Genomic DNA, 55175 nt, shown 5'->3' with positions numbered 1-55175 from the left:
CCGTGGCCGACACCGGCCCCGGAGCGCTCGAGGAGTTCGACCGCGGCGGCGCCGACATCGTGCTGCTCGACCTGATGCTGCCCGGCCTGCCGGGCACCGAGGTCTGCCGTCAGATCCGCCAGACGTCCAACGTGCCGGTGATCATGGTCAGCGCCAAGGACACCGAGGTCGACAAGGTGGTCGGGCTCGAGCTGGGCGCCGACGACTACGTCACCAAGCCCTACAGCCCCCGCGAGCTGGTCGCGCGCATCCGCGCCGTCCTGCGTCGCGGCTCCGACGTGGACGAGTCGCCCACCGCGCTGGAGTCCGGACGCGTCCGGATGGACGTGGAGCGGCACGTCGTCACCGTCGACGGCACGGACGTGCGGCTGCCGCTCAAGGAGTTCGAGCTGCTCGAGATGTTCCTGCGCAACAGCGGCCGGGTGCTGACCCGCGGCCAGCTGATCGACCGCGTCTGGGGCGCGGACTACGTGGGCGACACCAAGACGCTCGACGTCCACGTCAAGCGCCTGCGCGCCAAGATCGAGCCCGACCCCGGCAACCCGCACCTGCTGGTGACCGTCCGCGGCCTGGGCTACAAGTACGAGAGCTGATCGGCGGGGCGGGCCCGCCGGTCTCAGCTGGTGGGCTCGTCCGAGGGGGTCGGCTCGGTGGACGGGGAGTCCGACGGCGCCGCGCTCGATCCCGGCTCGGTGGGCTCGGACTCCGTGGGCTCGGACTCCGTGGGCACGATGGACGGAGCCGCGACCTCGCGGTACTCCGCGGTGCGCTCGACCACGATGGCCCGGAAGCTGATCTCGCCGGCGTCGGCGAACGTCAGGGTGGTGCGCAGGAACTGACCGGGGATGAAGCTGCCCTCGATGACGACGTTGGGCTCCTCGCCCACCGAGAAGCTGACGCCGCGCTCGAGCTGGATCGGCTCCTCGATCGTCGCGTCCACCTGGCCGTCATCGCTGGTGACCTCGACGCCGGTGAGCGTGTCGTCGCCGGCGCTGTCGAGCAGCACCGTCGACAAGGTGGCGGTCTGGTCGGGGTTGGTCACGAACAGCGCGTTCAGGACGCTGATGTCGTCCTCGCGGGCGTTGGTGCCCACCGCCGGCGCGTACTCCCGGTTGGTCTCGGCGTTGAAGCCGGTGGCGCAGCCCGACACCGTCAGCGCGAGCACGGCGGCGGCCGCCACGGCGGCACCCCGGTACGACGTCAGGGTCTTGATGGGGCGAGGGGGCACGGGTCCCGGCCTTTCTCGGTCCGACAGCGGCTCCGGGCGACGACCGCGCCGGGCAGACCTCACCCTAGCGAGCGCGCCCGGGGTGCAGCATCCCGACCCGGCACGCGTGTCCAGCAGGTGGTCGTCATGAGGTCGCTCCGAGCCCGCCGGGACGCGGCGCCGACCCCGTGCCGACCTGCCCGGACGGGCCGTCACGACACCTCTCCCACGGGGCGCGCGCACGCGAGGTGGCACCTCGAGGCTCCGTTGTCAAGCCCCGATGTGGCCTCTGACCTGCACAAACGTCAGAAAGGCTGTCCGAAAGGCGTGGTATCCTGGGCGTCTAAGAAAGGGCGAAGAACATATGACATTTTCCGTCGGTGAAACGGTCGTCTACCCCAACCACGGTGCAGCGGTCATCGAGGACATCGAGCAGCGAACCATCAAGGGTGAGGCTCGCGAGTACCTCGTCCTTCGCATCGTCGCACAGAACGACCTCGTCGTCCGGGTGCCCGCCTGCAACACCGACCTGGTCGGTGTCCGCGACGTGGTCGACAAGGACGGGCTCGAGCGCGTCTTCGGCGTCCTGCGTGCCGAGCACGCCGAGGAGCCCACGAACTGGTCCCGACGGTACAAGGCCAACCTGGAGAAGCTGCACTCCGGCGACGTCATGAAGGTGGCCGAGGTCGTCCGCGACCTGTGGCGCCGCGAGCGTGACCGCGGGCTGTCGGCCGGCGAGAAGCGCATGCTCGCCAAGGCCCGCCAGATCCTCGTCTCCGAGCTGGCGCTCGCCGAGAGCACCAACGAGGACAAGGCCGAGACGCTGCTCGACGAGGTCCTGGCCTCCTGAGCACCGGCTCACGCTGATCGCCGCACCGCCCCCGTCCACGTCGGACGGGGGCGGTGCTGCGTCCCGGGCGCCCGGACAACTGTTTGCGCGCCCGTTACGTGGCGTAGCGCCGTTGAAACGCCCGGTGCCTAGCGTCCATGCATGGTCAGAGGGACGGCGCCCACCACCACCGCCGCCCGGTGGGTCAGGGTCTGCGCCACGGCCGACCTCGAGGTCGACGTCGGCGTGTCCGCCCTGGTGCGCGGCAAGCAGATCGCGCTGTTCCGCACGGGCGAGCGGACGGTGCACGCCGTCGGCAACCGCGATCCGTACGCCGGGACGCCGACGATGGCCCGCGGGATCGTCGGGCGTCGCTCGGGCCGCCCGTACGTCGCCGCGCCGGCCGGCCACCAGCTGTTCGACCTCGCGACGGGTGAGGGGCTCGAGCAGCCCGAGCCGTCGCTCCCGGCCTACGACACCCGTCTGGTCGACGGGCACGTCGAGGTGTCGGTGACGGTGCGCGTCCGTCCGACCTGAGCTCCTCAGGCCCGCGAGGCGCCCGTCGGGACGACGAGCGCCGTCGCGATCGCGGCCAGGCCCTCGCCGCGGCCGGTCAGGCCGAGACCGTCGGTGGTGGTGGCCGACAGCGACACGGGGGCGCCGACGGTGCGTGTCAGCAGCGCCTCCGCCTCGGCGCGGCGTGCACCGAGACGGGGGACGCCACCCACCAGCTGCACCGACGCGTTGCCGACCGCGAACCCCGCGGCCCGGACCCGACGGACGATCTCGGCGAGCAGGTCGGCGCCGCTCGCGCCGGCCCAGGCGGGGTCGGAGGTCCCCACGTTGGTGCCGAGGTCGCCCAGGCCGGCGGCGGCCAGCAGCGCGTCGCACAGCGCGTGGCACACCACGTCGGCGTCGGAGTGGCCGTCGAGGCCGCGCGGCTCGTCGGGCCAGTGCAGCCCGGCCACCCAGAGCGGACGGTCGGCGGTGAGGCGGTGCACGTCGACGCCGGTGCCGACGCGGGGCAGGGGGACCTCGGGAGCCATGCGGCCCATCCTCCCGCACGTGCGGGTTCACCCCGCGAGGCAGGATGGTGGGGTGGCAACGAGCACGCAGACCAGTTCAGGGACGACACCGCCGACGGAGACGCCGGGCCGGGGTGCGGCCGTCGTCGCCGGGACCGTCGCGGCACTCGTCGGCCTCGCGGTCACCGAGGTCGTCGCGCGGGTGCTCGGGGCGTCCGCCTCCCCGGTCGTGGCGACCGGCGAGGCCGTCATCGCCGCCGCCCCGGGAGCGCTGGCCCGTCCGGCCATCGACCTGCTCGGCACGGCCGACAAGCCGGCGCTGGTGTCGGCCGTCGTGGTCGTCGTCGTCCTGCTGGGCGCCGTGCTCGGCACCCAGGTGGTGCGCCGACCGGGCTGGGCCGCCGCGGGCTTCATCGCCGTCGCGGTCGCCGGCGCGGTCGCCGTCGTGTCCCGTCCGGACTCCGGGCAGCTGGACGCGGTGTCGCCGCTGGTCGGCGGCATCATCACCGTCACCGTCGCGCGCTGGTTGCTGCGGCCCCGCACCGAGCAGGCCGACGGTGAGAACCGTCGACGCTTCCTGGTGGAGGTGGCCGTGGTGGTGGCCGGTGCGGTCGTGCTCGGCGGCGCGAGCCGCGTCGTCGGCGCCGGACGGCGGGCCGCGGAGGGCGCGCGATCGACGCTGCGCCTGCCCGTCCGTCCCGCCGTGGTGCCGGCCGGCGCCGACCTGGGCGTGGACGGGGTGTCACCGTTCCTCACGCCCTCGAGCGAGTTCTACCGGATCGACACCGCGCTCAGCACGCCGTCCATCGATCCCGCGGAGTGGTCGCTGCGCATCCACGGCATGGTCGACCGCGAGATCACCCTGACCTACCAGGACCTGCTCGACCGCGGCCTGAGCGACGCCTGGGTGACGCTGTGCTGCGTCTCCAACGAGGTGGGCGGCGACCTGATCGGCAACACCGTCTGGTCGGGCGTGCCGATCGCGGGCATCCTCGCCGAGGCCGGCGTCCAGCGGGGCGCGGACGCGCTGCTGTCGACGTCGGAGGACGGCTGGACGTGCGGCACCCCGATCGAGGCGCTCACCGACGGCCGCGACGCCCTGCTCGCGGTGGCGATGGACGGCGAGCCGCTGCCGATCGAGCACGGGTTCCCGGTGCGCCAGGTGGTGCCCGGCCTCTACGGGTACGTCTCGGCGACCAAGTGGGTCGTGGACTGGGAGGTCACCCGCTTCGACGACATCGACGCCTACTGGACCCAGCGCGGCTGGGGCGAGAAGGGGCCGGTCAAGACGCAGTCGCGCATCGACACGCCCCGCTCGGACGTCGACGCCGGCACCGTGGCCGTCGCGGGCGTGGCCTGGGCGCAGCACACCGGCATCGAGAAGGTGGAGATCAAGGTCGGCGACGGCCGCTGGCAGCAGGCGCGCCTGGGACGCGTGCCGAACGTCGACACCTGGGTGCAGTGGGTCGTGGAGTGGGACGCCGAGCCCGGCGACCACGTCATCCAGGTGCGCGCCACCGACCGCAGCGGCTACACCCAGACCTCCGAGCGCGCCGACGTCCTCCCCGACGGCGCCACCGGCTGGGACTCGGTCAGCATCACCGTCCGCTGACCGAGTCCCCGCCCGTCAGGCGGCCTGCGCCTGGTCGCCCTCGTCCGCCTGGGCGGGGGTGAGGGCCTGGGCGAGCAGGTCGGCGACGTCGGCGACCAGCGTCACCTGGACCGCGTCGAGCACCTCGGCCGGCACGTCGTCCAGGTCGGGCTCGTTGCGTGCCGGGGCGAACACCTGCGTCAGGCCGGCCCGCTGGGCGGCGAGCAGCTTCTGCTTGAGCCCGCCGATCGGCAGCACCCGGCCGTTGAGGGTGACCTCGCCGGTCATGCCCACCTCGCCGCGCACGGGACGACCGGTGGCCATCGACACCAGCGCCGTCACCATCGTGACGCCCGCGGACGGGCCGTCCTTGGGGATCGCGCCGGCTGGCACGTGCACGTGGATGCGCCCGTCGAGCACCGCCGGGTCGACGCCCAGCTCCCTGGCGTGGGCCCGGACGTAGGACAGCGCGATCTGCGCGGACTCCTTCATCACGTCGCCGAGCTGACCGGTGAGCGTCAGGCCCGGGTCGCCGTCGGTGCGGCCTGCCTCGACGAACAGCACGTCGCCGCCGAGCCCGGTGACCGCGAGGCCCGTCGAGACGCCGGGGACGGACGTGCGCTCGTGCGCCTCGGGGGTGAACCGGGGGCGTCCGACCAGGTCGGTGAGCGTCTGCTCGTCGATCGTGACGGTCGCGGGCGCGTCGGGTCCGGCCAGGCGCGTCGCGGCCTTGCGCAGCGCCTTGGCGATCAGCCGCTCCAGCTGGCGCACGCCCGGCTCGCGAGTGTGGTCGGCGGCCATCTGACGCAGGGCGCCGTCGGTGACGGCGACCTCGTCCGTGGTGAGCGCGGCCCGGTCGAGCTGGCGGGGGAGCAGGTAGTCGCGCGCGATGGCGACCTTGTCCTCCTCGGTGTACCCGTCGAGGGTCACCAGCTCCATCCGGTCGAGCAGCGGCGCCGGGATCTGCTCGACGACGTTGGCCGTGGCCAGGAACAGGACGTCGGACAGGTCGAGGTCCAGGTCGAGGTAGTGGTCGCGGAACGTGTGGTTCTGCGCCGGGTCGAGCACCTCGAGCAGGGCCGCGCTGGGGTCGCCGCGGTAGTCCGCGCCGACCTTGTCGATCTCGTCGAGCAGCACGACGGGGTTCATCGAGCCCGCCTCGGCGATCGCGCGGACGATGCGTCCGGGCAGGGCCCCGACGTAGGTGCGGCGGTGGCCGCGGATCTCGGCCTCGTCACGCACGCCGCCGAGGGCGACGCGGACGAACTTCCGGCCCAGGGCGCGAGCGACGCTCTCTCCCAGCGACGTCTTGCCGACCCCGGGAGGGCCGGCGAGCGCCAGGACGGCACCCGAGCCGCGTCCGCCGACGACGCCGAGGCCGCGCTCGGTGCGACGGGCGCGGACGGCGAGGTGCTCGACGATCCGGTCCTTGACGTCGTCGAGGCCGTGGTGGTCGGCGTCCAGGACGGCGCGCGCCGCGGTGACGTCGGTGGAGTCCTGGGTGCGCTCGTTCCAGGGCAGCTCGAGGACGGTGTCGAGCCAGGTGCGGATCCACCCGGTCTCGGGGTTCTGCTCGCTGCCGCGCTCGAGCTTGTCGACCTCGCGCAGCGCGGCGGTGCGGACGGCCTCGGGGAGGTCGGCCTCCTCGACGCGGGCGCGGTAGTCGTCCGAGCCCTCGGGCTCGCCCTCGCCGAGCTCCTTGCGGATCGCGGCGAGCTGCTGGCGCAGCAGGAACTCGCGCTGCGTCCTGTCCATGCCCTCGCGGACGTTCTCGGCGATGGTGTCGGTGACCTCGGCCTCGGCGAGGTGGTCGCGCACCCAGCCGGTCAGCGTGCGCAGGCGCTCGTCGACGTCGGGCGTCTCGAGCAGCAGGCGCTTCTGGGAGTCGTCGAGCCACGACGCGTAGCCGGCGGTGTCGGCCAGCGCGGACGGCTCGGCGATGCGGTTCACCTGGTCGATGACCTGCCAGGCGTCGCGGCGCTGCAGCGTCGCGACGAGCAGGCCGCGGTACTCGGTGGCGAGCTCGCGGGTGGCGTCGGTGGGCTCGGGGTCGGCGACGACGTCGGCCTCGACCCAGAGCGCGGCACCGGGGCCGGCCACGCCGCTGCCGATGTGGACGCGGCTGCCCGCGCGCAGGACGGCGGCGGGCTCGCCGCTGGCGAGCCGTCCGACCTGGACGATCTCGGCGACGACGCCGTAGGTGGCGTAGCGGTCGTCGAGCCGCGGCGCGAGGAGCAGGCGCTCGTCGCTGCCCGCACGGGCGGCGTCGACGGCGGCGCGCGCGGCCTCGTCCAGCTCGACCGGCACGACCATCCCGGGCAGGACGACCTGGTCGGACAGGAAGAGGACGGGGAGACGCACGGTCTCGGTGGTGGTGTCGGTCATGGTGGAGCCTCTTTCGGAGTTGAGCCTGATGCACTCAACCTCGCAGGTGCCCCGGTGCTTCCGGCGTTCACCGACGGCGGACAGCGGCTACCAGGCTGCGCCCGCGGGAGCCGCCGGCAGCGGGACGTCGGCCGGGTGCAGGACGTACGCGACGCCGCTGGCCCGCCCGAGCCAGGCCCGCGCGACCTGGTCGCGACGGTAGGTCCGCGGCACGGCGTCGTTGCTGCGCTCGAGGTGCGAGGCGGGGTCGTGGACGAGGACGTCGCCCGCCGCGTCGAAGCCGTGCAGCACCATCAGGTGGCCCTGGGTGTCGAACCCGGCGCCGTCGAGCTCGTCGGCGCCGAACACCATCGAGATGACCAGCGGGATGCCCGCGCGGGTGAACAGCTCGGCCTCCTCGAGCGAGCGCAGGCGGGTGACGAACGCGTCGACGCCGAGCCCCGCGGCGTAGGCGGTGTTGAACGCCCAGTTGCCGGTGCCGGCGTACCCGGAGTCGAAGACGGCGGCGGCGGCGAGCGGGACGACGTCGTCGCGGGTGCTGCCACCGGACGGCGTCGGCGGTCCGGCACCCCAGTGGTCGAGCACCATGCTGACGGCGGTGGGGGAGCACCAGGCCCGCCCGCCGCCACCGGGGTGGTCGGTGAGGTCGCGGTGCAGCTGCTGGGAGTAGGCGGGCAGGTCGACGGCGTGCGCCACCCCCGACGGCGTGCCGGCGTCGGCCTCCGCCACGGCCTCGCCCGAGAGCAGCAGCGACGCCGACCGCATGCGCGGCCACGCCCCGTCCCCGGTGCGGAACGGGGCCAGCGACAGCTGCGCGGTGCGCCAGCCCGCGGCGACGTCCACGACCAGCTCGTCGTCGTGTCGCCGCACCAGCCCGTCGGTGTCGCGTCCGAAGGTCGTCCGGCCCTGGTGGGTGGACGACCAGCGGGCGAGCATGTACCAGGGGTCGTCCGGCCCCCGCCGCACCGCGACGTCGACCCAGGCACCCTCCGGCGTCTCGGCCGACCACGACGGCAGCGCCGACGCCACGTCGAAGCCCACCTCGACGACCGGTGACACCCACGGCTCGGACGGGTCGTGCGCGGGGTCCGGGGTCCAGCGGGCGAGGTGGAGGTCGCGGTCGGGTGCTGTCACCCGGCCCAGGCTAGTTCGGGCCGACGCAGACGATCCGGGCCAGGCAGCCGCGCCGGCAGCGTCGGCCGCCACCCAGGCGCTCAGCGCTTGATCACGTACGCCGTCCCGTTGCTGCCACCGATCCAGGCACGCTCGAACTGGGCCCGGTCGTAGGTGCGCTGGACGGCGCCGTTGGTGGCGCCGGCCGGGTCGTTGACCAGCACCTTGCCGTCGGCGGTGAAGCCGGTGATGACGACCACGTGGCCCGCGGTCGAGGAGATGGGGGCGCCGGAGAGCTGGCCGCGGGAGAACTCGATCGAGACGATCACGGGGGTGCCGGCCTTGATCAGCGCCTCGGCGTCGCGCAGGTCGCGCAGGCGGGCGACGTGGGCGTCGTGGCCGAACGAGCCGGCGTAGGCGGTGTTGAACGACCAGTTGCCGGTGCCGCCGTAGCGGTAGTCGTAGGTCTGACGGGCGCCGTGGTCGACGAAGCGGTCGCGGTACTTCTTGTTCACCCACGCGTACTGCTTGGCGGTGGGGCCCGAGGAGTAGTAGCGCAGCACCATCGTGGTGGAGGTGGGCGAGCACCAGGCCTCGCCGCCGCCGTTCCACTTCGGGTACTCGCCGAGGTGGATCATCTGCGAGTACTGCGGCACGGCCAGGCGGGTGGTGCGCGTCATCGTGGTGCGGCTGGTGGCGGGCACGCCGCGGGCGGCCGAGAAGGTGGCGCCGACGGACTGCACCGTGGCGGCCTTGGCGCCGGCGCGTCGCATCAGCTTGAGGCGGACCTGCCAGGCGCCGATGGTGTTGGAGCCGGTGGCGCGGACGGTGTCGGCCACGACGCGCGCGACGTCGTCGGTCTGCGCGGTGCCCGAGCGGCGCTTGACGACGGTGTCGGCCGAGGCCCAGTCGGCGACGGTGTCCCACGAGCCGGTGCGGCCGCCGGTGGTGCGCACGCGCACCTGCACCTGGACGAGCGAGCCCTTGGGCGTCTTGGCGTTCCACGACGGGATCACCTCGGTGGCGGCGAAGCCGGTCGACGCCCACGGCGACGTCCAGCGCGACCACGTGTACGTCTTGCCCGCGACGGTGGCCTTGCCGACCTTCTTCGCGTGCTTGATCGATCCTCCGGACACCCGCGTGCCCGCGACGCTGCCCTGGGCGAGCTGCGCGTTGGTCACCCAGCGGGTGGTGCCGACGGGCCCGGCGGCGGCCTGGGCGCCTGCCGGGACGAGCGCGAGGAGCGCGCCGGACAGGGCGGTGGCGACCGCGACGGCGGTGACGCGTGTGACAGGAGTGATTCTCACCCAAACAGACTAGGCCCAGATCGCCACGGCGTCACCGGTTCCGCGCGGACGCTTTCGCCGCAGCACCGCCGACACCTCTAGGCTGGGCAGGTGAGACTCCGCCTCCACGACAGCGCCAGCAAGCAGGTCGTCGACTTCGTGCCCGTCCAGCCCGGACGTGCGTCGATCTACCACTGCGGCCTGACCGTGCAGGGCCCTCCGCACCTGGGCCACATCCGCAAGGAGGTCGTCTTCGACGTCCTGCGGCGCTGGCTCGAGCACGAGGGCCTCGAGGTGACCATCGTCGCCAACATCACCGACATCGACGACAAGATCATCGCCAAGTCCGCCGAGCTCGGACGCCCGTGGTGGGCGCACGCGTACGCCAACGAGCGCGCGCTGCACGCCGCTTACGCGACGCTGGGCTGCGCGCCGCCCACCTACGAGCCGCGCGCGACGGGCCACGTCCCCGAGATGCTCGAGATGATCGCCACCCTGATCGAGGCCGGCCACGCCTACGCCGCCGAGGACGGGTCGGGCGACGTCTACTTCGACGTGCGCTCCTGGCCGTCCTACGGCGAGCTGTCGCACCAGAGGATCGCCGACATGGAGCCCGCCGGCGACGCCGACCCGCGCGGCAAGCGCGACCCGCGCGACTTCGCGCTCTGGAAGGGCCACAAGGAGGGCGAGCCCGACACCGCGTCGTGGCCCACCCCGTGGGGACGCGGCCGCCCCGGCTGGCACCTGGAGTGCTCGGCCATGGCCGGCAAGTACCTCGGCGACGAGTTCGACGTCCACGGCGGCGGGCTCGACCTCCGCTTCCCGCACCACGAGAACGAGCTCGCGCAGTCCCGCGCCGCGGGGCAGCGGTTCGCGCGCCTGTGGATGCACAACGCGATGGTCACCACGGCGGGCGAGAAGATGTCCAAGTCGATGGGCAACTCCGCGCTGGTCTCGGAGGTCACGCGCCGCTTCCGTCCGATCGACGTCCGCTACTACCTCGTCGCCGCGCACTACCGCTCGGTGGTCGAGTACTCCGACGCGTCGCTGGCCGAGGCGGCCACCGCGTTCGGCCGCATCGAGCACTTCGTCCGCCGCGCGAGCGAGGTGACGCAGAGCCCCGACGACCTCGCCGAGCTCGGCGGTGCCGTGACGCCCGCGTTCGCCGCCGCGATGGACGACGACCTGTCCGTGCCGTCCGCGCTCGCCGCGTTGCAGGAGACGGTTCGCACGGGCAACAAGCTGCTGGCCGACGTCGGCCCCGGCGAGGGACCCACCGCGTACGCGCTGGTGTCCGAGCTGGCCGCCGCGCGACGGATGCTCGACGTCCTCGGGCTCGACCCGCTGTCGCCGGTGTGGCGCACCGCGTCCGACGACGGCTCGGACGAGCACGCGGCGCTCGACGCGCTGGTGCAGACCCTGGTGGCCGCCCGGGCGGCCGCCCGCGAGGCCAAGGACTGGGCCACCGCCGACGCCGTGCGCGACCAGCTCGCCGCGGCCGGCGTCCTGGTCACCGACACGCCGGACGGGGCCCGCTGGGAGCTCGCCGGCACCACGAACACGACATCCGAGAAGGTGCACTGATGCCAGGCAACAGCCAGCGACGCGGGGCGGTCAACCGCTCCAAGGGCGAGCGCACGGCGGGGTCCGGCGGACGGATCCGCCGCGGGCTCGAGGGCCGCGGCCCCACGCCCAAGGCCGAGGACCGTCCCAACCACAAGGCGTACGCCGCCAAGAAGCAGGGCGGCCCGCCGCAGCAGCGTCCCCGCAAGTCCAAGGGCGACGGCACCGAGTGGGTGGCCGGGCGCAACCCGGTCGTCGAGCTGGTGCGCGAGGGCGTGCCCGTCACGACCCTCTACGTCGCCGAGGGCGCCGAGCGCGACGACCGTCTGCGCGAGATCTTCAAGATCGCCGCCGACCGCGGCATCGCGCTGCTCGAGGTGGGCCGCGGCGAGCTCGACCGGATGACCGACCGCGCCGTCCACCAGGGCGTCGCCGCGAAGATCCCCCCGTACGACTACGCGCACCCCGACGACTTCCTCGACCGCGCCGACGAGGCCGGCGAGCCCGCCCTCGTGGTGATGCTCGACGGCGTCACCGACCCGCGCAACCTCGGTGCCGTGGTGCGCTCGGCGTCCGGCTTCGGCGCGCACGGCGTCGTCGTCGCCGAGCGTCGCGCGGCCGGCATGACGGCCTCGGCCTGGAAGACGTCGGCCGGCGCCGCGGCCCGGCTGCCCGTCGCTCGCGCGGTCAACCTCACCCGTCAGATCAAGGCGTACCAGGAGGCCGGCCTGATGGTGGCCGGCCTGGCCGCCGACGGCGAGGTGTCCCTGCCCGACCTCGACCTCGCCGACGGGCCGCTGGTGCTCGTCGTCGGCAGCGAGGGCAAGGGCCTGTCGCGCCTGGTCTCGGAGTCGTGCGACGTGCTCGTCTCGATCCCGATGGCCTCGGGCCTGGAGTCGCTCAACGCCGGCGTCGCCGCGGGCGTCGCGCTGTACGCGGTCGACCAGCGTCGGCGGGGCTGACGTGCGCCGTGACTTCGACCCCGCCGAGATGGACGGCGGGGCGTTCTACCAGCTCCTGAACTCCGTGGTGGTGCCGCGGCCGATCGCGTGGGTGTCGTCGGTGTCGCCCGACGGCGTCGACAACCTCGCGCCGCACTCGTTCTTCACGGTCGCGTCGGTGTCACCGCCGATCGTGCAGTTCACCTCGGTGGGCCGCAAGGACTCGCTCACCAACATCGAGGCGTCCGGCGAGTTCGTCGTCGCGCTGACGCCCGAGCCGTTGTTCGAGCAGGTCAACGCCACCGGCACCGACTTCCCGGCGGGAACCAGCGAGTTCGACGCCGTCGGCCTCGACCGCGAGCCCAGCCTGCGGGTCGCGGCGCCGCGCGTGGCGGCGTCGCCCGTCGCGCTCGAGTGCGTGCTGCACAGCACCGTGTCGTTCGGCGGCTCGACCGTGGTGTTCGGACGCGTGGTGCACGCCGCCGTCGACGACGCGGTCCTCGACGGCGACCACCCCGAGATCACCCGCCTGCTCCCGCTCTCGCGGCTCGGCGCGAACGAGTGGGGCACCGCAGGAGAGATCCGCGACATCGCCCGCATCCGCTACGCCGACTGGCCAGAGGGCTACCGCCCCGCCTAGGCGAGGAGTCCCTGCCGGCGCAGGACGGGCTTGACGCCCTCGGCGAACCAGTAGGCCTCCTCGACGTGGGGGTAGCCCGACAGCACGAGCTCGTCGATGTCGAGCGCGTGGTACTGGGCGATCAGCTCGGCGACCTCGGCGTGGCTGCCCACGAGGGCGGTGCCGGCGCCGCCGCGCACCAGCCCGATGCCGGCCCACAGGCCCGGGTGGACCTCGAGGTCGTGCGCGTCGGCGTGGCCGCGTCCGCCCCCGTCGTGCAGCGCGCGCATCCGCTGCTGCCCGACCGACTGGCTCGACGCGAGCGCCTCCTGGGCGCGGGCGACGTCGGACGGGTCGAGCTCGTCGAGCATCTGCTGCGCGACGGCCCAGGCCGCCTCGGAGGTGTCGCGGGTGATGACGTGCAGCCGGATGCCGAAGCGCAGCGTGCGTCCCTGCTCCTTGGCCAGCCCGCGCATCCAGTCCAGCTTCTCGGCGACGGCCGACGGCGGCTCGCCCCACGTCAGGTAGACGTCCACGTGCTTGGCTGCGACGGGACCCGCGGGCGCCGATGACCCGCCGAAGTAGATCTCGGGCAGGGGGTCGGGCACCTCGCGGACGCGTGCGTCGCGGACGTCGTAGAACTCGCCGCTGAAGTCGACGCCCTCGGGGCGCCAGGCTCCGCGCAGCACGCTGAGGAACTCGTCGGTCCGGGCGTAGCGGTCGGCCGACCCGAACGACTCGGGGTCGCCGAAGCGTCGCTGCTCGGACGCGTCGCCGCCGGTGACGATGTTGAGCAGCAGCCGGCCTCCGGAGATCCGTTGGTAGGTCGCGGCCATCTGGGCGGCGAGGGTCGGGCTCAGTGCGCCGGGCCGGAACGCGACGAGGAACTTCAGGTTGGTCGTCTCGCGCAGCAGCGCGGCCGTCGTCAGCCAGGAGTCCTCGCACCAGGTGCCCGTCGGCGTGAGCACGCCGGTGAAGCCGAGCGTGTCGGCCGTCCTGGCCACCTGGGCGAGGTACTCGATGGTCGGTGGACGGAACCGCGCCGCGCTGCCGGCGGCGCCGGGGCCGCGCCCGATGTCCTGGGGCACCGAGTGGCCGCCGCCGACGAGCGTCCGGCCGTCGCCGGTGGTGGGCAGGAACCAGTGGAGCGCAAGGTTCACGAGGCCGCCTTCTGCTCGGCGGCGGCCTTCGCCACCGCGTCGTTGAAGTCGGTGACGAAGTACTTCCCCAGGTCGGGGTCGCCGCTCACCTGGCCCTGCGCGGCGAACGCGTCCCACATCTCCTGCTCGGACGCGACCACCTGGGCGTCGATCGGGATGGGGGCGTACGCGCGGCGCGTCGTGGCCCGGTCGGTGACCTCGCGCGGGAGCCCCGTCTCCTTCGCCCACGCGGCTGACCATTCCGCCTTGTGGTCCGCGGCCCACGTCTGGGCGGACGCGAGCCGTCCGAGGTAGTCCTCGATCGCGGCCCGCGTGGCCTCGTCGTCGAGGGCGTCGTCGGAGGCGACCTGGAAGCCCAGGCCGTTGACGAGACCGGCGCCGTCGGACAGCACGCGTGCGTCCGAGCCGAGCTCGGCCTGGGAGGTGAAGGGGTCCCAGATCGCCCACGCGTCGACCGAGCCGCCGCGGAAGGCCGCCAGTCCCTCGGTGGGCTGGAGCCACACGGGCTCGACGTCGTCGAGGGTGAGGCCGGCGTCCTCGAGCTGCGCGACCAGGTTGTAGTTGGCCGAGCTGCCCTTGGCCACCGCGATCTTCTTGCCCTTCAGCTGCGCCACGGACGTCGCCCGCGAGCCCCGGGGCACGATGATCGCGTCGCCGGTGGCGCCCTGGTCGTTGGCGGAGACGATCTTCAGGTCCTTGTCCTGGTCGATCGCGAACAGCGGCGGCGTGTTGCCGACGCCGCCGACGTCGACGGCTCCGCTGCTGACGGCCTCGAGCAGCGGCGGGCCGGACGTGAACGGCTTGAACTCGATGTCGTACTCGGCCTCGTCGAGGTCGCCCGATGCGGTGAGCAGGGCCTCGGAGCCGCCCTTCTGGTCGCCGACGACGAGCGTCACCTTGGACAGGTCGACGCTGCCGTCGTCCGCGACCGCGTCGGCGTTGCTGCTGCCGCCGCACGCCGTCAGGGCCAGGAGACCGGCGGCGAGGGTGGTGACGAGGGGGACGGGGCGGTTCACGATGCGTGCTCCTTGCGGTCGGTGGTGCGGTCGTTGGGGGTGACGCCGAGGACGCCGAGCAGCTCGGCTCGTCGCTCGGCGAGGGACTCGGGCTCGCGCGGGCGGGCGTCGTCGACGCGGACCTCGTGGCGGATGCGTCCCCGGTCGACGACCAGGACGCGGTCGGCGAGAGCCAGCGCCTCGTCGACGTCGTGGGTGACGAGGAGGACGGCGGGCCGGTGCTCGCGCCACAGGCGCAGGACGAGGTCGTGCATCTCGATCCGGGTGAGCGCGTCGAGTGCGCTGAACGGCTCGTCGAGCAGCAGCAGGTCGGGGGCGCGGACCAGGGCTCGGGCCAGGGACGCGCGCTGCGCCTGGCCGCCGGACAGCGTGACCGGCCAGACGTCGGCCTTCTCGCCGAGCCCCACCTCGTCGAGAGCCGATCGCGACCTCTCGCGCCGCTCGGCGCGGCTGCCGTCACGCAGGGCGAGCGCGACGTTGTCGGCGACGCGTCGCCACGGCAACAGCCGCGGCTCCTGGAACGCGACGGAGACGGTGCCCGCCACGTCGGCGCTTCCGTGCGTCACCGGGTCGAGGCCCGCGAGGGTGCGCAGCAGGGTCGACTTGCCCGAGCCGCTGCGTCCCAGCAGCGCGACCAGCTCGCCCGGCGCGACGTCGAGGTCGAGGTCGTCGAGCACCACGTGCTCGCCGAACGCGCGGCGCAGGCCGCGGACACGGACGGCGGGGTCGGTGGACGTGCGGGGGACGGGGCTCAGCCGAGTCGCCATGCGAGGGCCTTCCTCTCGATCAGTCGGACGAGGGCGTCGGTCGCCAGTCCGAGCAGGCTGTAGATGATCAGGCCGCCGACGACGACGTCGGTGCGGCCGAAGGAGGCGGCGTCGGACACCAGGTATCCGATGCCGCTGGTGGCGTTGATCTGCTCGGCCACGATCAGCGAGAGCCAGGCGACGCCGAGGCTCAGGCGCAGGCCGACGAGCAGCGACGGCAGCGCGCCGGGGGCGACGACGTGGCGCAGGCGTCCCCACCACGACAGCCGCAGCGCGCGGGCGGCGTCCAGGAACTTGGGGTCGACGCCGCGGATGCCGGCCACGGTGTTGACGTAGAGCGGGAACGCGACGCCGAGCGCGATCAAGGCGATCTTCGGCGACTCGTCGATCCCGAGCCACAGCACCAGCAGCGGCAGCAGGCCGAAGTGCGGCACCGTGCGCAGCATCTGCATGGGCGGGTCGACGACGTCGTCGCCGACGCGTGACAGCCCGGCGACGGTCGCCAGCACCAGGGCGACGGCGGCGCCGACGCCGAAGCCGATCACCACCCGCTGCACCGAGATGACGGTGGCGTCCTGCAGCGTGCCCTTCTGCCACTCCTCGCCCATCGCGGCGAGGATCTGGAGCGGGGGAGCGAGCCTGTCCTCGGGGAGGACGCCGGAGACCGACGCGAGCTGCCACAGCGCGAGGACGGCCAGCGGGCTCAACGACCGGCGCAGCGCGGCCGACCCGCGGCGAGGTCGTCGCGGACGGGCGCCGGTCGGGGCGGGGGCGGAGGTGACGGACATGGCTCCACCGTGTCATCCAGAGGTACTAAATCTACTGGCTAACTACAGTATGAGACGACACCGAGAGGGGCGGTTCGTCGTGGTATCGGACGGGTTCAGGCCCGTCGCAGGACCGCGTCGGCCAGGCGGTCGGCGGCGCCGTCGGCGAAGCCGAGGAACAGGGACGGCTCGGCCATCTCGAGCTCGAGCACCACGGGTCCGTCGGGGGTCGGCAGCAGGTCGACGCGTGCGTAGAGGGGTGTCACACCGCCGGGGACCGCGGCCAGCGCGCGCTCGGCGACCGCGACCTCGTCGTCGCTCGGCTCCCGCGCGGTGATGTCCTCGGGGGCGAACAGGCCCTCGACGAGGTCGCCGCCGCGCTGCAGGATCGCGCCCTTGCGGATGGCGTGCGACGCGTCGCCGTCGACCGTCACGACCGCCGTCTCGCCCGCCTCGTCGACCTCGGCCACGTACGGCTGGACGAGCACGCTGCGCCCCTCGTCGAGCAGGCGTGCGGCATGGGCGCGCGACCGGTCCGCCTCGTGGGCGCCGAGCAGCAGGGTGTCCTTGGAGCCGGCCGACACCGCCGGCTTGACGACGTGCTCGACGTCGAGCAGGCCGTGGGTGGGGTCGTCACCGGGCTCGAGGAACTCCGACGGGACGATCGGCACGCCGGCGTCGGCGAGGTCGAGCAGGTAGTGCTTGTCGGTGGTCCAGCGCAGCAGTGGCAGCGGGTTCGCCAGGCCGGTGACGGCCTCGACGTCCTCGGCCCAGGCGAGGAACTCGGCCACGCGGGTGGCGTAGTCCCACGTCGAGCGGACGACGACGAGGTCGAACCCGGACCAGTCGACGCCCGCGTCGTCCCAGACCGCCGCCGTGACGTCGGCCCCGCGTTCCCGCAGGGCCGACGCCAGCAGCTTCCCCTCGTCGTCGAGGTCGGCCACCTCGCGTGCGGTGGCCAGGGCGATGCGCACACTCATGGCGCGACCCTAGGACGAGTCAGTCCTCGGACGCGACCAGCACCGGACGGGCCGGCTCCTCGCCCATGGCGACGGCCATCTTGTGGAAGACGGCGCCCTCGCGGTGCCGGCTCTGGCGGTCGAGGGTGAGCCCGAGCGCGGTGTGCGCCCAGCCGCTGGTGGGCTCGAGCTCGACGAGCCGGCGGAACGCCTCCTCGGCCGGGGTGAGCCAGGCCGCGGCGAAGCGCGCGCGACCGAGCAGCTCCCACGCGGCGGCGTTGTCGGGGTCGTGCTCGACGACGTGCTCGGCGACGCGGGCGGCCTCGCGCGGCTGACGCTGCTGGAGCAGGTCCTCGGCGGCGCGGAAGGCCAGGTACGGGTTGGACTCGTACAGCGCACCGAGGTCGAAGGCGGTGTCGTTGCTCATGGTCGCTCCTCTGGTCGTCGGTGGATGCCTCTCCAACGTACGACCCCGGTCGGGCATTCCGGGCGCGTCGGCACCGGTCCTCCGATTGCGGCGCCGGTGGTTGAATGTTAAATTAGTGGTCTTCGACCCAGGAGGCACCATGACCACCGTCGCCCCGCAGGGACTGCACCACGTCACCGCCATCGCGTCCGACCCGCAGGCCAACGTCGACTTCTACACCCGCGCGCTCGGGCTCCGCCTGATCAAGCAGACGGTCAACTTCGACTCTCCCGACACGTACCACCTGTACTACGGCGACGAGCACGGCAGCCCGTCGAGCATCCTCACCTTCTTCCCGTGGCCCGACGTGCCGCAGGGACGCCAGGGCGCGGGCATGACCACCTCCACGGCGTTCAGCGTGCCCGGCTCCTCGATGGGCTGGTGGCACGAGCGCCTCAAGGACCGCGGCGTCGACGTCGACTCGCCGGTCAGCCGTGACGGCGAGGACGTGATCTCCTTCCGCGACCCCGACGGCATGGTCATCGACCTCGTCGCCTCCGACGGCGACCACCGCTCGGGCTGGGACGGCGTGGCCGACATCCCCGCCGAGCACGCCGTGCGCGGGCTGCACGCCGTCACGATGTCGCAGAAGCAGCTCGACCCGTCCGCGTCGATGCTCACCGACCTGCTCGGCATGGACCTCACCGGCGAGGACGGCGACCGGACCCGGTTCGGCATGGGCGAGGGCGGCACGGGAGCGCTCGTCGACGTCGCCGCCGGTGTCCAGGACCGCGGCTGGCAGGCCGGTGGCACCGTCCACCACATCGCCTTCCGTGCGCCCGACCTCGACACGATGACGCAGTGGCAGCACGAGCTGCAGTCGCGTGGCGTCCAGGTCACCGACATCCGCGACCGCCAGTACTTCAAGTCGATCTACTTCCGCGAGCCCGGCGGCGTGCTGTTCGAGATCGCCACCGACACCCCCGGCTTCGACATCGACGAGCCGCTGCTCGAGCTGGGCCGCGCGCTGAAGCTGCCGCCGTGGCTCGAGCCGAGCCGCGAGCAGATCGCGGCCGCGCTGCCCCCGCTGGACGTCCCGTGACCGGCGCGACGCTCGAGCGTCCGCACGTCTTCCTGCCGGCCGAGGAGGACGCGTCCGGCCCGCCGCTGCTGCTCCTGCACGGCACCGGCGGCGACGAGCACGACCTGCTGCCGCTGCGCGAGCACCTGTCGCCGGGTGCGGCGGTGCTGTCGCCGCGCGGCACCGTGATGGAGGGGCCGATGCCGCGCTTCTTCCGCCGCCTGCGCGAGGGCGTCTTCGACGAGGACGACCTGCGCGAGCGCACCGACGAGCTGGCCGACTTCGTCACGGCGGCGTCGGCCGAGCACGGCGTCGCGCCGGGGGCGTGGGTCGCGGTGGGCTTCTCCAACGGCGCCAACATCGCCTCCGCGCTGCTGATGCGGCGCCCCGAGGTGCTGGCCGGCGCCGTCCTGCTCGCGGCCATGGTTCCCTTCGCCGAGGTGCCGGGCGGCCCGGACCTCGCCGGTCGTCCCGTCGTGGTGTCGAACGGCGACCGCGACCCGATGGCCACCGCCTGGCACACCGAGACGCTGGTCGCGCAGCTGCGCGGGCGCGGCGCCGACGTCACCGAGCTGCCGCACCCGGGCGGGCACCAGCTCGACCCCGCGGTGCTGCCGCGGATCGCCGCGCGCCTGTCGGCCTAGTCCACCGACGTCTCCGCCGCCCGGATCCTGCTCGCGACGTCGGGCAGGACCGTGGCGACGTAGTCGCGCGCGGCGTCGTCCAGGCTCACCTCGTGGCTGGCCCGCTCGGACAGGAACCAGCGGTGTTCGAGCACCTGGTGGAACGCCTCGGGCGTCTCGACGGTGGCGCGGAGGTCGGCCGGCAGCAGCGCCTCGATCGGGCGGTAGACCTCGTTCAGCCAGCGGTGCGCGACGATCATCGGGTCCTGCTCCTGCAGCTCGTGGGCCGCGGTGAACGCGTCGAGGTCGTTGAGCAGGCGGCGGGCCTGGGGCTCGTCGAGGTCCAGGCCGGTGAGGCCCTGCAGGCGTCGCGCGTGGTGCTCGGCCTCGACCACCTTGGGCTGGATGCGCACCGTGGCGCCGCCCACGTCGGTGACGACGTCGAGCTCGTCGACGTCGAACCCCACGGTGTTGAGCCGCGCGATCCGCTGCTCGATGCGCCACATCTCGTCCAGGTCGAACTCCTCCACGCCGGTGAGCTCGTGCCACAGCTCGTCGTACCGCTCGCGGATGCGGTCGACGACCTCGATCCCGTCGAAGTCCTCGGCGATGAGCCCGCCGGCCTGCAGGTCGAGCAGCTCGCCGAAGACGTTGGTGCGCAGCAGGTCGAGGTCGTGGTCGCGCTGGCCGTCGGTGAGGCTGTCGTGCAGCTCGCCGGTCTCGGCGTCCACGAGGTACGCCGCGAACTCGCCCGCGCTGCGTCGGAACAGCGTGTTGGACAGCGAGCAGTCGCCCCAGAAGAACCCGTCGAGGTGCAGCCGGACGAGCAGCACCACGAGCGCGTCGATCACCCGCTCGAGCGTGTCGTCCTGCAGGTGCGAGGAGAACAGCGCGCGGTAGGGCAGGGAGCGTGACAGGTGCCGGGTGACGAGCGCCGGCTCGATCGGATGACCGCCGGCGTCCTCGCGTCCGGTGACCACCCCCCACGGCTCGACGACCGGCAGGTTGAGGCGTCCGAGGTTGCGCAGCATCTGGTACTCGCCGAGCGCGTACCGCTCCCGCGTCTCCTTGATCACCACCACCTCGGGCCCCAGCTGCACGAACCGCACCACGTGGCGGTGGATGCCGCGGGCGAGCGGCACCTCGTAGCGGTCGCCCCACTGCGCCAGTGGCCGGTCCCACGGCAGCGCCAGGATCTCCTTCGACGGGCGGGTGGCCAGCACGCGGATCGGCATGCGGTCCAGTCTCCCAGCCGTCGGGGCCGGCGGGTCCACCGAGGAATCGGCATATGGCCGCCCATGCCGCGTCGACGCAGATTCTCCCGGTGGGCCGGGGTGCGGGCCGGACGGGCGCAGCGGGCTGCCGGTGACGTCGGCCCTACGATGGTGCCGCGCCCACGGGCGCGTCGCCGGTGTAGCTCAGACGGTAGAGCGCTTCTCTTGTAAAGAAGATGTCGCGGGTTCGATTCCTGTCACCGGCTCCGGGCCTCCCGACCACCGAGCGCTTCCGCTCGCAGGGGTGCTCCGACGACGACGGGCGCACCTACGGACGGGGTCTGCGGTGGATCGGGCCGGCGGCCGGCTGCGGGTCTCGTGGGGTGAGACGGTCGGGCGCGGACCACGGCAAGCAGTCGCTTCCCATGGTGAATTCACCGCGGGTCGCGACCGTTTGCCGCGGTCGGTGTGGCTACTGGTGCCGGTGAGGTGTGGCGGTCCACCCATCGAGACGAGTGGCCGGCCGCGGCGCGCAGGCCACGCCCACCCGTCCCTCGGTGACTGCCGGCGAGCCGCCCCGCGGCGCCGCACCCGGAAGGGCGCACCTACGGACGGGGGTCTGCGGCGGATCGGGTTGGCGGCTGGCTGCACGTCTCGTGGGGTGAGACGGTCGAGTGCGGACCACGGCAAGCAGTCGCTTCCCGTGGTGAATTCACCGTGGGTCGCGACCGTCTGCCACGGTCGGTGTGACGGTTGGTGCCGGTGAGGCGTGGCGGTCCACCCACCGAGACGAGTGGCCGGCCGCGGCGAGCAGGCCACGCCCACCCGTCCCTCGGTGCCTGTCGGCGAGCCCCCCCGCGGCGCCGCACCCGACCCCACCGCCGGCGTCAGGACCGCTTGGTCCCCGACCGCGGCTCGTCGGTGGTCTTGGCCACCTCGACGTCGTCACCGGAGGCGGCCTCCTCGTCGCGGATGCGGCGGGCCTCGGCGGCGGTCTCGGCCTCGGAGGGGAGCTCGTCGCCGCGCGGGGGAGGGATGGAGCCGACGGCGTCGACGGCGGGGGCGGCCTCGTCGACGGCCTCGTCGGTCTGCTCGATCAGGTAGCGGAGCAGCTCGGCGGCCGTGGCGGCGGCGGGCACGGCGAGGAACGCGCCGGTGATGCCGAACAGGGTGCCGCCGGCGGTGACGGACAGCAGGACGACCGCCGCGTGCAGGTTCATCGTCTTGCCCTGCAGCCACGGCGAGAGCACGTTGCCCTCGAGCTGCTGCACGGCGACGATGATCGCCACCACGATCAGGGCCGTCTGGACGTCGTTGGTGACGAGCGAGACGAGCACCGCGAGCGCGCCGCTGACGAACGCGCCGACGATGGGGATGAACCCGCCGAAGAACGTGATGACGGCGAGCGGGATGGCCAGCGGCACGTCGAGGATGAGCAGCCCGGCGCCGATGAGCACGGCGTCGATGAGGCTGACCAGGCCCTGGGTGCGGATGAAGCCGCCGAGCGTCTTCCAGCAGCGACGGAGGATCTCGCACAGGTGGCCGCCGACGCGGGCGCCGCCGATGCGGGTGACCCACGGCAGGAACTTGTGGCCGTCCTTGGAGAAGAAGAACGTCAGCATGAGGATGACGACGAGGTTGATGATCGCCGACGTCGCCGCGCTGAGCGTCGAGAAGACGCCCGAGCCGATGGCCGCCGCGCTGTCCTGCACCCGCTCCTGGAGCGCGTTGATCGCCCGGTCCACCTGGTCGCTGGAGACGTTGAGCGGGCCGTCGCTCACCCAGGTCTGCACGCGCTGCAGGCCGCTGACCGCCGAGCTGGCGATGTCGCCGACCTGGCCCGCAACCGACGGCGCCAGCAGCGCGAAGCTGCCGAAGACGATGACGAGAAACGACACCACCGAGATCAGGGCGGCCAGGGCGCTGGGCACCTTGCGCCTGCGCAGGAAGGCCGCCGGCGGGCCGAGCACCGTGGTGAGGATCAGCGCCATCACGACCGGGAAGATGACGACCCAGGCGTACTTGACCACCAGGCCGAGAACGACGAGGGCGAGGGTGACGCCGACCAGGCGCCAGCTCGCGCGCGCGGTCCGACGGAACGCCGCCTCGTAGACCGTGGCGCGGTCGCGGACCTCTGCGCTGCTCACGTCGTGCTCCCCCTCCGTGACCGGGGCCGTGGTGGCCCCGTGACCCGTCAGGCTATCGGTCGTCCATCGGCCACACCCGACGACGGACGCCCGGTGCGCGCCACGTCACGGCAGCCGCCAGTCCACCGGTTCGGCGCCCAGGGCCACCAGATGCTCGTTGACGCGGCTGAACGGACGCGACCCGAAGAACCCGCGCGACGCCGACAACGGGCTCGGGTGCACGCTCTCGACGACCGGCGTGTCGCCGAGCATCGGCTTCAGCGACTGCGCGTCGCGGCCCCAGAGCAGCGCGACGAGCGGCTCGGGCCGGGCGACCAGCGCGGCGATCGCCTGCTCGGTCACCGACTCCCAGCCCTTGCGGCGGTGGCTGCCGGACTCCCCGGGCTGCACGGTCAGCACGCGGTTCAGCAGCAGGACGCCCTGTCGGGTCCAGGGCGAGAGGTCGCCGCTGGTGGGCCGCGGCACGCCGAGGTCGGACTCCATCTCGGTGAAGATGTTGGCCAGGCTCTTGGGCACCGGACGCACGTCGGCGCCGACGGAGAACGAGAGCCCGACGGCGTGCCCGGGCGTCGGGTAGGGGTCCTGGCCGACGACCAGCACGCGCACCGACGACAGCGGCTCGACGAACGCCCGCAGCACGTTCTCGCCGGACGGCAGGTAGCCGCGACCGGCGGCCACCTCGCCGCGCAGGAACTCGCCCAGCTCGGCGACGGTGCCCGCGACGGGCTCGAGGGCCTCGGCCCAGTCGGGGGCGACGATCTCGCTCAGGGGACGCGGCATGCCCGCCAGCCTAGGGCGGCGTCAGCCGATGAACGCGAGGACCGCCGACAGCAGCCCGAGCGCGATCAGGGTGACCGCCAGGACGGCGGGGATCCAGGTCGGCGCCAGCGGCTCGCCGGAGGCGATGCGGCGCTCGTTGGACCGCCAGCGGAAGTAGCCGGCGCCCGTCACGAGGATGCCGACGGCCATCAGCACCACACCGACCGGACGGGTCTGCGACGACGGCCCGAGGAACGTCTCGGCGTGCAGCAGGGCGACGCCGGCGACGATCAGCGCGAGCGCCGTGCGCACGTAGGCGAGGTACGTCCGCTCGTTCGCGAGCGTGAATCGGTAGTCCACCGGTTCGGTCTCCTGGGCCACGAGCCGCAATGTACGCCGGGCCATTCTCGAGCCGTTGAGTAGAGTTCGGGCGGTGAGCGTGACGACCGTCCCCCTGCCCCGCTTCGACGGTGCGACGGTGGTCGTGCCGGCCCCCGGGCCGGGCCCCGGCCACTGGTCGGGCGGCTCCAGCGCCGTCCTCGTCGACGGCGTCGTCTGGCTCACCTACCGCGTCCGCCGGCCGCTGACGTCGGGGCGCGGCGTGTCCGTCGTCGTCGCACGGTCCGACGACGGGGTGGCCTTCAGGCCCGTCGCCGAGGTGCGTCGCGAGGACTTCGACGCCGAGTCGTTCGAGCGACCCGTCCTGGTGCCCGTGCCCGGCGTGGGCTGGCGGCTCTACCTCTCGTGCGCCACGCCCGGCTCCAAGCACTGGTGGATCGACTCGCTCACCGCGCCCACGCCCGAGGGCCTGGCCACGGGGGAGCGCCGGGTCGTGCTGCCTGGCGACGACCTCGTCGCCGTCAAGGACCCCGTCGTCGAGCACCGCGAGGACGGTTGGCACCTGTGGGTCTGCTGCCACCCGCTCGACGTGCCCGGGGCCGAGGACCGGATGACCACGCGCCACGCCACCAGCGTCGACGGCCTGTCGTGGACCGACGCGGGGGAGGTGCTCGCCGGACGTCCGGGCGAGTGGGACGCCCGCGGCGCCCGCGTGACGGCGGTGCTGTCGCACGAGCCGCTCACCGTGCTCTACGACGGACGCCCCGACGCGGAGTCCAACTGGTTCGAGACCACGGGCCTGGCCGTCGAGCGCGACGGCGTGCTGGTGCCGAGCGACGAGGTGCGCCTGTCGTCCCCGCACGCGGACGGTGCGCTGCGCTACGTCTCGGCGGTGCCGCTCGAGGACGGCCGCACGCGGTTCTACTTCGAGGCCGCCCGCCCCGACGGCGCGCACGACCTGATGACCTCCGTCGTCTGACGGTCTTCACCTCGTGTTCGCCGGGGCGCGGTTTGGGCCCCGTGCGCGGCGGGTACCTCTGGTCGGACACCCCGACCGAGGAGATCCCGTGCGCCGCACCCCCACCATCCTGCTCGCCGTCGCCGGCCTGACGCTCGCGCTCGCGGCCACGTCGGCCCCGGCGTCGGCCGGCGGCCACCACGACCGCGGCCACGGACGCGACGACGTGCGGTTCGCGACGTTCAACGCGAGCCTGAACCGCACCGCCGAGGGCGAGCTGCTCCAGGACCTGTCGACCCCCGACGACCCGCAGGCGCGCGCCGTCGCCGAGATCGTCCAGCGGACGCGGCCCGACGTGCTGCTGCTCAACGAGTTCGACTACGTCGAGGGCGGCGCCGCCGTCGACGCGTTCCGCGACCACTACCTGGAGCGTCCGCAGTCGGGGGCCCGTGCGATCGACTACCGCTACGCGTACACGGCGCCGGTCAACACCGGCGTGCCCAGCGGCCGCGACCTCGACAAGGACGGCGCGGTCGGCGGCCCCGGCGACGCGCTCGGCTTCGGCACGTTCCCCGGGCAGTACGGCATGGTCGTCCTGTCGCGGTACCCGATCGAGAAGCGGGCCGTCCGCACCTTCCAGCACCTGCTCTGGAAGGACGTGCCGGGCAACGTCATCCCGCCGGACTTCTACTCTGCCGACGACCTCGACGTCCTGCCGCTGTCGAGCAAGTCGCACTGGGACGTGCCCGTCAGGGTCGGCCACCGCACCGTCCACCTGCTCGCGTCGCACCCGACGCCGCCCACGTTCGACGGCCCCGAGGACCGCAACGGCCGCCGCAACCACGACGAGATCGGCTTCTGGGCCGACTACGTCTCGGGTGCGAAGAACCGCTGGATCCGCGACGACCGCGGCCGTCGCGGCGGCATCGAGAAGGGCGCCCGGTACGTGGTGGCCGGTGACCAGAACGCCGACCCGAACGACGGCGACTCCTTCGACGGCGCGATCCACCAGCTGCTCGGGTCGCCGCGGTTCACCGACCCGCGGCCGACGTCGCGCGGGGCCGAGGAGGCCGCGAGGCTGCAGGGCGGCGCGAACGCGTCGCACCGCACGCCCGCCCGGTACGACACCGCCGACTTCGCCGACACCCCCGGACCGGGCAACCTGCGGGCCGACTACGTGCTGCCCTCGCCGAACCTGAGGGTCCGCGGGGCCGGGGTGTTCTGGCCGACGCAGGCCGACCCGCTGTCGCGGCTGACGGGCAGCTTCCCGTTCCCGAGCAGCGACCACCGCCTCGTCTGGGTGGACCTGGGTCTCAGCCGGCGCTGACCGCCGCGCCCTCGCGGGCGGCACGGGCGGCCTGGCGCTGCGCGAACGAGCCGCGGTCGGTCGTGCGTCGCCAGTGCTCCAGGTCGAGGTCGGTCAGCTGCTCGAGCAGCGTGATGTCGGCGTCGTACGTCTCGACCAGGCGCGCCCGCTGCTCGGGCTGCAGGCGCGGACGGGGCGTGGTCCCGTCGCCGTGCAGCGCCGAGAGCAGCGGACGGCTGGCCGTGCGCCAGATCTTCGGCGGGACGAGCGCGCCCAGGCCGGCGCCCGTGCGCACCGCACGGCTGAGCACCGACGTCCGCAGTCCGGGGGCGACGAACGGGCGGGCGTTGTCGGGCGGCACCTCTCCCACGAGGCCCTCGGTGATGCCCAGGAAGCGGGCGACGCGGTCCAGCGTGGCGTCGGGCTCGTCGACGAGGTCGCCGTAGCGCAGGACGAGGACGCGGTCGGGGTCGACGCGGTCGTACAGGTCGCGCAGCTGGCGGCCGTAGAGGCCGAGGTCGCGGTAGCGCCAGAACGGAGCCCACCCGGCGGCGACGCGCTCGTCCTCGCGTCCGAACGCGGAGACGAAGTCGGCGTCGGGCTCCAGGCCGTCGGACCACAGGTGCATCCAGTTGGAGTACGCGCGGTCGACGGGGTCGCGCACCACGACCACGAGCCTGGCGTGCGGCAGCTCCTCGGCGATCCGGCGGCGCGCCGTCGGGCTCCACAGGTAGAACGGGGTGCTCTCGCCGCGCAGCGTGCCGGGGGGAGCCGCGGCGAACATCGCCTCGTAGTCGGCGCGGCGCCAGACCCACTCCTGGCTGCTGTGCGCGTCGCCGGGGCCGCGGTACGCCGGCGGCGGCGCGTCGTCGCACAGGAAGTACTTCGGCTCCTTGAGGTACGGCGCGCTCGGCGACGTCAGGTGCACCTCGGGATGGCGTGCCAGCGCGGCGTGCAGGGCCGACGTCCCGGCCTTGGGGGCGCCGACCACCAGGAAGTCCGGCAGCGAGGGCGAGCTCATGGTCGCGATCCTAGACTTTCTCGATCGACTTAGGTGCCCGGTCCGGAGCGTGGGCACGGACGACTGGCTCACCCACCCGTCCGGGCGGTACAGTCGGGGCCGTATCAGGGTGTGCGCGCACGAGTGGTGGGACGGCGCGCCGGTCGCCGCTACCCCTAGCGGCACGTGTCGAACCCGAAGGTCCAGCGCCCGTGTCACCGATCGCGTCGTACGCCCGACTCCTCCGACTCTCCGGCCCCGCCTACGTGGTGGTCGCCTTCCTCGGCCGCCTGCCGCTCGCGATGAGCCAGCTCGGCACCCTCCTGCTCGTCTCCTCGGCCACCGGACGCTATGGCGCCGGCGGTGCCGCGGCCGGCGCGCTCGCCGTCGCCAACGCCGTCGGCTCGCCCTTCGCCGGGTCGCTCGCGGACCGGATCGGGCAGCGCCCCGTCGTCCTGGTCCAGTCGCTCGCCGGCGCCCTCGGGCTGGTCGGCATCGTGCTGCTCGCGCACGCCGACGCCGGCGAGGCCGCCCTGATCGGCGTGGCCGCCGCGACCGGGCTGCTGATGCCGCAGGTGGGGCCGCTCGCCCGCGTCCGGTGGAGGCCGATCACGCGCGGGACCGGTGCCGCGCAGCCGCGCCTCGTCGACGCCGCGTTCTCGTACGAGGGCGCCGCGGACGAGGCGTCGTTCGTGCTCGGCCCGGCCCTGGTCGGCGTCATCGGCGTGCTCGTCGACCCCGCGGGCGCGCTGGTCGTCGCCGCGGCGGTGCTGGCCGTCTTCGGCACCTGGTTCGCCCTCCACCCCTCGGCGGCGGTCGCCCACGAGCACCGGACGCGCCGCTCCGCGTCGGAGACCGGACGACTCGTGACGGGGCTGCTGCTCACGCTGCTCGTCGCCCAGGGCCTCATCGGCATGGTGTTCGGCTCGTCGCAGACCGGTGCGACGGTGCTCGCCACCGCCGTCGGCCAGCCCGGCGTCGCGGGCCTCACCCACGCGACGCTCGGCGTCGGCAGCGTCATCGCGGGCCTGGCCGTCGCCGGCCTGCCCGCCCGTATCGGTCACGAGCGCCGGATGCTCGGCTCGGCCCTCGCGCTGTTCGTCCTGTCGCTGCCGCTGCTGCTCGTCGACGGCCTGCTCGCCCTGGTGCTCGTCGTGCTGGCCCTCGGCTTCGCCGTCGCGCCCTACATGATCAGCAACTTCACCCTCGGCGAGCGGATCGTCCCCCCGTCGCGCGTCGGCGCGGCCATGACGCTGCTCGCCGCCGCCACGGGCGTCGGCTACGCGCTGGGCTCGAGCCTCGCCGGGCGGCTCGCCGACACCGGCGGCCACACGCCGGCGTTCGCCGTCACCGTCACCGCGACGGCCGGCGCCGTCGTCCTCTCGCTGTGCGCGCAGCGACCGCTGCGGCGTGCGCTCGCCGCCCGCGAGGTCGAGGCGCCGTCGACGACCGAGGCGGTCCCGGCGTCGTAGGGTCGGTGCCATGACCGCACCGCCCCAGGAGTGGACCCGGGCCCCCGACCTCGACGGCGACCTGGTCCGGCTGACGGCCCTGGACCCGGCGCACGCCCCCGGGCTGCTGGCGGCGGCCGACGACGACGAGATCTTCCGCTGGACGTCCTACGCCCCGCCCGCCGACCTGGGTGACGTCGAGGCGATGGTCGCCGACCACCTCGCGCGCCCGGCCGCCACGCAGTGGACCCAGGTCGACCTCGCGCGCGACGCCGTCGCCGGCATCACCACCTTCTACGAGGTCGACCCCGGCTCCCGCTCGCTCGCCATCGGCTACACCTGGCTGTCGCGGGCGTCCTGGCGCAGCGGCGTCAACACCGAGTCCAAGCTGCTCCTGCTCACCCGCGCCTTCGAGACCCTCGGCGCCGTCCGCGTCGTCTGGCACGTCGACTCCCGCAACGAGCGCTCCGTCGCGGCCGTCGAGCGCCTCGGCGCCACCCGCGAGGGCCTGCTCCGCAAGCACAAGCTGCGCCGCGACGGCACCTGGCGCGACACCGTCCAGCTGGCGCTCGTCGACGACGAGTGGGCCGGGGTGAAGGAGCGGCTGCAGGGGTTCCTGGCGCGGCGTCGCTGAGGGGGTGGCCGCCGCCGCACGAGCGGCTGTGGCGCGCGGATCTTCTGCCTGCGCCGGTCGGGAAGGGCCCCGCCGCCGCCGTCCTCGCTGCGCACTTCTCCGCTGATGGCAGGTTCGGTGTCCGGCTGCCGAGCGGACCCCGGGCGGTGGTGGCCCGGAGGCCCCTCAGACCGGCCGCGGCTTCTTGTCGTGCGTGGGGTCGGTGCGGGAGAGCTCGTCGAGGAAGGTGGTGGCCCAGCGGTCGATGTCGTGCTCGAGCACCTGCTTGCGCATGGCACGCATGCGGCGGGCGCGGTCGCGGGTCGAGCCGGTCATGGCCTCGTAGAGGCGGTCCTTCATGCCGTTGATGTCGTACGGGTTCACCTGGTAGGCCTGCTTGAGCTCGGCGGCCGCGCCGGCGAACTCGCTGAGCACCAGGGCGCCGGTGTCGTCGTAGCGGCACGCCACGTACTCCTTGGCCACCAGGTTCATGCCGTCGCGCAGCGGGGTGACCACCATGACGTCGGCGGCGCGGTACAGGGCGGCCATCTCGTCGCGGGGGTAGGAGGAGTGCAGGTAGGTGATGGGCGGGTGGCCGATGCGGCCGACGTCGCCGTTGATGCGCCCGACGAGGCGGTCGATGTCGTCGCGGAGCACCCGGTACTGGTCGACGCGCTCGCGCGACGGGGTCGCGACCTGCACGAACACCGCCTGCTCGAAGTCGATGGTGCCGTCGGTGACGAGCTCGCCGAAGGCACGCAGGCGCTGACGCAGGCCCTTGGTGTAGTCGAGCCGGTCGATGCCCAGCAGCACCTTGTCGGGGTTGCCGAGCGACTCGCGGATCTCGTCGGCGCGGGCCTGCGTCTCGGGTCGGCGGGCCAGCTCCTCCAGGCCGGAGGTGTCGATCGAGATCGGGTAGGCGCGGGCGAGCACGCGTCGTCCGTCGGGCAGGTAGACGGTGTCGCGGTGCGTCTTGTGGCCGACGCGCTGCCGCACCAGGCGCACGAAGTTCTGCGCCGCCCCGGGCATCTGGAACCCCACGAGGTCGGCACCGAGCAGGCCCTCGAGGATCTGACGACGCCACGGCAGCTGCTGGAACAGCTCGTTGGGCGGGAAGGGGATGTGCAGGAAGAACCCGATGCGGACGTCGGGTCGCAGCTCGCGCAGCATCTGCGGGACCAGCTGCAGCTGGTAGTCCTGCACCCACACCACGGCGTCCTGGGCGGCGACCTCGGCGGCGCGGTCGGCGAAGCGCTGGTTCACCCGGACGTAGGCGTCCCACCACTCGCGGTGGAACTCGGGGTAGGCGACGACGTCGTGGTACAGCGGCCAGAGCGTCGCGTTGGAGAAGCCCTCGTAGTACTCCTCGAGCTCGGTGGCGCTGATCGGCACCGGGACGAGCGAGAGCCCGTCGTTGTCGAACGGCTCGAGCTCCTCGTCCGGGGCGCCGTGCCAGCCGATCCACGCGCCGCCGTTGCGACGCATCACCGGCTCCAGCGCGGTGACCAGGCCCCCGGGCGACGTGCGCCAGTCCGTGCCGCCGTCCGGCAGCTCGATCCGGTCCACGGGGAGCCGGTTGGCCACGACGACGAAGGTGGCCTTCGGGTCGCCCTTGGCGGTCCTGCGCTTGCGCAGCGGTCGTTTCGCGGGCGCTGACGACGTGGGGGCCATGGGGCGACCCTACCCAGGGCGGACGGGCCTTGTCCGCGCTAGCGTGGGCCGACCAGACTGCGACGACCGGCGCCCGGCGCCGTCGTCTCGACCCATCGGGGGAACCACATGCGCAAGACACCCGTCGCGATCGCCGGCTCCGCGCTCGTCACGCTCGTCCTCACGGCCTGCGGTGGCGGCAACGCCTACTGCGACGAGATCAAGGCGGCCGAGAACGACATCGGCGGCATCTCGAACCCGCAGGACCTCACGCTCGGCGACTTCGAGAAGGCGGCCGACCGCTTCGACGACATCGCCGAGGAGGCTCCGGACTCGGTCACCAAGGAGTGGCAGAACACCGCCGACACGCTCGACAAGCTCACCGAGGCCTTCGAGGACGCCGGTGCGGAGTCCAGCTCGAAGCTCACCGACGTCGTGGCCGACCCGAAGTTCGCGCAGGCTGCGCAGTCGCTGTCCGGCGACCTGACCGCGGTGAACACCGACATGCAGAAGGTGAACACCAACGTCAAGGAGGAGTGCGACATCGACCTCGGCGGCACCAGCGGCAGCTGACGCGCCGCACCGCCCGACGGCCCCCTCCCGCACCGGCGGCGAGGGGGCCGTCGCCGTCCGAGAGGCGCACGGCCTAGGGTGGCGGCCGGTGCGGACATGCCGATCCGCCGACCGAATGACATCGCTGTGGTTCGTCGCCTACGATGGGCCCCATGGACGCAGCGCACGTGCCCACCTCGGGAGTCGCCGCCGTGGCAGGAGAAGCCCTCAGTGACCGCGACCGCGAGATCCTCGCGGTCGAGCGCCACTGGTGGAAGTACTCCGGCGCCAAGGAGCAGGCGATCCGCGACAAGTTCGACATGTCCGCGACGCGCTACTACCAGGTCCTGAACGCGTTGATCGACCGCGAGGCCGCCCTCGCGTTCGACCCCCTCCTCGTCAAGCGCCTGCGTCGTCTGCGCGCGGCCCGCCAGCGTCAGCGCTCGGCTCGACGCCTCGGCATCGAGCTCTGAGCCGGAAGGGGCGCCCCGTGGGCAAGCGACGTCGCGCCGGATCGGTCCTGGCCGTCCCCTCGTGGGCCGTGCTCGCCGGGCTCGGGCTCGTCGTCGTCGCGCTGCTGGGCTACTTCATCACCGGCACCCCCGACCGCGCCGAGCAGGCGGCGGCCACGCAGCCGGCCACCACCCCGTCGGCGGCGCCGTCGCCCACCCCCACGCCGGCTCCGGCGAGGACGACCGAGCCCGAGGAGGTGCCCCGGGCGTACGTCGAGGTCTTCAACAACACGCGCACCTCGGGCCTGGCCTCGTCGGCGTCGGACAAGATCCAGGGCGCGGGCTGGAAGGTCGTGGGCACCGACAACTGGTCGGGCAACATCCCCGAGACCACCGTCTACTACCCCAAGCGGCTCAAGGCCCAGGCCGACCTGCTGGCCGCCGACCTGAAGGTCGACCGGGTCAAGCCCGCGGTCGACCCGATGAAGTTCGACCGGCTCACGGTCATCCTCACCAGCAGGCTCTGAGGCGACGAGCGGCCCTGGCGCCGCTCAGCCGTCGAGCGGCTCGGCGCCCGGGCTGGACTCGAAGTCGTCCTTCTGCTCCTGCGTCACCGGCAGGCACGGCCCCAGCACCTTGACGAGCGCCAGCGGCTTCTCCGAGGCCAGCACGCGCGAGGTGAGCTCGCCCTTGCGGGCGGTGACCGAGGTGGCCGGGTCGGCTCCGCCGGGGTCGTCGTCGATCGTCCAGCCGTCGGCCTCCAGCGCGGCGCGCACGTCCGGCAGCGCGGAGAGGCTGTCGGCGTCGAGGTCGACCCGGGCGTTGGTGTCGTAGGCGAAGCCCGCGGCGTCGTCGGTGCACGGCGCGAAGGCGCCGTTGGAGAAACGGACCGTGCCGCCCCGCGAGCCGAGGGGCCCGTCGGCGGCGGTCAGGGCCGCCAGCAGGTCGGTGGCGGCGCCGCGCACCTCGGTGCGCGAGGTCTCGACGTCGACCGGGTCGCTCACGCTGGCTCCGCCTCCTCCGGTGGGGGTGGACGACCCGCCGCCGCATCCCGCGGCGAGCGCCACGAGCAGCGCTGCGGGCAGGGCGGCGACCGTCCGACGCGTCGTCGCGTTCGTCCTCACGGCACCTCGTCCCAGGGCGGGTCCTGGTACCCGCGTGAGGAGAGGGTAGCGACCGCCTCGGCCCCGACCGGCACGGCCGGGCCGGTGACCACGACGAACCAGCTCGCGGACGCCTCGTGGGCGAACGCGTGCAGCGCATGACCGGCGGCGTGGTGCCCCGGTGGTGCGACGGCGCGCACCGAGGCGGGGTGCCGCCGCGACGAGACCGCCCAGCCCGCGGCGTCCAGCGCGCGCCGGACCTCGTCGGCCCGCCCCTCGTCCCCACCCGGTGGCAGCGGGACGCTGGCGGTGGCGACGACCTGCGCGTCGGCGGGGTCGACCACCGCGCTCCAGCGCCACCGGTAGGCAGGTGGTGCGGGGAGGTCGATCGACGCGGCACGCCACGAGCCGACGAGCACGCGCTGGGCGTCCCGCTCGGCACGCAGGCGGCGGTCGTCGTCGGCGAGGACGGCCGGCGGTGCGGGGGCGGGCACCACCACCAGGTCGGCGTCGGGCAGCAGGGTGCGCAGGCGCGTCCAGAACCGGTCGGTGGTCATCGTGGCGCCACCCCGGGCTCGCGGTCGCGCTCGGGGTCCTGCATCTCGTCGTACCAGGGGTCGTAGCGGTGCTCGGCCGTGGTGACGTCGCCGTGGTCGCCGTTGACCACCTGGGCGATGTTGTACAGCGACTCCGAGCCGGGGTCGAAGTACTTGCTGTGGTCGCCGAAGCCGACCCAGGACGCGCGGTCGGGAGCCTCGGCCTGGAAGCGGACGGCGCCGAAGTCGTCCTCGGCCGGGTCGTTGCCGAGCGTGGAGGTGATCCCGTGGACCCAGCCCGTGCCACCGAGGTAGGTGACGGGGTCGCTGCTGTTGGCGCCGACGAACACGTGGTCCTCGCCGACGCCGAGGTCGGACGCGTGGTCGGCGCTGCTGGCGCCCGGGCTGCCGACCAGCACGATCTCGTCGGCGTGGTCGCCCAGGCCCTCCTCGGCCCCGGCGCGCGCCACGGTCGTGCTGCCGTAGCTGTGCCCGATGACGGTGGTGTGCGGCTGGTCGTCCCCGCGCGAGGCGGCGAGACCGGCGACATCGTCGGCCAGCCGCTGGGCGCCGTCCTCGGCGCGACCCTCGGTGGCCACGCTGGTGTTCCACTCGGGTGCGTCGTAGCCCATCCACGTGACGACGGCGGTGCTGCGGCTGCCGAGGTTGTCGTCGCGAGCGGCGTCGTAGATGGCGTTGCTGCGCGAGACGCTCATGTTCTCCACGTCGGAGTCGGTGCCCGGGACGTTCCACGCGACGTCGTCGGCGGTGTCGGCGTTGCCGGTGACGATGGCCGCGCGGCCCTCGCCGTCGTAGTCCGACGGGTCGTAGACGTACAGCTGCGCGCCCGTGGGCTCGCCGGTGACGGGGTCGACGTGGCCCTCGGCCTGGGCGAGCTGCTCGGCGATCTGCCGCGCGTTGACGAGCCGCTGCTGCTGCGACTCGGTGAGGCGGCCCTCGGCCTCGGCCTGCTCGAGGTCCTCGAGGTCCTGGCCGAGGGCGAGCCGGTTGGCCTCGTCGCGCACCTCGGCCGGCAACCCGTCGGTGTTGCCCAGCCGCGCCGAGCGGCTGCGCATCACGGCCAGGCGCTCGACGAGCGTGAGGGAGTCCCACCACACGGCCACCTCCTCGGGGGAGAGGTCGTCGACGGGGAAGGCCGCGTTGGGGAAGTTCTTGCCGGTCTTGTCGAAGGCCGACGCGAGCGCCGGGTCGTCGTAGTCACTGGCGCTCGGGAGGAGCCCACGCGACCCCAGGATCGCGAGGTCCGCGACGTTCGGCCCGCGACCGAGCATGCCGGCGGTGTCGGAACCGGCGCGGTCGACCTCGGCCTCGGCCTCCTCGTACCGGCGGCGCAGCGCGGCGACCGACTCGGGGGACGGCGGCTGCGGCAGCGCGTCGTACTCGCGGTTGAGCCCGGCCACGGTGCGGTCGAAGGCGTCGACGGCCTCGGCGAACGACAGCATCGCGCCGGCCGCGAACACCGAGGCGTCACGCAGGCTCTCGGCGTCACCGGCCGCCGGTGCGGGGACCTGGGCGACGGGCCCGACGAGGTCTCCGGCCACCTCCTGGGTGGCACGTTCACCGGCCTCGGCGAGCTCGGCGGCCGAGCCGTCGAACTGCTCGCCCGCGGCACGCAGCTGGGCGGCGACGCCGACCAGCTCGTCCACCGAGGACGGGTAGAGGTCGAAGTGCCCGGGCATGCGCCGACGGTAGCGGCCGGAAGGGTCAGCGACCCGGGGTCGGGACGGCGGTGCGTCCACCGTCACGCCGCGTTCGGCACCGCCCGCGTCGAGCGTGGTTCATGATGGAGGACATGGCCACCTCGTCCGCGCAGACCGTCGTCGAGCCCCGCACCGCCGAGGGCGCGCGAGGTCTCGAGGCGGTGCTGGCCGATCCCGCGTCGGTGCTGCTGGGCCTGGACTTCGACGGCACCCTCGCGCCGATCGTCGACGACCCCGCGTCCGCCCACGTGCACCCGGGCGTCGTCGAGGCGCTGGCGCGGCTGGGGCGCCACCTCGGCAAGATCGCGGTCGTCACCGGCCGGCCCGTCCGCACCGCGCTGAGCCTCGGCGGGTTCGCGGACGTCGACGGCCTGGGCGCGATGTCGATCCTCGGCCAGTACGGCGTCGAGCGCTGGGACGCCGTCACCGGCGAGATCACCGATCCGCCGCCGCCCGCGGGCATCGCCGGCGCCGAGGGCGAGCTGCCCGCGCTCCTGGAGGAGCTTGGGCTGGCCGACGCGCACGTCGAGCACAAGGGGCGCGCGATCGGCGTCCACACCCGCCAGATGGACGCGCCGCGCGAGGCGTTCGAGGCCCTCCGCGGCCCGGTCGCCGACCTCGCCGCGCGTCACGACCTCGTCGTCGAGCCCGGCAAGAACGTGCTCGAGCTGCGGGCCCACGGCACCGACAAGGGCGACGCCGTCCGCGGCCTGGTCGCCGAGACCGGTGCCCGCACCGTGGTCTTCGCCGGCGACGACCTCGGCGACCTGCCCGCGTTCGAGGCCGTCGCGGCCCTGCGCGCCGAGGGCCTGGCCGGGCTGCTCGTGTACTCGCACTCCACCGAGGAGCAGACCCTCGGGCACCTCGCCGACCTCGAGGTCGCCGGGCCCGACGAGGTCGCCACGTGGCTGACCGCCCTGGCCGATGCCCTCGACCAGCGCGCCTGACACGGTCTGGACCCGCCTGCGGGCGGTGCTGAACTGGGTCAACCTGTCGACCCCGCTCGGCCTGGTCGTCGCGCGCGCCGGGGGAGCGGTGCCCGAGCGGCACGAGCGCGGCACCTGGCTCGCCGGTGGGTACCGCTGGTCGGTGCCAGTCGCGAGCGCGTTCACCGTCGGCAACGTGGTGTGCAGCCGGCACGACGCGGACTGGCTGCGCGCCCGGCCGTCGCTGCTCGCGCACGAGGACCGGCACTGCACCCAGTACGCGGCGTGCCTGGGACCCGTGATGGTGCCGCTCTACCTGGCGTCCGCGGGCGTCTCGTGGGTCGTCGCCGGCGACCACTCGTCGTACAACCCGTTCGAGCGTCTCGCGGGCCTCGCCGCCGGTGGCTACCCGTCGCCGCGGACGCCGCGCTGGCGACGTCGGGGCTGAGACGGTCCGGTCCAGCATCCGGACCGAGTTGCCGCCATGTGAGACGGCTGTCTACGCTGAAGTCGCTCATCACGAGGGGCAGAGGGACACGGCCCGCTGAAGCCCCGGCAACCTGCCACCGGTCATCTCGCACACCGCGAGGCCGCCGCTGGTCATGGTGCCAATTCCGTCCTGGGGCGAGAGTCGCCACCCAGGGAAGATGACGAGGAGGCCTCGTGAGCGCACCCACCCTGGACCTGCCCACCACCCCGGGCACCGGCCTGCCGGCGTTCGGCAACGCCGTCGGCCTGCGATGTCGCGCCTGTGGCGCCGGGCAGGAGCTCGGCCCGTTCTACGCCTGCATGGAGTGCTTCGGGCCGCTCGAGGTCCAGTACGACCTCCCGGCCATCACCCGCGAGCAGATCGAGGCCGGCCCGAAGAACATCTGGCGCTACCGCTCGCTGCTCCCGGTCCGCGACGACATCGCGACGATCCCCAACATCGAGCCCGGCTACACGCGTCTGATCAAGGCCGACAACCTGGCCCGCGAGCTCGGCATGAAGACGCTGTGGGTCAAGGACGACTCGGGCAACCCCACGCACTCGTTCAAGGACCGCGTCGTCGCCGTCGCCCTGGCCGCCGCGCGTGAGCTCGGGCTCAAGGTGCTGGCCTGCCCCTCGACGGGCAACCTCGCCAACGCCGTCGCCGCGGCCGCCGCGCGCGCCGGCATCAAGAGCGTCGTGTTCATCCCCGACAACCTCGAGCGCCCCAAGATCCTCACCACGGCCGTCTACGGCGGCACCCTGGTGGCCGTCAAGGGCAACTACGACGACGTCAACAAGCTCGCCAGCGAGATCGCGGGCGAGGAGGACGACTGGGCGTTCGTCAACGTCAACGTCCGCCCGTACTACGCCGAGGGCTCCAAGACGCTCGGCTACGAGGTCGCCGAGCAGCTGGGCTGGCGCCTGCCCGAGCAGGTCGTCATCCCCGTCGCGTCCGGGTCGCAGCTGACCAAGGTCGACAAGGGCTTCGGCGAGCTCGGCAGCACCGGCCTCGTCGAGCCCACGCCGTACAAGATCTTCGGCGCCCAGGCCACCGGCTGCTCGCCCGTCTCGGCCGCGTTCCGCGAGGGTCACGACGTCGTCCGCCCGGTCAAGCCCGACACGATCGCCAAGTCCCTCGCGATCGGCAACCCCGCGGACGGCCCGTACGTGCTCGACACCTGCCGCCGCACCGGCGGTGCCGTCGAGGACGTCAGCGACGAGGAGGTGCGCGACGGCATCCAGCTGCTCGCCCGCACCGAGGGCGTGTTCGCCGAGACCGCCGGCGGCGTCACCGTCGCCACGCTGAAGAAGCTGCTCGCGAGCGGACAGCTCGACCCCGAGGCCGAGACCGTCGTGTTCAACACCGGTGACGGCCTCAAGACGCTCGACGCGATCGCCGACCGGGTGGGCCCGGACGCGACCATCGAGCCCTCGTACGCCGCGTTCACCGCCGCCAACCTGGTCTGAGGAGATCACCCCATGAGCGTCCCCGTCCGCATCCCGACCATCCTGCGCACCTACACCGGCGGCGCCAACGAGGTCACCGTCGAGGGCGAGACCCTCGACGAGGTGCTCGACGCCCTCGAGCAGGCGCACCCCGGCATCAAGGCCCGCGTGGTCGACGAGGAGGGCAAGATGCGCCGCTTCGTCAACATCTACGTCGCCAACGAGGACGTCCGCTTCGCCGACGGCCTGTCGACCAAGACCCCCGCGAACACTCAGATCTCGATCATTCCTGCGGTGGCCGGGGGCTGAGCGCTCGTATAGGGTCGGGCCGACCAAGGGGAGCCCGGCCCAGTGGGCTCTCGCACAGACATCGGGAGTGCATATGGTGCGCGGCACCGTGAAGTGGTTCAACGCAGACAAGGGCTACGGCTTCATCGCCGTCGAGCGCCAGGACGACGTGTTCGTCCACTGGTCCAAGATCAAGGCCGACGGCTACAAGAGCCTCGAGGACGGCCAGGCCGTCGACTTCGAGGTCGTCGACGGGCCCAAGGGCCGCGAGGCGCACGAGGTCAGCCCGGTCTGATCCACGGACCCGAACCGACCTGACGAGGCCCGGCTCCCCACCCAGGGGGGCCGGGCCCTCGTCTGCTCAGACGCGGACGGGCTCCTCCAGCCCGGTGCGGGCGACGCGCCGTCGTCGCGACGTCGTCGAGGCCCATCCGACGCCGGCGACGACGAGTGCCGCGCCCGCCACCTCGGTCACGTCGACGCGCTCGCCGAGCAGCACCACGGCGGCCGTCATGCCGACGACGGGCACGAGCATCGAGAACGGGGCGACGACGCTCGAGGGGTGCCGAGCCATCAGCGACGTCCAGATGCCCGAGCCGAGCACCGTCCCGATCAGCACGATGTAGGCCACGCCGAGCAGGGCCGGCAGGGCGTCGGCGGTGAACATCGTCGACAGGCTCGACGTGATCGCGTCGCGGCCCTCGAACACCCACGACATCGCGAGCATGGGCACCGGCGGCACCACCGTCATCCAGAGCATGAGGTGCATCGGCTGCTCGGGACGCGCCTGCCGGCTGCCGATGTTGCCCAGCGCCCAGCCGAGCCCGGCGCACAGCGTCAGCGCGAACGGCACCCACGAGGCCGCCTGCGTGCGGTGCAGCCCGACGACGGCCAGGCCGACGACGGCGACCACGATGCCCAGCGACTGCCGCCGGCTCAGCCGCTCGCCCAGGAACGCCGCGCCGAGCAGCACGGTGAACGGCGCCGAGCTCTGGAGCACCAGCGAGGCCAGGCCGGTGGGCATCCCGGACTCGAGCGCGACGAACAGGAAGCCGAACTGCAGGACCCCGAAGCCGAGGCCGTAGAGCAGCCACCACGTCCATCGCACCCGCGGCCACGGCACGAGCAGGATCGTCGGCACGGCCATCAGCGTGAACCGGACGGCGACGAGCAGGAACGGCGGGAAGTGCGTCAGGGCCTGGTCGATCGCGATGAAGTTGAGCCCCCACGCGACGGCGACCGTCACGGCGAGGAGGCGGTCACGGGTGCTCACGGGGTCCAGCCTGGTGGCGCCGCACTGTGCGGCACAAGCGAATAGTCGTGACGTGATGCTTCAGGTGACCTTCACGGTGCCGCTAGGCTGCCGGGATGGACCTCAGGCACCTCGAGCTGGTGCGCGAGCTGGCCGACCGCGGCAGCATCGCGGCCGTCGCCGCGGCGCAGCACCGCACGCCGTCCGCGGTGTCCCAGCAGCTCAAGACGCTGCAGCGCGAGCTCGGCGTCAGCCTGGTGGAGCCCGACGGGCGTGGGCTGCGACTGACCGACGCCGGGCTGCTGCTGGCCGACGGCGCGGTCGACGTCGCGTCCAGCGTGGCGCGCGTGCGGGCGCGGTGGGACGCGTTCGTCGGCGAGGCCGTCGGCACCGTGACGCTCGCGGCGTTCCCGAGCGCCGCGGCGATGTTCTTCCCCGCGCTGCTGCGCGACCTCGACGGCACCGGCATCGACCTGGTGTGCACCGACCAGGACGCGCCCGAGCACGCGATCGGCGCGATGGTCGCCCACCACGACGTGGTCCTCAACCACGGCCTGACGCCGCCGGCTCCCGATCCGCGCGTGCGCGTCACGCCGCTGATGCGCGAGCCGCTCGACGTCGCGGTGCCGCTCGGCCACCCGCTGGCCGGACGCGACGCCGTCCGTCCGGCGGACCTGATGGATCACGACTGGATCGGCGTGCCCCAGGGCTTCCCGTTCGACACCGTGCTGCAGGACCTCGCGCGCCGGACGGGCCAGGTGCCGCGCGTCGTCCAGCGGCTGCGCGACATCCGCGCCACCGAGGCGCTCGTCGCGGCGGGCCACGGCATCGCCCTGCTGCCCCGCTTCACCACCGCCCCGTCCGACGCGTTCGCCCTCCTGCCCCTGCGCTCGGTGCGCGCCGGGCGCCACGTCGTCGCCCTCTCGCGCCCCGACCGGGCCGAGCGCCTCGCCGTCCGCCGCGTCACCGACCTCCTCCGCACCTGCGCCGACACCCACGTCGCCCGCCACGCCTGAGGTCTGACGGTTTCCCAGGTTCACCTGGGAAACCGTCGGGACCACGGAGAACTTTCCGGGGTGTCGTCGGGAAACCAGGGGAGGTGGGACGGGTGGGACCGCAGGATGGGGGCATGACGTGGCGTCCGGGCTCCGACGAGGGCGCGCTCGCGCTGCCGTCGGGACGCGTGGTGCGCGGGCGGTCGCTGCGACGACCGGTGCCCGGCGGCCATCGGCCCGAGCACGGCCTCTACCTCGGGTGGACGCGTCCGCCGGCCGTCCCGTGGAGCCACCGATGGGTGCGGTGGCCCGACTTCTGGGTGCCGCTCGACGCCGCCGACGCGCGCGTGGCGCTCACCGAGGCGTGGACGCGGTCGGCGCACGAGCGGGTCGAGGTGGCGTGCCCGGGAGGCCGGGGACGGACGGGGACGGCGCTCGCCTGCCTGGCCGTGCTCGACGGGCTGGGACCCGACGACGCGGTCGCGCTCGTCCGCGACGGCCACGACCCGCGCGCCGTCGAGACGCCCGGGCAGCGTCGGTGGGTGCACCGGTTCGCGGCGGGGCGCGTCTGACGTCGCGCTCGTCCCACGCGCCCCACTGGGCACGGAGATCTGTCCCGGTACCCGGGAAGTTCTCCGTGGCGGGCGCGGATTCCCAGGTATACCTGGGAATCCGTCACCGGGTCAGGACGCGCGACGCGTCACGAGTACGCGGAACCCCTTCTGGCTGGTCTCGCGGTCGGTGGGCCAGCCCTGCTCGCCGAGCCAGCGCTGGAGCGAGTCGGCCCCGAGGTTCTTGCCGACCACCAGGCGCGCGTGGCCGTCCGGGGCGAGACGGGGGAGCCAGGTGAGCAGGAGGTCGTGCAGCGCCGCCTTGCCGATGCGGATGGGCGGGTTGGACCACAGGGCGTCGAACACGACGTCGGGCGGCACCTCGTCGGGCGCGGCGACGCGCACCCGGTCGGCGACGCCGTGCGCCTCGGCGTTGGCCGACGTGAGCTCGCGGGCGCGCTCGTTGGTGTCGACGGCCCACACGGTGGTGGACGGTGACGCGACCGCCACCGCGCACGCGATCGGCCCCCAGCCGCAGCCGAGGTCGAGCAGCGTCCGGGCCTGCGTCGGGGGAGCGCTCGCGCGCAGCAGCACGTCGGTGGCCTTGTCGAGGCCGTCGCGCGAGAACACGCCGCTGGCGGTGGTGAACGCCAGGTCGCGCCCCCACACGTGCGTGTCGATCGTGGCGCGACGGTCGGCGACCCCCGGCTCGGCGTCGAAGTAGTGGCCGCTCACGCGTCGTCCAGCTCCTGGCGCACCCGTGCCGGGGCGCGCGTCCGCCACGCCTCGGTGACCAGCTCGCGCAGCTGCGCGTCGTCGACGCGGTCGAGGTGGACGAGCACCGAGCCGTGGCCGTCGTAGTGGGCGGTGGTGAAGAACGCGGGGTCGCCCGACGCGAGCAGCGCCTCCTTCTCGGCGAGCCCGCACAGCACCACCAGGGCCCCGTCCGCCTCGTCGCGGAGGCGGACGAAGCCCTTGCCGCCGACCTTCACGGCCGGCGTCCGGTACCAGGTGGACACCTCGGCGCCGGGCAGGGCGGACGCGTGCGCGACGACGTCCTCCCAGGTGGCCATCGGCCTCACTTCTCCTTGGGCATGATCAGCCAGAGGATCAGGTAGACCACGAACTGCGGCCCGGGCAGCACGCAGCTGAGGACGAACGCGACGCGCACCAGCGTCGGCGACAGGCCGAAGCGCTGCGCGAGCCCGGCACAGACGCCGGCGATGACCTTGCGACGGGGACGGACGAGACCTGCGGGCATCGTGAAGCACCTTGCCTTCTGCATCGGGATCGGGACGACCAGTCTGCCGGACGGCTCCACACACGCCGCCGCGCGTTCGCGTCGAGTGGCGCAAGCCTGTGCCCGAGTGGCGCAGGATCGGGGTCCTCGTCGGCGTGTCGGCCCGGTTCTGCGCCACTCGGCGGGCGGGGGAGGGAGCGGGCGGCAGGTGTGGGCCGAGGGTCAGGCGGGCGGCTCGTCGCGTCGGCGACGGGTCTCGTGGGCGCGGGAGGCGAGGTCGGCGTCCGAGGGGTAGACGACCTCCTCGAGCGTGAGGCCGTGCGCGGGCATCACGGTGACCTGCGGGGCGCGGGTGCGGCCGGCGAGCACCTCGGCGGCCCAGGCGGGCTCGAAGCGTCCCTCGCCGACGGCGACCAGCGCGCCCATCAGCGAGCGGACCATCGAGTGGCAGAACGCGTCGGCGACGACGGTGGTCTCGAGGACGTCGTCGGGGCGGCGGACGGTCGACAGCCGCAGCAGCCGGCGCACCGTCGTCGCGCCCTCGCGCCGCTTGCAGAACGAGGCGAAGTCGTGCTCGCCGAGGAGGTGGGCGCCGGCGGCGTCCATGGCGTCGACGTCGAGTGGGCGGCGGTGGTCGACGACGTGCGCGCGGACGAGGGGGTCGGGGCCGGCGGTGGTGTCGCAGATCCGGTACGCGTAGCGGCGCCGGAGCGCGGAGAAGCGGGCGTCGAAGCCCGGTGCGGCGTGCCGGACGGCGCGCACGCGGACGTCGGGCGGCAGCACGCGGGCGAGGCGACGCAGCAGGCGCTCGGGCTCGGGCTGCTCGTCCAGGGCGTCCAGGTCGACGTGCACCACCTGTCCCCGCGCGTGGACGCCGGTGTCGGTGCGGCCGGCGCACGTCAGACGGGCCGGCTCGGGCAGGCGCAGCACCATCGCCAACGCGTCCTCGATCGTCTCCTGGACGGTGCGCAGGCCGGGCTGCGTGGCCCAGCCGTGGAACCCGGCACCGTCGTAGGACACGTCGAGTCGCCAGCGCACGCCCGTCAACCTAGGCGATCCCGCAAGGTCGGGACGAACCGGACGCGGCGTTGCTACCGTCGTCGGGTGAAGCATCCCCTGCGCGCCGTCGTCGTCGGCCTGCTCGCCGCGGCCGTCCCCGCCGCGCTGGTGGCCGCCCCCTCGCAGGCCGTGCGCCCCCGGGTCCACCCCGACCGCGTCGTCCTGAGCCCCACCGCGGCACCGGCGACCTCGCAGACGTTCACGTGGCGCACCAGCGCGAGGGCCGGTCGGGTGGTGGTCGCCGGGCCCGGCGGCACCCGCAGCGTGCGCTCCACCAAGACGCGACGCATCGGCAGCGCCCGCCACCTGAGCGTCACGGTGACGGGTCTGCGTGCCGGCACGGCGTATCGCTACAAGGTCGGCAGCAGGCGCGGCTGGAGCCCGGTGCGCACCTTCACCACGGCCCGGGCCGACGCCGCCCCCTACTCGTTCGTGGTGCTCGGTGACGCGCAGAAGTCGATCCGCAGCTCGCTCACCGCCGTCACCCGGCGGGCGTTCGCCGACGAGCCGCGCGCCCGCTTCGTCCTGCAGCTCGGCGACCTCGTCAACACCCCGTCGTCGGACGCGCAGTGGGACCAGGCGTTCGACGCGCTCGGCCCGCGCGTCAGCCGGGTGCCGCTGGTGGCCGTCGCCGGCAACCACGAGTACCGCGCCGACCGCACCGCAAAGGCCCACCGCGCGCACACCGAGGGCGCGCGCAACGGCGTGAAGGGCCAGGGCAGCACCTGGTACTGGACCGACTACCAGGGCGTGCGCGTCATCGTCCTCGACGGCAACCGCAAGCTGAAGGAGCAGACCGCCTTCCTCGACCTCGCGGCCCGCACCAACCCGTCGCGCTGGACGGTCGTCGCCTTCCACCAGCCGGTGTACGCCGGACGCGGCGACCGCGTGGACCCGTCCGTGCGCAGGGCCTGGGGCCCGATCCTTGAGCGGAGGGACGTCGACCTCGTGCTCACCGGCCACGACCACGTCTACACGCGCGGGTACGTCCGCCCCGACGGCCCGCAGTACGTGACGATGAACTCCGGGCCCAAGTACTACCCGCTGGCCCCGGCGTCGGCCAACGACTTCACCCGCAACGGAGCCGTCCGCAAGGTCGCGGCGGACCGGACGTCCACCTACGGCACCGTGACCGTCTCGGGCAGCACCCTGACGTTCCGCGCCGTCGTGAGCGCCAAGGGCAAGGGATCGACCACCAGTCGTGGCGTCGGCCAGGTGCTCGACGAGGTGCGGATCACCGACGACGGGCACGCAAAGCAGGTGCGCTGACGCCCATGGGTCCGGGAGACTCGGACCCATGGGTCACGTCGAGCTGAGCGGCATCCGCTACGAGCTGCCGGACGGCCGGGTGCTGCTCGACGACGTCGGGCTGCGGGTCGGCGACGGCGCCAAGGTCGCGCTCGTCGGCTCCAACGGCGCGGGCAAGACGACGCTCCTGCGCATCGTCACCGGCGAGCTGGCGCCGCACGCCGGCACCGTGACGCGCTCGGGCGGGCTCGGCGTCATGCGCCAGGTGGTCGGACGCGGCAGCCAGGACGTCCGTGACCTGCTGCTGTCGGTCGCCCCGCCGCGGGTGCGCGCCGCGGCGGCCGCCGTCGACGAGGTCGAGCTCGCGCTCATGGAGACCGACGACGAGCGCACCCAGATGCGCTACGCCACGCTCCTCGCCGAGTACGCCGACGCGGGCGGCTACGACACCGAGGTGATGTGGGACGCCTGCTGCACCGAGGCCCTCGGCGTCGGCTTCGACCGCGCGCGGTTCCGCGACCTCGACACGTTGTCGGGCGGCGAGCAGAAGCGGCTCGTCCTCGAGGCGCTGCTGCGCGGGCCCGACGAGGTGCTGCTGCTCGACGAGCCCGACAACTTCCTCGACGTGCCCGGCAAGCGCTGGCTCGAGGAGCGCCTCGCCGCGTCGCCCAAGACCGTCCTGTACGTCAGCCACGACCGTGAGCTGCTGGCCAACACCGCGACGCGCGTCGCGACCGTCGAGCTCGGTGCCGCGGGCAACTCGCTGTGGGTGCACCCCGGCGGCTTCGGGTCGTACCACGACGCGCGCAAGGCCCGCTTCGAGCGGTTCGAGGAGCTGCGCCGGCGTTGGGACGAGGAGCACGTCAAGCTGCGCGAGCTGATGCTCATGTACAAGAACAAGGCGGCCTACAACGACGGGCTCGCCAGCCGCTACCAGGCGGCCAAGACGCGGCTGGCCAAGTTCGAGGAGGCCGGTCCGCCGCAGGCCGTGCCGCGCGAGCAGAACGTCGTCATGCGCCTGACGGGTGGCCGGACGGGCAAGCGTGCCGTCGTCTGCGAGGACCTCGAGCTCACCGGCCTGATGAAGCCCTTCGACCTCGAGCTCTGGTACGGCGAGCGCGTGGCCGTGCTCGGCTCGAACGGGTCGGGCAAGTCGCACTTCCTGCGCCTGCTCGCCGCCGGCGGCAGCGACCCCGACGTCGAGCACCAGCCCGTGGGCGAGCGTCCGATGGACCCCGTGCGCCACACGGGCCGCGCCAAGCTCGGCGCGCGCGTGCGTCCGGGCTGGTTCGACCAGGTGCACGACCACCCCGAGCTGGTCGGACGCACGCTGCTGCAGGTGCTCGGCCGCGGCGACGACCACCGCGCCGGGATGGACCGCGAGAAGGCGGCCCGCACCCTCGACCGGTACGAGCTCGCGCACGCCGCCGAGCAGGCGTTCGAGCAGCTGTCGGGCGGGCAGCAGGCACGCTTCCAGATCCTGCTGCTCGAGCTGTCCGGTGCCACCCTGCTGCTGCTCGACGAGCCCACCGACAACCTCGACGTCCAGTCCGCGGAGGCGCTGGAGGAGGGCCTGGCGTCGTTCGACGGCACGGTCGTCGCCGTCACCCACGACCGCTGGTTCGCCCGCGGGTTCGACCGCTTCCTCGTCTACGGCTCCGACGGCTCGGTCTACGAGTCCGACACCCCCGTCTGGGACGAGTCGCGCGTCTCCCGCGCCCGCTGACCGGGACGACCAATCACCACGTTCACGTGGTACCTGGGTCGAAGCACGGTAGATCTACCGTGCTCGGGCTCAGTTACCACGTTCACGTGGTATTTGGTCCCCGCCCGACCTGGCAGGATCGGGGGATGGAACCCCTGCGCATCGGCGTCCTCGGCGCCGCCCGGATCAGCGAGAACGCCATCGGCAAGGCAGCGGCGGAGGCCGGGCACCGTCTGGTCGTCGTGGCCGCCCGCGACCGGTCGCGGGCCGAGACGTTCGCCTCCGACCACGGCGTCGAGCGGGTGGTCGACTCCTACGGCGACGTGCTCGCCGACGCCGAGGTCGAGGTGGTCTACAACCCGCTGCCCAACGGCCTGCACGGGCCGTGGAACCTGCGCGCGGTGGCCGCCGGCAAGCACGTGCTCACCGAGAAGCCGTCCACGTCCGACGCGGCCGAGGCGCGCGAGGTGCGCGACGCCGCCGCGGCCGCGGGCGTGCAGGTCGTCGAGGCCTTCCACTACCTGCACCACCCGGTGATGCGACGCGTGCTCGAGGTCCTGACGAGCGGCGAGCTCGGCACCCTGCAGCGCCTCGACGTCTCCATGCGCATGCCTCCGCCGGACGCAGGCGACCCGCGCTGGTCGTTCGACCTCGCGGGCGGCTCGCTGATGGACGTCGGCTGCTACGGCCTGAACGCCGCGCGGACGATCGCCGGTGTGCTCGGCGGCACCGTCGAGGTCGTCGCCGCCCGCGGCACCGGCGGCGACGACGACCCGCGCGTCGACGCGGCCGTCGACGTCGACCTCACCCTGCCCGGCGGGGTCGCGGCCACCGTCCTGAGCTCGATGGGCCACGACGACGTCGACTTCAGCCTCACCCTCACCGGCGACGCGGGAACCCTCCACGCGCCCGCGTACGTGCTGCCGCAGCAGGACGACCGCGTCGTCGTCACCACCGCCGACGGCGAGCGCACCGAGCGGCTCGGCACCCGCTCGACGTACGCCTACCAGCTCGACGCGCTGGCGGCGCTGCTGCGCGACGGGACGCCGATCGGGCCCGACGCCGACGACGCGATCGCGCAGGCCGAGCTGATCGACGCCGTCTACACCGCCGCCGACATGCCGCTGCGCCCGCGCACGACGCTGTGACCGTCAAGGCCGGCTAGCGGCCCCAGCGGTACGTCTGGACGTCGCGGACGACGCCGTCCACCCAGGCGGCGTCGTCGGTGGGGACGGCCGGGTCGTCGCCCAACGACGTGGCCAGCAGGAGCATGGGCCTCTCGACGTCGACGCCGTCGTCGGTGAGCGAGGGGTTCGTGTAGTCGTCGACGGGCAGGACGACGCCGCCGAGGCGCTCGTAGAACCCGATGCGCCGGCGCCGCACGTCGGCCTCGGACGGGTCGGTGCCCGGCTCGTCGGGGTGCTCGACGTCCCACACCAGCACGGACGCGTCGAGGCGACGTCCGTGGTCGCGCAGGTGCTGCCAGACCCGGCCGCCGACGCCCTCGCCGCGGCGGGCCTCGTCGACGACGAGGTACCGCAGGAACAGCCGGTCCGTGGGCACCAGCGAGCGCACGAGCACGAACCCGAGCGGGGTGCCGTCGGCGGTGAAGACGAGCGCCTCCTCGCCGGCGGTGCGCGCGCTCGTCACCGACTCCCACGAGGAGTAGTGAGCGGGCGGGAAGCCCGCCTCGTAGATCGCGCGGACGGCCTCCTGCCCGGCGGTGTCGAGGGTCTCCACGGGGGCCAGGGCGTCGGTCACGACGGTCCTCTCTCGAAGGCGAGCCGGCCACCGACGTACGTCGCGCGCACGCCGATGCCGGCGATGGTGTCGGGATCGACGGCGGTGGGGTCGGCGTCGAGGACGGTGAGGTCGGCGAGCTTGCCGGGGGTGATCGAGCCGCTGGTGCGCTCACGGTGGCCGGCGTGCGCCGAGCCCATCGTGAACGCGTGCAGGGCCTCGTGCGCGGTCAGCGCCTCGTGGGGCGCGAACGGGGCACCCGAGGACGTCCGCCGGTTGACGAGGTCGTGCACGCCAAGCAGCGGGGCACCGTCGACGACGGGCCGGTCCGAGCTGCCCGGCAGGCACAGGCCGGCGTCGAGGATCGAGCGCGAGCGGTAGGCCCACGGCACGCGCTCGGGGCCGAGCGCCGTCAGCATGCCGTCGCCGATCTCGTTGACGAACCTGCCCTGCGGCACCGGCACCACGCCGAGCTCGGCGGCCCGGGCGACCTGGTCGTCGCGGGCGACGCCGAAGTGCTCGATGCGGTGACGCACGTCGGCGCGGGGGAGCACCCGCTGCGCCTCGGCGTAGGCGCCGAGCACGAGGTCGATGGCGGCGTCGCCGATGGCGTGCGCGGCCACCCGCCAGCCCGACACGTGGAGGTCGACGATGCGCCGGTGCAGGGCGTCGGCGTCGTCCTGCAGGAAGCCGCGCTCGCCGGGCAGGTCGGCGAAGTCGTCGCACATCGCCGACGTGCGGCCGATCAGCGAGCCGTCGCTGAACACCTTGGCCGGTCCGATGCGCAGCCAGTCGTCGCCGAGGCCGGTACGGACGCCGAGGTCGAGGCCGAGGCGCAGGTGGTCGTCGTCGTGCGCCGGCAGCGGGTGCAGCGCGTCGTGGGCCACCATCAGCTCGACGCGCACCGGCAGACGGCCCTGCTCGCGGGCGCGCTGGTAGGCGTCCAGCTCGACGGGGGACCGGCCGATCCACCCGCCGCCGATGCCGGCCTCGGTGACGCTGGTCAGCCCCTCGGACAGGTAGCGCAGGCCGGCACGCTCGACCGCGTCGACGAGGTCGTCGAGGCGGTGGGGGAGGACCAGGTCGGAGACCAGCGACTGCGCGCGCTCCTGCATCAGCCCGGTCGGGCGGCCGTGCTCGTCGACCACCACGGCACCGCCGGGGACGTCGCGGCCCGCGTCGGCGAGGCCGAGCAGCTCCAGGACCGCGGTGTTGACCTGGCACATGTGGCCGCTGGTGTGCTTGAGCCAGACCGGCCGCCCGCCGGCGACGGCGTCGAGGCGGTCGCGGTCGGGGTGGCCGCCGATCTTGTTCTGGTCGTAGCCCGCGCCCACGACCCACGCGTCGGGCGCCGACGCCGCGGCCCGCCCGGCGACGGCCGCGTACACGTCGTCGAGGCTGCGGACGGGCGGGGTGCCGAGGTCGATCTCGAGCAGGTTCATCCCGAACCACGCCATGTGGTTGTGCGCGTCGGACAGGCCCGGGACGACCGTCGAGCCGCCGAGGTCGACGGTGCGCAGCGCGCGCACGTCGGGCGAGGGGTCGTCGTGGACGGCGACGACGCGGTCGCCGGTGACCGACACCGCGCGCGCGACCGGCTGCCGCGGGTCCATCGTCAGGAACCGGGCGCCGGTGAGCAGCAGGTCGGTCACGCGCGAGCCGCCGCGAGGTCGACGACGTCGGCCGTCAGGTCGGCCAGGCGGCGCTTCTCCACCCGCTCGGACGGCGTGCGCGGGAGGTCGTCGTGGAACGACCAGTAGCGCGGCACCTTGAAGCGGGCGAGCCGCTCGGCGCAGTGCGCGGAGAGCGCGGCGGCGTCGACGTCGCCCTCGGCCACGACCCACGCGCGCACCTCCTCGCCGCGGATCTCGTCGGGCATGCCGGTGACGGCGACCAGGCGCACCGACGTGTGGGTGAGCAGCACCTCCTCGACCTCGCGCGCGGCCACGTTCTCGCCGCTGCGCCGGATCATGTCCTTGAGCCGTCCGACGAGGTACACGCGGCCCTCGTCGTCGAGGCGGGCGAGGTCGCCGGTGCGGAACCAGCCGTCGACGAAGGCCGCCTCGGTGGCGGCGGGGTCGTCGAGGTAGCCGTCCATCATCCCGGCGCCGCGCAGCTGCAGCTCGCCCGTGGCGGGGTCGACGCGGGCCTCGCGGTAGGCGGTGGGCGCGCCGACGCAGCCGCTGCCGACGAGCTCGTCGTGGTCGAGCGGGGTGACCCGGAGGTCGGCGCCCGTCTCGGTCATGCCGAACGCCTCGAACCACGGGACGCCCCAGCGCTCCTCGATCTCGGCGTGCAGGGCCGGCGGGATGGCCGAGCACTGGACGGCACGGACGCGGTGCTGCTGGTCGGCGGGGTCGGGTGGCTGGCGCAGCAGCAGCGTCGGCATCGCGGCCAGGCAGTAGAAGTACGTGACGCCGTGCGCGCGGACGCGCTCCCAGAAGGTGCTCGGGTGGAACCCGTCGAGCACCACCAGCTCGGCGCCGGCGAGGAGCGCGGCGACGAGGTTCCACTGCGGGTCGATGTACGAGAACGGCTGCGCGGTGAGCATCACGTCGTCGGGCCCGAGGTGGGGGAACTCGTCGACCATGCCCTGCCCGATCGTGGCCCAGTAGCGGTGCGTCAGCAGGCACCCCTTGGGACGGCCGGTGGTGCCCGAGGTCATCTGCACGTTGACGACGGCTGCCTCGTCGGGCACGGCGACGGGAGCAGGAGGCGCACCGGCGGCGAGCAGGTCGTCGACGAGCAGCACGCGCGGCGGGGCGTCGAGCTCGTCGAGCACGCCGCGACTGCCGGCGTCGGTGACGACGCGCGTGGCGCCCGTCAGCGTGAGGACGTGCGCGGCGTCGGCGCTGCGGTAGCGGACGTTGACCGGCACCATCGCCGCCCCGAGCCGCATCAGCGCGAGCCAGGTGAGGGGGTGCTCGGCCCGGTTGGGCAGCAGGACGGCCACCCGGTCGCCCGGCCCGACGCCGTCGGCCGCGAGCGCCGCGGCCAGGCGCCCGACGTCGCGGGCGACCTCGGTGAACGTCAGGGTGCGGCCGGGGTCGAAGCGCCAGGCGACGCGGTCGGGCCAGGAGGACGCGGCGCGGTCGAGCGCCTCGACGACGGTGGGCACGGTTCAGTCCCCGGGAGCGAACACGTCGCGCTCGTTGGCGGCGCGGGTGAGCAGCGCGTGCTCGACCTCGTGGGCGAGCGCCTGGTCGAGCGTGGCGTCGACGCCGCGGTCGATCGTCTGCTTGGCGATGGCCGTGGCGAGCGCGGGCCGCTCGGTGACGCGCCGCGCCAGCTCGAGCGCGTGGTCCTCGTGGGTGCCCTGCGGCACGACGCGGTTCACCAGCCCCATCTCCCGCGCGCGCTCGGCGTCGACGCGCTCGCCGAGCAGCAGCAGCTCCTTGGCGCGCATCGGTCCGACGACGAGGGGGAGCAGCTGGGAGATGCCGCCGGTGACGCTCAGGCCCACGCCGACCTCGGGGAAGCCGAGCTGGGCGTCCTCGGAGGCGACCACCAGGTCGCAGCCGAGCGCGAACTCCGCACCGGCGCCGAGCGCGTAGCCGTGCACGGCGCCGACCACGATGCCGGGGAAGCGGCGGAACGCCCGGGTGACGTCCTGGATGCGCTCGACCCGCGCGCGCGTCTGGAGCGCCGTCTCGTCGAGGTCGGGCTCCTTGAGGTCGTAGCCCGAGCAGAACGCCCGGCCGCGCCCGGCGAGGACGACCACCCGTGCGCCGTCGGCGGAGGCCCGGTCGAACGCGTCGAGCAGACCGTCGACCAGGGCCGGCACCACCGCGTTCAGACGGTCGGGACGATTCAGGTGGATGCGGGCGATCCCCGCCTCGTGGGTGTACTCGACGGCGCTCACGCGGTGACGCTACTACAGGACCGCACCCGCACCGAGAGCCCTGGTCGAGGCGCCGTCGAGGCCCGGCTCGGCGGGAATGTCCGGTCTGGGCGTAGTCCCTTCGGGTCATTCCGACGGATCGTCACGTCGTCTCCCGGTGTCTACTCCAAACTGATGAGACCTACTTCATCTGGACTAGATCGAGGATGCCCCATGAGCAGGTCGTTGCACAGGAGTCTGGCAGGCGTCGCCGTGGTCGCGGCGGCCGGTGCGGTCGTCACCGGTCTGCTCGTCGCGCCCGCCATGGCCGCCGGCGACACCCTGGCCGGCACCGTGCGCGACGCGGCGGGCAAGCCCGTCGTCGGCGCGACGGTCCGCATCCTCGACACGTCCTGCTCCAGCGTGATCGACGAGCTCACCACCGACTCCGACGGCGAGTGGGGCGTGTTCCTCGACCTCGGCTCCTACAAGCTCGAGACGAGGCACCCGTCGATGGCGCCCGAGCTCTACCGGGACGCCGTCAGCTGCAGCGCGTCCACCACGGTGACGCCGGGGCCGACCGACTTCGACACCGTGATCGGCGCGGGCACGACGGTGAGCGGCACGCTCCGCAGCACCTCGGGTGCGGCGCTCCCCGCAGGTCGCTACACCGTGCGCGCCACGACCGACCGCACGCAGCCGTACGCGTCGGTGTCGACCACGTCGAGCAGCTACTCGATGCCCCTGATGGCCGCAGGCGGCTACCGCCTCACCGTCCTCAACGCCAGTGGTGCGTCGATCGGCAGCACGGACGTCACCGTCGGCTCGGCCGCGGTGAACGCCGACATCAGGACCTCCGCGACCGATCCGACGCCGACCCCGTCGCCGACCCCATCTCCGTCGCCGTCCCCCACGACCCCGGCGCCCACGACACCCGCACCGACCACCCCGGCCCCGACGACGCCTGCGCCGACGACGCCGGCTCCGACGACGCCTGCGCCGACGACGCCCGCGCCGACCACCCCGGCCCCGACGACGCCTGCGCCGACCACTCCGGCTCCGGCCCCGACCGCCCCGGCTCCGACCACTCCGGCTCCGACCACTCCGGCTCCGACCACGCCCGCGCCGACGACCCCGGCTCCGACGACGCCGGCTCCGACCACGCCGGCTCCGACGACGCCCGCGCCGACCATGCCGGCCCCGACGACGCCGGCCCCGACGAAGCCCGCTCCGACCACACCGGCGCCCACCACTCCGGTGCCGGTCAGCGGCAAGGTCGCCGTGCAGGTCACCGACGCCTACAGCCGCTCGGCCATCGCCGGCGTCGCCGTCAACGTCAAGACCGGCAACACGCTCCTCACCGGGGCGGTGACCGACGCGTCCGGCAAGGTCGAGGTCAAGGGGGTCGCGACCGGAACCGTCACGGTGTTCCTCGCCGACGGCGACGCCAAGCGCGCCGGAGGCGCCTACCCCTCGACGGCCGTCCAGGTCGCCGTCGGCAGCGGCACCAGCTACGTCGCGGCGACGCTCAGCCGGATCGTGCCGGTCACCGCACCGACCTACGCCGGCCCGGCCGTCGTCGGGTTCACGCTGACCGCCGCCCCGGGTGCCTGGCAGGGGCTCGACCTGAGCCTGAGCTACCAGTGGTTGCGCAACGGCGTCGCCATCCCGGGGGCCACCGCGAAGACCTACACGCCCACCTCGGCCGACACCGGCAAGACGCTGACGGTCCGGGTGCTCGCATCGGCGCCGGGGGCGGTGACGCGCAGCAGCGTCTCACCGAAGGCGATGCGCATCTCGGCACAGTCGACCACGACGGCACGGGTCGTCCGCGCGAACAGGACGACCGCGGTGGTGCGCGTCCAGGTCACGGCGCCGGGCGTCGCGAGCCCGTCGGGCACGCTGCGGCTGCGGGTCGGCGGCAGGGACCTGACCCGGACGATCGCCGTCCGTGGCGGCGTGGCGGAGGTGCGGCTCGCCCGCTCCACCGTCCGCCGGCACAAGGTGCTGGTGAGGTACAGCGGCCAGACGTCGGTCCTGCCCAGCCACGCGAGGACCGAGCGGTACTGAGCCCGGACGCACGACGGCCGGCGACGCGAGGTGCGTCGCCGGCCGTCGTGCGTGCCGTGGTGGGGCTGGGCCTCAGGCCCAGCGCTCCTCGCGCCCGACGAAGTCGAGCGTGCGTCCGCCGGTGTAGATCTGCTTGGGACGGGCGATCTTCTGGTCCTTGTCGTCGACCAGCTCGAGCCACTGCGCCAGCCAGCCCGCGGTGCGCGGGATGCCGAACAGCACCGTGAACATCTCGGGCGGGAACTGCAGCGCCTCGTAGATCAGGCCCGAGTAGAAGTCGACGTTCGGGTAGAGCTTGCGCGAGACGAAGTAGTCGTCCTCGAGCGCCACCTTCTCCAGCTCGACGGCGATCTTGAGCAGCGGGTTGACCCCGGTGACCTCGAAGACGTCGTCGCAGGCCTTCTTGATGATGGTGGCGCGCGGGTCGAAGTTCTTGTAGACCCGGTGGCCGAAGCCCATCAGGCGCTCGTCGCCCTTCTTCACGCCCTCGATGAACGACGGGACGTTGCTGACGTCGCCGATGCGTCGCAGCATCCGCAGGACGGCCTCGTTGGCGCCGCCGTGCAGCGGGCCGTAGAGCGCGGCGATGCCGCCGGAGACCGCCGAGTACGGGTCGACCTGGCTGGAGCCGATGGACCGCACCGCGTTGGTGGAGCAGTTCTGCTCGTGGTCGGCGTGCAGGATGAACAGCACCTCGAGCGCCTTGACCAGCCGCGGGTCGGCGACGTACTTGGGCTCGCTCATCTTGAACAGCATCGCCAGGAAGTTCTCGGCGTACCCGAGGTCGTTGTCGGGGTAGACGTACGGCTTGCCCTGCGCGTGACGGAAGGCCCAGGCGCCGAGCGTCGGCATCTTGGCGATCATCCGCACGATCTGCAGGTTGCGGACCTCGGGGTCGGAGATGTTGCTGGCCTCGGGGTAGAACGTCGACAGCCCGCCGACCGCCGACAGCAGCATGCCCATGGGGTGCGCGTCGTAGCGGAAGCCCTGCATGAGCGACTTGATGTTCTCGTGCACGAAGGTGTGGAAGGTGATGTCGTGCTCCCACTGGCCGTACTGGTCGGCCGTGGGCAGCTCGCCGTGGATGAGCAGGTAGGCGACCTCGAGGAAGTTCGACTTCTCGGCCAGCTGCTCGATCGGGTAGCCCCGGTACTCCAGGATCCCCTTCTCGCCGTCGATGTACGTCACGGCGCTGCGGCAGGACGCGGTGTTGGTGAACCCCGGG

Annotated in this window: 57 protein-coding genes, 1 tRNA gene and 1 riboswitch (1 of these 59 running past the window's edge); of the genes, 28 read left to right on the top strand and 30 right to left on the bottom strand. The window is 73.6% G+C overall.

Annotated features, from left to right (window positions below; genetic code table 11):
* A protein-coding gene (locus ACI6PP_RS06795) for a response regulator (RefSeq protein ID WP_421110199.1) crosses the window boundary here: on the top strand, positions 1 to 593 show its 3' portion. Its footprint begins 85 nt before the window's first position; 593 of the gene's 678 nt are visible here — the last part of the coding sequence; its start codon lies off the left edge, out of view; its stop codon occupies positions 591 to 593.
* Between the two features lie 23 nt (positions 594 to 616).
* Here the strand turns inward: ACI6PP_RS06795 and ACI6PP_RS06790 are convergent, their stop codons facing one another.
* Complete coding sequence (locus tag ACI6PP_RS06790) at positions 617 to 1228, bottom strand: hypothetical protein (RefSeq protein ID WP_421110198.1); 612 nt, start codon at positions 1226 to 1228, stop codon at positions 617 to 619.
* Between the two features lie 343 nt (positions 1229 to 1571).
* Between ACI6PP_RS06790 and ACI6PP_RS06785 the strand changes: the two genes are divergently transcribed.
* The gene (locus tag ACI6PP_RS06785) at positions 1572 to 2057 is read left to right on the top strand and encodes a CarD family transcriptional regulator (protein ID WP_421110196.1); all 486 of its coding nucleotides are present in this window, start codon (positions 1572 to 1574) and stop codon (positions 2055 to 2057) included.
* 141 nt (positions 2058 to 2198) lie between these two features.
* On the top strand, positions 2199 to 2573 hold the full coding sequence (locus tag ACI6PP_RS06780; protein WP_421110194.1) for a nitrite reductase small subunit NirD: 375 nt from the start codon (positions 2199 to 2201) through the stop codon (positions 2571 to 2573).
* Between the two features lie 5 nt (positions 2574 to 2578).
* On the opposite strand, the gene ispF is transcribed toward ACI6PP_RS06780, so the two are convergent.
* Complete coding sequence (gene ispF / locus ACI6PP_RS06775) at positions 2579 to 3082, bottom strand: 2-C-methyl-D-erythritol 2,4-cyclodiphosphate synthase (RefSeq protein WP_421110193.1); 504 nt, start codon at positions 3080 to 3082, stop codon at positions 2579 to 2581.
* Positions 3083 to 3134: 52 nt separating this feature from the next.
* Between ispF and ACI6PP_RS06770 the strand changes: the two genes are divergently transcribed.
* Entirely contained in the window at positions 3135 to 4673 is a 1539-nt protein-coding gene (locus ACI6PP_RS06770; RefSeq protein ID WP_421110191.1) for a molybdopterin-dependent oxidoreductase, read from the top strand.
* Between the two features lie 15 nt (positions 4674 to 4688).
* On the opposite strand, the gene lon is transcribed toward ACI6PP_RS06770, so the two are convergent.
* The 3 genes from lon to ACI6PP_RS06755 all read right to left on the bottom strand — a co-directional run bounded on the left by lon (position 4689) and on the right by ACI6PP_RS06755 (position 9457).
* Positions 4689 to 7037: an endopeptidase La gene (gene lon, locus ACI6PP_RS06765; protein ID WP_421110189.1), complete on the bottom strand. Its 2349-nt coding sequence runs from the start codon at positions 7035 to 7037 to the stop codon at positions 4689 to 4691.
* A gap of 87 nt (positions 7038 to 7124) precedes the next feature.
* The gene (locus tag ACI6PP_RS06760; protein WP_421110188.1) at positions 7125 to 8171 is read right to left on the bottom strand and encodes a C39 family peptidase; all 1047 of its coding nucleotides are present in this window, start codon (positions 8169 to 8171) and stop codon (positions 7125 to 7127) included.
* An 80-nt stretch (positions 8172 to 8251) separates the two neighbouring features.
* Positions 8252 to 9457 carry a C39 family peptidase gene (locus tag ACI6PP_RS06755; protein ID WP_421110186.1) on the bottom strand — a complete coding sequence of 402 codons (1206 nt, stop codon included), beginning with the start codon at positions 9455 to 9457 and terminating at the stop codon, positions 8252 to 8254.
* A gap of 90 nt (positions 9458 to 9547) precedes the next feature.
* On the opposite strand from ACI6PP_RS06755, the gene cysS reads away from it, so the two are divergent.
* From cysS to ACI6PP_RS06740, 3 genes are read left to right on the top strand one after another with little or no spacing between them, the layout of a single operon-like run.
* Complete coding sequence (gene cysS, locus ACI6PP_RS06750; RefSeq protein ID WP_421110184.1) at positions 9548 to 11020, top strand: cysteine--tRNA ligase; 1473 nt, start codon at positions 9548 to 9550, stop codon at positions 11018 to 11020.
* Complete coding sequence (rlmB, locus tag ACI6PP_RS06745; RefSeq protein WP_421110182.1) at positions 11020 to 11961, top strand: 23S rRNA (guanosine(2251)-2'-O)-methyltransferase RlmB; 942 nt, start codon at positions 11020 to 11022, stop codon at positions 11959 to 11961. Before cysS ends, rlmB begins: the two co-directional genes overlap by 1 nt.
* 1 nt (position 11962) lies before the next feature.
* Positions 11963 to 12580 (top strand): flavin reductase family protein, encoded by a 618-nt coding sequence (locus ACI6PP_RS06740; protein ID WP_421110180.1) that lies wholly within the window; start codon positions 11963 to 11965, stop codon positions 12578 to 12580.
* On the opposite strand, the gene ACI6PP_RS06735 is transcribed toward ACI6PP_RS06740, so the two are convergent.
* From ACI6PP_RS06735 to ACI6PP_RS06710, 6 genes are all read right to left on the bottom strand, one after another.
* On the bottom strand, positions 12577 to 13719 hold the full coding sequence (locus tag ACI6PP_RS06735; protein ID WP_421110178.1) for an LLM class flavin-dependent oxidoreductase: 1143 nt from the start codon (positions 13717 to 13719) through the stop codon (positions 12577 to 12579). The genes ACI6PP_RS06740 and ACI6PP_RS06735 overlap by 4 nt on opposite strands.
* Positions 13716 to 14735: an ABC transporter substrate-binding protein gene (locus tag ACI6PP_RS06730; RefSeq protein ID WP_421110176.1), complete on the bottom strand. Its 1020-nt coding sequence runs from the start codon at positions 14733 to 14735 to the stop codon at positions 13716 to 13718. Before ACI6PP_RS06730 ends, ACI6PP_RS06735 begins: the two co-directional genes overlap by 4 nt.
* Entirely contained in the window at positions 14732 to 15502 is a 771-nt protein-coding gene (locus ACI6PP_RS06725; protein WP_421110174.1) for an ABC transporter ATP-binding protein, read from the bottom strand. Before ACI6PP_RS06725 ends, ACI6PP_RS06730 begins: the two co-directional genes overlap by 4 nt.
* Positions 15487 to 16290 (bottom strand): ABC transporter permease, encoded by an 804-nt coding sequence (locus ACI6PP_RS06720; protein ID WP_421110172.1) that lies wholly within the window; start codon positions 16288 to 16290, stop codon positions 15487 to 15489. The genes ACI6PP_RS06725 and ACI6PP_RS06720 overlap by 16 nt, the downstream gene beginning before the upstream one ends.
* Positions 16291 to 16385: 95 nt before the next feature.
* Entirely contained in the window at positions 16386 to 17249 is an 864-nt protein-coding gene (locus ACI6PP_RS06715; protein WP_421110170.1) for an ATP-grasp domain-containing protein, read from the bottom strand.
* Positions 17250 to 17268: 19 nt separating this feature from the next.
* A complete protein-coding gene (locus tag ACI6PP_RS06710) occupies positions 17269 to 17655 on the bottom strand; it encodes a tetratricopeptide repeat protein (protein ID WP_421110168.1) in 387 nt (128 codons plus the stop codon).
* A gap of 139 nt (positions 17656 to 17794) precedes the next feature.
* Between ACI6PP_RS06710 and ACI6PP_RS06705 the strand changes: the two genes are divergently transcribed.
* Both ACI6PP_RS06705 and ACI6PP_RS06700 read left to right on the top strand, forming a co-directional pair.
* Positions 17795 to 18736 (top strand): ring-cleaving dioxygenase, encoded by a 942-nt coding sequence (locus ACI6PP_RS06705; RefSeq protein WP_421110166.1) that lies wholly within the window; start codon positions 17795 to 17797, stop codon positions 18734 to 18736.
* Positions 18733 to 19359, top strand: coding sequence for an alpha/beta hydrolase (locus ACI6PP_RS06700; protein ID WP_421110164.1), 627 nt, complete (start codon positions 18733 to 18735; stop codon positions 19357 to 19359). The genes ACI6PP_RS06705 and ACI6PP_RS06700 overlap by 4 nt, the downstream gene beginning before the upstream one ends.
* Here the strand turns inward: ACI6PP_RS06700 and ACI6PP_RS06695 are convergent.
* On the bottom strand, positions 19356 to 20573 hold the full coding sequence (locus tag ACI6PP_RS06695) for a DUF4032 domain-containing protein (RefSeq protein ID WP_421110162.1): 1218 nt from the start codon (positions 20571 to 20573) through the stop codon (positions 19356 to 19358). The genes ACI6PP_RS06700 and ACI6PP_RS06695 overlap by 4 nt on opposite strands.
* A gap of 172 nt (positions 20574 to 20745) precedes the next feature.
* Here ACI6PP_RS06695 and ACI6PP_RS06690 point away from each other — a divergent pair.
* A tRNA-Thr gene (locus ACI6PP_RS06690) sits at positions 20746 to 20818 on the top strand.
* Between the two features lie 621 nt (positions 20819 to 21439).
* Here the strand turns inward: ACI6PP_RS06690 and ACI6PP_RS06685 are convergent.
* The 3 genes from ACI6PP_RS06685 to ACI6PP_RS06675 all read right to left on the bottom strand — a co-directional run bounded on the left by ACI6PP_RS06685 (position 21440) and on the right by ACI6PP_RS06675 (position 23839).
* Positions 21440 to 22699 carry an AI-2E family transporter gene (locus ACI6PP_RS06685; protein WP_421110160.1) on the bottom strand — a complete coding sequence of 420 codons (1260 nt, stop codon included), beginning with the start codon at positions 22697 to 22699 and terminating at the stop codon, positions 21440 to 21442.
* A gap of 105 nt (positions 22700 to 22804) precedes the next feature.
* Positions 22805 to 23479 (bottom strand): uracil-DNA glycosylase, encoded by a 675-nt coding sequence (locus ACI6PP_RS06680; protein ID WP_421110159.1) that lies wholly within the window; start codon positions 23477 to 23479, stop codon positions 22805 to 22807.
* 21 nt (positions 23480 to 23500) lie between these two features.
* A complete protein-coding gene (locus ACI6PP_RS06675; protein ID WP_421110158.1) occupies positions 23501 to 23839 on the bottom strand; it encodes a YidH family protein in 339 nt (112 codons plus the stop codon).
* A 52-nt stretch (positions 23840 to 23891) separates the two neighbouring features.
* Between ACI6PP_RS06675 and ACI6PP_RS06670 the strand changes: the two genes are divergently transcribed.
* Positions 23892 to 24776 (top strand): hypothetical protein, encoded by an 885-nt coding sequence (locus tag ACI6PP_RS06670; protein WP_421110156.1) that lies wholly within the window; start codon positions 23892 to 23894, stop codon positions 24774 to 24776.
* Positions 24777 to 24864: 88 nt separating this feature from the next.
* A complete protein-coding gene (locus ACI6PP_RS06665) occupies positions 24865 to 26082 on the top strand; it encodes an endonuclease/exonuclease/phosphatase family protein (protein WP_421110155.1) in 1218 nt (405 codons plus the stop codon).
* Here the strand turns inward: ACI6PP_RS06665 and ACI6PP_RS06660 are convergent.
* Positions 26069 to 27082, bottom strand: coding sequence for a sulfotransferase family protein (locus ACI6PP_RS06660; RefSeq protein ID WP_421110153.1), 1014 nt, complete (start codon positions 27080 to 27082; stop codon positions 26069 to 26071). The genes ACI6PP_RS06665 and ACI6PP_RS06660 overlap by 14 nt on opposite strands.
* Before the next feature lie 191 nt (positions 27083 to 27273).
* Here ACI6PP_RS06660 and ACI6PP_RS06655 point away from each other — a divergent pair, with 191 nt between their 5' ends.
* Positions 27274 to 28533: an MFS transporter gene (locus tag ACI6PP_RS06655; protein ID WP_421110151.1), complete on the top strand. Its 1260-nt coding sequence runs from the start codon at positions 27274 to 27276 to the stop codon at positions 28531 to 28533.
* 10 nt (positions 28534 to 28543) lie between these two features.
* Positions 28544 to 29146 (top strand): GNAT family N-acetyltransferase, encoded by a 603-nt coding sequence (locus tag ACI6PP_RS06650; protein ID WP_421110150.1) that lies wholly within the window; start codon positions 28544 to 28546, stop codon positions 29144 to 29146.
* A 165-nt stretch (positions 29147 to 29311) separates the two neighbouring features.
* Here the strand turns inward: ACI6PP_RS06650 and ACI6PP_RS06645 are convergent, their stop codons facing one another.
* Positions 29312 to 30796 (bottom strand): alpha,alpha-trehalose-phosphate synthase (UDP-forming), encoded by a 1485-nt coding sequence (locus ACI6PP_RS06645; protein ID WP_421110148.1) that lies wholly within the window; start codon positions 30794 to 30796, stop codon positions 29312 to 29314.
* Positions 30797 to 30904: 108 nt separating this feature from the next.
* On the opposite strand from ACI6PP_RS06645, the gene ACI6PP_RS06640 reads away from it, so the two are divergent.
* From ACI6PP_RS06640 to ACI6PP_RS06630, 3 genes are all read left to right on the top strand, one after another.
* The gene (locus ACI6PP_RS06640; protein ID WP_421110146.1) at positions 30905 to 31348 is read left to right on the top strand and encodes a hypothetical protein; all 444 of its coding nucleotides are present in this window, start codon (positions 30905 to 30907) and stop codon (positions 31346 to 31348) included.
* Positions 31349 to 31500: 152 nt separating this feature from the next.
* Positions 31501 to 31800 carry a DUF3263 domain-containing protein gene (locus ACI6PP_RS06635; protein ID WP_421110144.1) on the top strand — a complete coding sequence of 100 codons (300 nt, stop codon included), beginning with the start codon at positions 31501 to 31503 and terminating at the stop codon, positions 31798 to 31800.
* A 17-nt stretch (positions 31801 to 31817) separates the two neighbouring features.
* Complete coding sequence (locus ACI6PP_RS06630) at positions 31818 to 32306, top strand: LytR C-terminal domain-containing protein (protein WP_421110142.1); 489 nt, start codon at positions 31818 to 31820, stop codon at positions 32304 to 32306.
* A 24-nt stretch (positions 32307 to 32330) separates the two neighbouring features.
* Here the strand turns inward: ACI6PP_RS06630 and ACI6PP_RS06625 are convergent, their stop codons facing one another.
* Genes ACI6PP_RS06625 through ACI6PP_RS06615 form a run of 3 tightly spaced genes read right to left on the bottom strand, consistent with a single transcriptional unit; the run spans position 32331 to position 35118 of the window.
* Positions 32331 to 32903 carry a hypothetical protein gene (locus tag ACI6PP_RS06625; protein ID WP_421110141.1) on the bottom strand — a complete coding sequence of 191 codons (573 nt, stop codon included), beginning with the start codon at positions 32901 to 32903 and terminating at the stop codon, positions 32331 to 32333.
* Complete coding sequence (locus ACI6PP_RS06620) at positions 32900 to 33439, bottom strand: hypothetical protein (protein WP_421110140.1); 540 nt, start codon at positions 33437 to 33439, stop codon at positions 32900 to 32902. The genes ACI6PP_RS06625 and ACI6PP_RS06620 overlap by 4 nt, the downstream gene beginning before the upstream one ends.
* Positions 33436 to 35118 (bottom strand): alpha/beta hydrolase, encoded by a 1683-nt coding sequence (locus ACI6PP_RS06615; protein ID WP_421110139.1) that lies wholly within the window; start codon positions 35116 to 35118, stop codon positions 33436 to 33438. The genes ACI6PP_RS06620 and ACI6PP_RS06615 overlap by 4 nt, the downstream gene beginning before the upstream one ends.
* 113 nt (positions 35119 to 35231) lie before the next feature.
* Between ACI6PP_RS06615 and otsB the strand changes: the two genes are divergently transcribed.
* From otsB to ACI6PP_RS06590, 5 genes are all read left to right on the top strand, one after another.
* Entirely contained in the window at positions 35232 to 36086 is an 855-nt protein-coding gene (gene otsB, locus ACI6PP_RS06610) for a trehalose-phosphatase (RefSeq protein WP_421110138.1), read from the top strand.
* Positions 36064 to 36513, top strand: coding sequence for a hypothetical protein (locus tag ACI6PP_RS06605; protein ID WP_421110136.1), 450 nt, complete (start codon positions 36064 to 36066; stop codon positions 36511 to 36513). Before otsB ends, ACI6PP_RS06605 begins: the two co-directional genes overlap by 23 nt.
* Positions 36514 to 36576: 63 nt before the next feature.
* Positions 36577 to 36719: riboswitch (SAM riboswitch) on the top strand.
* A gap of 9 nt (positions 36720 to 36728) precedes the next feature.
* Positions 36729 to 38003: a threonine synthase gene (gene thrC / locus ACI6PP_RS06600; protein ID WP_421110134.1), complete on the top strand. Its 1275-nt coding sequence runs from the start codon at positions 36729 to 36731 to the stop codon at positions 38001 to 38003.
* Positions 38004 to 38015: 12 nt separating this feature from the next.
* Positions 38016 to 38291, top strand: a complete 276-nt coding sequence (locus ACI6PP_RS06595) for a MoaD/ThiS family protein (RefSeq protein WP_421110132.1) — start codon at positions 38016 to 38018, stop codon at positions 38289 to 38291.
* A 73-nt stretch (positions 38292 to 38364) separates the two neighbouring features.
* A complete protein-coding gene (locus ACI6PP_RS06590; protein WP_421110130.1) occupies positions 38365 to 38565 on the top strand; it encodes a cold-shock protein in 201 nt (66 codons plus the stop codon).
* A gap of 66 nt (positions 38566 to 38631) precedes the next feature.
* On the opposite strand, the gene ACI6PP_RS06585 is transcribed toward ACI6PP_RS06590, so the two are convergent.
* Positions 38632 to 39543: an EamA family transporter gene (locus ACI6PP_RS06585; protein WP_421110129.1), complete on the bottom strand. Its 912-nt coding sequence runs from the start codon at positions 39541 to 39543 to the stop codon at positions 38632 to 38634.
* A 95-nt stretch (positions 39544 to 39638) separates the two neighbouring features.
* Here ACI6PP_RS06585 and ACI6PP_RS06580 point away from each other — a divergent pair, with 95 nt between their 5' ends.
* Together ACI6PP_RS06580 and ACI6PP_RS06575 are read left to right on the top strand one after the other, a co-directional pair.
* Positions 39639 to 40538 (top strand): LysR family transcriptional regulator, encoded by a 900-nt coding sequence (locus ACI6PP_RS06580; protein ID WP_421110127.1) that lies wholly within the window; start codon positions 39639 to 39641, stop codon positions 40536 to 40538.
* A gap of 113 nt (positions 40539 to 40651) precedes the next feature.
* Positions 40652 to 41089 carry a protein-tyrosine phosphatase family protein gene (locus tag ACI6PP_RS06575; protein ID WP_421110125.1) on the top strand — a complete coding sequence of 146 codons (438 nt, stop codon included), beginning with the start codon at positions 40652 to 40654 and terminating at the stop codon, positions 41087 to 41089.
* A gap of 111 nt (positions 41090 to 41200) precedes the next feature.
* Here ACI6PP_RS06575 and ACI6PP_RS06570 read toward each other — a convergent pair whose 3' ends face one another.
* The 4 genes from ACI6PP_RS06570 to truA all read right to left on the bottom strand — a co-directional run bounded on the left by ACI6PP_RS06570 (position 41201) and on the right by truA (position 43346).
* Positions 41201 to 41803: a class I SAM-dependent methyltransferase gene (locus ACI6PP_RS06570; protein WP_421110124.1), complete on the bottom strand. Its 603-nt coding sequence runs from the start codon at positions 41801 to 41803 to the stop codon at positions 41201 to 41203.
* Positions 41800 to 42141: an MmcQ/YjbR family DNA-binding protein gene (locus ACI6PP_RS06565; RefSeq protein ID WP_421110123.1), complete on the bottom strand. Its 342-nt coding sequence runs from the start codon at positions 42139 to 42141 to the stop codon at positions 41800 to 41802. The genes ACI6PP_RS06570 and ACI6PP_RS06565 overlap by 4 nt, the downstream gene beginning before the upstream one ends.
* Before the next feature lie 5 nt (positions 42142 to 42146).
* The gene (locus ACI6PP_RS06560) at positions 42147 to 42329 is read right to left on the bottom strand and encodes a PspC domain-containing protein (RefSeq protein WP_421110121.1); all 183 of its coding nucleotides are present in this window, start codon (positions 42327 to 42329) and stop codon (positions 42147 to 42149) included.
* Between the two features lie 201 nt (positions 42330 to 42530).
* The gene (gene truA / locus ACI6PP_RS06555) at positions 42531 to 43346 is read right to left on the bottom strand and encodes a tRNA pseudouridine(38-40) synthase TruA (RefSeq protein ID WP_421110119.1); all 816 of its coding nucleotides are present in this window, start codon (positions 43344 to 43346) and stop codon (positions 42531 to 42533) included.
* A 66-nt stretch (positions 43347 to 43412) separates the two neighbouring features.
* Here truA and ACI6PP_RS06550 point away from each other — a divergent pair, with 66 nt between their 5' ends.
* From ACI6PP_RS06550 to ACI6PP_RS06540, 3 genes are all read left to right on the top strand, one after another.
* The gene (locus ACI6PP_RS06550; protein WP_421110117.1) at positions 43413 to 44636 is read left to right on the top strand and encodes a purple acid phosphatase family protein; all 1224 of its coding nucleotides are present in this window, start codon (positions 43413 to 43415) and stop codon (positions 44634 to 44636) included.
* Positions 44637 to 44664: 28 nt separating this feature from the next.
* Entirely contained in the window at positions 44665 to 46341 is a 1677-nt protein-coding gene (locus ACI6PP_RS06545; RefSeq protein ID WP_421110115.1) for an ABC-F family ATP-binding cassette domain-containing protein, read from the top strand.
* A 125-nt stretch (positions 46342 to 46466) separates the two neighbouring features.
* Complete coding sequence (locus ACI6PP_RS06540) at positions 46467 to 47468, top strand: Gfo/Idh/MocA family protein (protein WP_421110114.1); 1002 nt, start codon at positions 46467 to 46469, stop codon at positions 47466 to 47468.
* Positions 47469 to 47481: 13 nt separating this feature from the next.
* Here the strand turns inward: ACI6PP_RS06540 and ACI6PP_RS06535 are convergent, their stop codons facing one another.
* Genes ACI6PP_RS06535 through ACI6PP_RS06520 form a run of 4 tightly spaced genes read right to left on the bottom strand, consistent with a single transcriptional unit; the run spans position 47482 to position 51922 of the window.
* Positions 47482 to 48081 carry a GNAT family N-acetyltransferase gene (locus ACI6PP_RS06535; RefSeq protein WP_421110112.1) on the bottom strand — a complete coding sequence of 200 codons (600 nt, stop codon included), beginning with the start codon at positions 48079 to 48081 and terminating at the stop codon, positions 47482 to 47484.
* The gene (locus ACI6PP_RS06530; protein WP_421110110.1) at positions 48078 to 49712 is read right to left on the bottom strand and encodes an amidohydrolase; all 1635 of its coding nucleotides are present in this window, start codon (positions 49710 to 49712) and stop codon (positions 48078 to 48080) included. Before ACI6PP_RS06530 ends, ACI6PP_RS06535 begins: the two co-directional genes overlap by 4 nt.
* Positions 49709 to 51178 carry an AMP-binding protein gene (locus tag ACI6PP_RS06525; protein WP_421110108.1) on the bottom strand — a complete coding sequence of 490 codons (1470 nt, stop codon included), beginning with the start codon at positions 51176 to 51178 and terminating at the stop codon, positions 49709 to 49711. The genes ACI6PP_RS06530 and ACI6PP_RS06525 overlap by 4 nt, the downstream gene beginning before the upstream one ends.
* 3 nt (positions 51179 to 51181) lie before the next feature.
* Positions 51182 to 51922 carry an enoyl-CoA hydratase/isomerase family protein gene (locus ACI6PP_RS06520; protein ID WP_421110106.1) on the bottom strand — a complete coding sequence of 247 codons (741 nt, stop codon included), beginning with the start codon at positions 51920 to 51922 and terminating at the stop codon, positions 51182 to 51184.
* 192 nt (positions 51923 to 52114) lie between these two features.
* Between ACI6PP_RS06520 and ACI6PP_RS06515 the strand changes: the two genes are divergently transcribed.
* Positions 52115 to 53950 (top strand): carboxypeptidase regulatory-like domain-containing protein, encoded by a 1836-nt coding sequence (locus ACI6PP_RS06515; protein WP_421110104.1) that lies wholly within the window; start codon positions 52115 to 52117, stop codon positions 53948 to 53950.
* Between the two features lie 72 nt (positions 53951 to 54022).
* Here ACI6PP_RS06515 and ACI6PP_RS06510 read toward each other — a convergent pair.
* A partial coding sequence (locus tag ACI6PP_RS06510) for a citrate synthase (protein WP_421110103.1) occupies positions 54023 to 55175 on the bottom strand: 1153 nt, incomplete at its 5' end.

The sequence above is a fragment of the Solicola agrisoli genome, assembly GCF_049059935.1.
Taxonomy (GTDB): domain Bacteria; phylum Actinomycetota; class Actinomycetes; order Propionibacteriales; family Nocardioidaceae; genus JAURVT01.
Note: the sequence above shows the minus strand (reverse complement) of the source record. Positions and strands in the feature narration are given on the sequence as shown.

What these genes read in the sequence shown, in the direction of transcription:
- ACI6PP_RS06580 (WP_421110127.1), top strand. Translation starts at nt 39,639, where the DNA reads ATGGACCTCAGGCACCTCGAGCTGGTGCGCGAGCTGGCCGACCGCGGC.
- ACI6PP_RS06680 (WP_421110159.1), bottom strand. Translation starts at nt 23,479, where the DNA reads ATGCCGCGTCCCCTGAGCGAGATCGTCGCCCCCGACTGGGCCGAGGCC.
- ACI6PP_RS06695 (WP_421110162.1), bottom strand. Translation starts at nt 20,573, where the DNA reads ATGCCGATCCGCGTGCTGGCCACCCGCCCGTCGAAGGAGATCCTGGCG.
- ACI6PP_RS06545 (WP_421110115.1), top strand. Translation starts at nt 44,665, where the DNA reads ATGGGTCACGTCGAGCTGAGCGGCATCCGCTACGAGCTGCCGGACGGC.
- ACI6PP_RS06645 (WP_421110148.1), bottom strand. Translation starts at nt 30,796, where the DNA reads ATGGCCCCCACGTCGTCAGCGCCCGCGAAACGACCGCTGCGCAAGCGC.
- rlmB (WP_421110182.1), top strand. Translation starts at nt 11,020, where the DNA reads ATGCCAGGCAACAGCCAGCGACGCGGGGCGGTCAACCGCTCCAAGGGC.
- ACI6PP_RS06780 (WP_421110194.1), top strand. Translation starts at nt 2,199, where the DNA reads ATGGTCAGAGGGACGGCGCCCACCACCACCGCCGCCCGGTGGGTCAGG.
- ACI6PP_RS06595 (WP_421110132.1), top strand. Translation starts at nt 38,016, where the DNA reads ATGAGCGTCCCCGTCCGCATCCCGACCATCCTGCGCACCTACACCGGC.
- ACI6PP_RS06560 (WP_421110121.1), bottom strand. Translation starts at nt 42,329, where the DNA reads ATGCCCGCAGGTCTCGTCCGTCCCCGTCGCAAGGTCATCGCCGGCGTC.
- otsB (WP_421110138.1), top strand. Translation starts at nt 35,232, where the DNA reads ATGGCCACCTCGTCCGCGCAGACCGTCGTCGAGCCCCGCACCGCCGAG.
- ACI6PP_RS06705 (WP_421110166.1), top strand. Translation starts at nt 17,795, where the DNA reads ATGACCACCGTCGCCCCGCAGGGACTGCACCACGTCACCGCCATCGCG.
- ACI6PP_RS06785 (WP_421110196.1), top strand. Translation starts at nt 1,572, where the DNA reads ATGACATTTTCCGTCGGTGAAACGGTCGTCTACCCCAACCACGGTGCA.
- ACI6PP_RS06515 (WP_421110104.1), top strand. Translation starts at nt 52,115, where the DNA reads ATGAGCAGGTCGTTGCACAGGAGTCTGGCAGGCGTCGCCGTGGTCGCG.
- ACI6PP_RS06660 (WP_421110153.1), bottom strand. Translation starts at nt 27,082, where the DNA reads ATGAGCTCGCCCTCGCTGCCGGACTTCCTGGTGGTCGGCGCCCCCAAG.
- ACI6PP_RS06565 (WP_421110123.1), bottom strand. Translation starts at nt 42,141, where the DNA reads ATGGCCACCTGGGAGGACGTCGTCGCGCACGCGTCCGCCCTGCCCGGC.
- ACI6PP_RS06640 (WP_421110146.1), top strand. Translation starts at nt 30,905, where the DNA reads ATGCGCAAGACACCCGTCGCGATCGCCGGCTCCGCGCTCGTCACGCTC.
- ACI6PP_RS06725 (WP_421110174.1), bottom strand. Translation starts at nt 15,502, where the DNA reads ATGGCGACTCGGCTGAGCCCCGTCCCCCGCACGTCCACCGACCCCGCC.
- ispF (WP_421110193.1), bottom strand. Translation starts at nt 3,082, where the DNA reads ATGGCTCCCGAGGTCCCCCTGCCCCGCGTCGGCACCGGCGTCGACGTG.
- ACI6PP_RS06635 (WP_421110144.1), top strand. Translation starts at nt 31,501, where the DNA reads ATGGACGCAGCGCACGTGCCCACCTCGGGAGTCGCCGCCGTGGCAGGA.
- ACI6PP_RS06715 (WP_421110170.1), bottom strand. Translation starts at nt 17,249, where the DNA reads ATGAGTGTGCGCATCGCCCTGGCCACCGCACGCGAGGTGGCCGACCTC.
- ACI6PP_RS06605 (WP_421110136.1), top strand. Translation starts at nt 36,064, where the DNA reads ATGCCCTCGACCAGCGCGCCTGACACGGTCTGGACCCGCCTGCGGGCG.
- ACI6PP_RS06710 (WP_421110168.1), bottom strand. Translation starts at nt 17,655, where the DNA reads ATGAGCAACGACACCGCCTTCGACCTCGGTGCGCTGTACGAGTCCAAC.
- ACI6PP_RS06620 (WP_421110140.1), bottom strand. Translation starts at nt 33,439, where the DNA reads ATGACCACCGACCGGTTCTGGACGCGCCTGCGCACCCTGCTGCCCGAC.
- lon (WP_421110189.1), bottom strand. Translation starts at nt 7,037, where the DNA reads ATGACCGACACCACCACCGAGACCGTGCGTCTCCCCGTCCTCTTCCTG.
- ACI6PP_RS06615 (WP_421110139.1), bottom strand. Translation starts at nt 35,118, where the DNA reads ATGCCCGGGCACTTCGACCTCTACCCGTCCTCGGTGGACGAGCTGGTC.
- ACI6PP_RS06575 (WP_421110125.1), top strand. Translation starts at nt 40,652, where the DNA reads ATGACGTGGCGTCCGGGCTCCGACGAGGGCGCGCTCGCGCTGCCGTCG.
- ACI6PP_RS06720 (WP_421110172.1), bottom strand. Translation starts at nt 16,290, where the DNA reads ATGTCCGTCACCTCCGCCCCCGCCCCGACCGGCGCCCGTCCGCGACGA.
- ACI6PP_RS06540 (WP_421110114.1), top strand. Translation starts at nt 46,467, where the DNA reads ATGGAACCCCTGCGCATCGGCGTCCTCGGCGCCGCCCGGATCAGCGAG.
- ACI6PP_RS06590 (WP_421110130.1), top strand. Translation starts at nt 38,365, where the DNA reads ATGGTGCGCGGCACCGTGAAGTGGTTCAACGCAGACAAGGGCTACGGC.
- ACI6PP_RS06650 (WP_421110150.1), top strand. Translation starts at nt 28,544, where the DNA reads ATGACCGCACCGCCCCAGGAGTGGACCCGGGCCCCCGACCTCGACGGC.